The 57,671-nt window shown below is 64.2% G+C and carries 45 protein-coding genes and 1 tRNA gene (1 of these 46 running past the window's edge); 22 read left to right on the top strand and 24 right to left on the bottom strand.

Annotated elements, in window-relative coordinates; all coding sequences use genetic code 11:
• The 3 genes from ABIB38_RS20530 to map all read left to right on the top strand — a co-directional run.
• On the top strand, positions 1-2,203 hold the 3' portion of the coding sequence (locus ABIB38_RS20530) for a TonB-dependent receptor plug domain-containing protein (RefSeq protein ID WP_429206552.1). 689 nt of this gene lie to the left of the window's left edge; only the last 2,203 of its 2,892 coding nucleotides appear in the window; its start codon lies beyond the left edge, outside the window; it ends in the stop codon at positions 2,201-2,203.
• A 332-nt stretch (positions 2,204-2,535) separates the two neighbouring features.
• Entirely contained in the window at positions 2,536-5,418 is a 2,883-nt protein-coding gene (locus tag ABIB38_RS20525; RefSeq protein WP_429206551.1) for a TonB-dependent receptor domain-containing protein, read from the top strand.
• A 152-nt stretch (positions 5,419-5,570) separates the two neighbouring features.
• Positions 5,571-6,338 (top strand): type I methionyl aminopeptidase, encoded by a 768-nt coding sequence (gene map, locus ABIB38_RS20520; RefSeq protein WP_429206550.1) that lies wholly within the window; start codon positions 5,571-5,573, stop codon positions 6,336-6,338.
• A 66-nt stretch (positions 6,339-6,404) separates the two neighbouring features.
• On the opposite strand, the gene ABIB38_RS20515 is transcribed toward map, so the two are convergent.
• The 5 genes from ABIB38_RS20515 to tkt all read right to left on the bottom strand — a co-directional run bounded on the left by ABIB38_RS20515 (position 6,405) and on the right by tkt (position 13,627).
• Positions 6,405-6,599, bottom strand: a complete 195-nt coding sequence (locus ABIB38_RS20515) for a hypothetical protein (protein ID WP_429206549.1) — start codon at positions 6,597-6,599, stop codon at positions 6,405-6,407.
• Between the two features lie 104 nt (positions 6,600-6,703).
• Positions 6,704-7,102 (bottom strand): glutaredoxin family protein, encoded by a 399-nt coding sequence (locus ABIB38_RS20510; RefSeq protein ID WP_429206548.1) that lies wholly within the window; start codon positions 7,100-7,102, stop codon positions 6,704-6,706.
• Positions 7,103-7,291: 189 nt separating this feature from the next.
• Positions 7,292-9,985 carry a TonB-dependent receptor gene (locus ABIB38_RS20505; RefSeq protein WP_429206547.1) on the bottom strand — a complete coding sequence of 898 codons (2,694 nt, stop codon included), beginning with the start codon at positions 9,983-9,985 and terminating at the stop codon, positions 7,292-7,294.
• A 543-nt stretch (positions 9,986-10,528) separates the two neighbouring features.
• A complete protein-coding gene (gene gap, locus ABIB38_RS20500) occupies positions 10,529-11,542 on the bottom strand; it encodes a type I glyceraldehyde-3-phosphate dehydrogenase (protein ID WP_109344797.1) in 1,014 nt (337 codons plus the stop codon).
• A gap of 90 nt (positions 11,543-11,632) precedes the next feature.
• Entirely contained in the window at positions 11,633-13,627 is a 1,995-nt protein-coding gene (gene tkt / locus ABIB38_RS20495; RefSeq protein ID WP_429206546.1) for a transketolase, read from the bottom strand.
• 133 nt (positions 13,628-13,760) lie between these two features.
• Between tkt and ABIB38_RS20490 the strand changes: the two genes are divergently transcribed.
• Positions 13,761-14,486, top strand: coding sequence for a 16S rRNA (uracil(1498)-N(3))-methyltransferase (locus ABIB38_RS20490; protein ID WP_429206545.1), 726 nt, complete (start codon positions 13,761-13,763; stop codon positions 14,484-14,486).
• Positions 14,487-14,561: 75 nt separating this feature from the next.
• Here the strand turns inward: ABIB38_RS20490 and ABIB38_RS20485 are convergent, their stop codons facing one another.
• Positions 14,562-17,600 carry a TonB-dependent receptor gene (locus tag ABIB38_RS20485; RefSeq protein WP_429206544.1) on the bottom strand — a complete coding sequence of 1,013 codons (3,039 nt, stop codon included), beginning with the start codon at positions 17,598-17,600 and terminating at the stop codon, positions 14,562-14,564.
• 796 nt (positions 17,601-18,396) lie between these two features.
• Positions 18,397-21,459 carry a TonB-dependent receptor gene (locus tag ABIB38_RS20480; protein WP_429206543.1) on the bottom strand — a complete coding sequence of 1,021 codons (3,063 nt, stop codon included), beginning with the start codon at positions 21,457-21,459 and terminating at the stop codon, positions 18,397-18,399.
• Positions 21,460-22,128: 669 nt separating this feature from the next.
• On the opposite strand from ABIB38_RS20480, the gene ABIB38_RS20475 reads away from it, so the two are divergent.
• Complete coding sequence (locus tag ABIB38_RS20475) at positions 22,129-23,748, top strand: NAD(P)/FAD-dependent oxidoreductase (protein WP_429206542.1); 1,620 nt, start codon at positions 22,129-22,131, stop codon at positions 23,746-23,748.
• A complete protein-coding gene (locus ABIB38_RS20470) occupies positions 23,745-24,629 on the top strand; it encodes an EamA family transporter (RefSeq protein ID WP_429206541.1) in 885 nt (294 codons plus the stop codon). Before ABIB38_RS20475 ends, ABIB38_RS20470 begins: the two co-directional genes overlap by 4 nt.
• A gap of 24 nt (positions 24,630-24,653) precedes the next feature.
• On the opposite strand, the gene corA is transcribed toward ABIB38_RS20470, so the two are convergent.
• The 5 genes from corA to glnA all read right to left on the bottom strand — a co-directional run bounded on the left by corA (position 24,654) and on the right by glnA (position 30,482).
• Positions 24,654-25,622 carry a magnesium/cobalt transporter CorA gene (gene corA / locus ABIB38_RS20465; RefSeq protein WP_429206540.1) on the bottom strand — a complete coding sequence of 323 codons (969 nt, stop codon included), beginning with the start codon at positions 25,620-25,622 and terminating at the stop codon, positions 24,654-24,656.
• A gap of 90 nt (positions 25,623-25,712) precedes the next feature.
• Positions 25,713-27,227: a nitrogen regulation protein NR(I) gene (ntrC, locus tag ABIB38_RS20460; RefSeq protein WP_429206539.1), complete on the bottom strand. Its 1,515-nt coding sequence runs from the start codon at positions 27,225-27,227 to the stop codon at positions 25,713-25,715.
• Between the two features lie 63 nt (positions 27,228-27,290).
• Entirely contained in the window at positions 27,291-28,394 is a 1,104-nt protein-coding gene (glnL, locus tag ABIB38_RS20455) for a nitrogen regulation protein NR(II) (RefSeq protein ID WP_429206538.1), read from the bottom strand.
• The gene (locus tag ABIB38_RS20450; RefSeq protein WP_429206537.1) at positions 28,391-28,903 is read right to left on the bottom strand and encodes a DUF4124 domain-containing protein; all 513 of its coding nucleotides are present in this window, start codon (positions 28,901-28,903) and stop codon (positions 28,391-28,393) included. The genes glnL and ABIB38_RS20450 overlap by 4 nt, the downstream gene beginning before the upstream one ends.
• A gap of 163 nt (positions 28,904-29,066) precedes the next feature.
• Entirely contained in the window at positions 29,067-30,482 is a 1,416-nt protein-coding gene (gene glnA, locus ABIB38_RS20445; protein ID WP_429206536.1) for a type I glutamate--ammonia ligase, read from the bottom strand.
• 316 nt (positions 30,483-30,798) lie between these two features.
• Here glnA and ABIB38_RS20440 point away from each other — a divergent pair, with 316 nt between their 5' ends.
• Together ABIB38_RS20440 and ABIB38_RS20435 are read left to right on the top strand one after the other, a co-directional pair.
• Positions 30,799-31,254 carry a rhodanese-like domain-containing protein gene (locus ABIB38_RS20440; RefSeq protein ID WP_429206535.1) on the top strand — a complete coding sequence of 152 codons (456 nt, stop codon included), beginning with the start codon at positions 30,799-30,801 and terminating at the stop codon, positions 31,252-31,254.
• Positions 31,255-31,274: 20 nt separating this feature from the next.
• The gene (locus tag ABIB38_RS20435; protein WP_429206534.1) at positions 31,275-32,015 is read left to right on the top strand and encodes a hypothetical protein; all 741 of its coding nucleotides are present in this window, start codon (positions 31,275-31,277) and stop codon (positions 32,013-32,015) included.
• Between the two features lie 42 nt (positions 32,016-32,057).
• Here ABIB38_RS20435 and ABIB38_RS20430 read toward each other — a convergent pair whose 3' ends face one another.
• From ABIB38_RS20430 to ABIB38_RS20420, 3 genes are all read right to left on the bottom strand, one after another.
• Positions 32,058-33,560 (bottom strand): TAXI family TRAP transporter solute-binding subunit, encoded by a 1,503-nt coding sequence (locus tag ABIB38_RS20430; protein WP_429206559.1) that lies wholly within the window; start codon positions 33,558-33,560, stop codon positions 32,058-32,060.
• Complete coding sequence (locus tag ABIB38_RS20425; RefSeq protein WP_429206533.1) at positions 33,557-36,877, bottom strand: transglycosylase domain-containing protein; 3,321 nt, start codon at positions 36,875-36,877, stop codon at positions 33,557-33,559. The genes ABIB38_RS20430 and ABIB38_RS20425 overlap by 4 nt, the downstream gene beginning before the upstream one ends.
• Before the next feature lie 360 nt (positions 36,878-37,237).
• The gene (locus ABIB38_RS20420) at positions 37,238-38,053 is read right to left on the bottom strand and encodes an EI24 domain-containing protein (protein ID WP_429206532.1); all 816 of its coding nucleotides are present in this window, start codon (positions 38,051-38,053) and stop codon (positions 37,238-37,240) included.
• Between the two features lie 131 nt (positions 38,054-38,184).
• Between ABIB38_RS20420 and ABIB38_RS20415 the strand changes: the two genes are divergently transcribed.
• Complete coding sequence (locus ABIB38_RS20415) at positions 38,185-38,541, top strand: FKBP-type peptidyl-prolyl cis-trans isomerase (RefSeq protein ID WP_429206531.1); 357 nt, start codon at positions 38,185-38,187, stop codon at positions 38,539-38,541.
• A 210-nt stretch (positions 38,542-38,751) separates the two neighbouring features.
• Positions 38,752-39,006 (top strand): acyl-CoA-binding protein, encoded by a 255-nt coding sequence (locus ABIB38_RS20410; protein ID WP_429206530.1) that lies wholly within the window; start codon positions 38,752-38,754, stop codon positions 39,004-39,006.
• Positions 39,007-39,161: 155 nt separating this feature from the next.
• Here the strand turns inward: ABIB38_RS20410 and ABIB38_RS20405 are convergent, their stop codons facing one another.
• On the bottom strand, positions 39,162-39,446 hold the full coding sequence (locus ABIB38_RS20405) for a polyhydroxyalkanoic acid system family protein (protein WP_429206529.1): 285 nt from the start codon (positions 39,444-39,446) through the stop codon (positions 39,162-39,164).
• 178 nt (positions 39,447-39,624) lie between these two features.
• Here ABIB38_RS20405 and ABIB38_RS20400 point away from each other — a divergent pair, with 178 nt between their 5' ends.
• The 5 genes from ABIB38_RS20400 (at position 39,625) to ABIB38_RS20380 (ending at position 44,739) form a co-directional block, all read left to right on the top strand.
• Positions 39,625-41,127 (top strand): hypothetical protein, encoded by a 1,503-nt coding sequence (locus ABIB38_RS20400; RefSeq protein WP_429206528.1) that lies wholly within the window; start codon positions 39,625-39,627, stop codon positions 41,125-41,127.
• Positions 41,124-41,429, top strand: coding sequence for a protealysin inhibitor emfourin (locus tag ABIB38_RS20395; protein ID WP_429206527.1), 306 nt, complete (start codon positions 41,124-41,126; stop codon positions 41,427-41,429). The genes ABIB38_RS20400 and ABIB38_RS20395 overlap by 4 nt, the downstream gene beginning before the upstream one ends.
• 249 nt (positions 41,430-41,678) lie before the next feature.
• Entirely contained in the window at positions 41,679-42,002 is a 324-nt protein-coding gene (gene fdxA, locus ABIB38_RS20390) for a ferredoxin FdxA (RefSeq protein ID WP_429206526.1), read from the top strand.
• A 102-nt stretch (positions 42,003-42,104) separates the two neighbouring features.
• Positions 42,105-43,202, top strand: coding sequence for an NAD(P)/FAD-dependent oxidoreductase (locus tag ABIB38_RS20385; RefSeq protein ID WP_429206525.1), 1,098 nt, complete (start codon positions 42,105-42,107; stop codon positions 43,200-43,202).
• Positions 43,203-43,503: 301 nt separating this feature from the next.
• Positions 43,504-44,739, top strand: a complete 1,236-nt coding sequence (locus ABIB38_RS20380; protein ID WP_429206524.1) for a polyhydroxyalkanoate depolymerase — start codon at positions 43,504-43,506, stop codon at positions 44,737-44,739.
• Positions 44,740-44,985: 246 nt separating this feature from the next.
• On the opposite strand, the gene ABIB38_RS20375 is transcribed toward ABIB38_RS20380, so the two are convergent.
• The gene (locus tag ABIB38_RS20375) at positions 44,986-45,333 is read right to left on the bottom strand and encodes an RcnB family protein (RefSeq protein ID WP_429206523.1); all 348 of its coding nucleotides are present in this window, start codon (positions 45,331-45,333) and stop codon (positions 44,986-44,988) included.
• Positions 45,334-45,523: 190 nt separating this feature from the next.
• On the opposite strand from ABIB38_RS20375, the gene rsxB reads away from it, so the two are divergent.
• Positions 45,524-46,201 (top strand): electron transport complex subunit RsxB, encoded by a 678-nt coding sequence (rsxB, locus tag ABIB38_RS20370; RefSeq protein WP_429206522.1) that lies wholly within the window; start codon positions 45,524-45,526, stop codon positions 46,199-46,201.
• Between the two features lie 18 nt (positions 46,202-46,219).
• The gene (gene nth / locus ABIB38_RS20365) at positions 46,220-46,921 is read left to right on the top strand and encodes an endonuclease III (protein ID WP_429206521.1); all 702 of its coding nucleotides are present in this window, start codon (positions 46,220-46,222) and stop codon (positions 46,919-46,921) included.
• A 182-nt stretch (positions 46,922-47,103) separates the two neighbouring features.
• On the opposite strand, the gene ABIB38_RS20360 is transcribed toward nth, so the two are convergent.
• The 7 genes from ABIB38_RS20360 to rplU all read right to left on the bottom strand — a co-directional run bounded on the left by ABIB38_RS20360 (position 47,104) and on the right by rplU (position 52,776).
• Positions 47,104-47,463, bottom strand: a complete 360-nt coding sequence (locus ABIB38_RS20360) for a nuclear transport factor 2 family protein (RefSeq protein WP_429206520.1) — start codon at positions 47,461-47,463, stop codon at positions 47,104-47,106.
• Positions 47,464-47,613: 150 nt separating this feature from the next.
• A complete protein-coding gene (locus ABIB38_RS20355; RefSeq protein WP_429206519.1) occupies positions 47,614-49,191 on the bottom strand; it encodes a methyl-accepting chemotaxis protein in 1,578 nt (525 codons plus the stop codon).
• A 198-nt stretch (positions 49,192-49,389) separates the two neighbouring features.
• Positions 49,390-50,508 carry a glutamate 5-kinase gene (gene proB / locus ABIB38_RS20350; protein WP_429206518.1) on the bottom strand — a complete coding sequence of 373 codons (1,119 nt, stop codon included), beginning with the start codon at positions 50,506-50,508 and terminating at the stop codon, positions 49,390-49,392.
• Positions 50,505-50,930, bottom strand: coding sequence for a hypothetical protein (locus ABIB38_RS20345; RefSeq protein ID WP_429206517.1), 426 nt, complete (start codon positions 50,928-50,930; stop codon positions 50,505-50,507). The genes proB and ABIB38_RS20345 overlap by 4 nt, the downstream gene beginning before the upstream one ends.
• A gap of 2 nt (positions 50,931-50,932) precedes the next feature.
• Positions 50,933-52,045, bottom strand: coding sequence for an Obg family GTPase CgtA (cgtA, locus tag ABIB38_RS20340; protein WP_429206516.1), 1,113 nt, complete (start codon positions 52,043-52,045; stop codon positions 50,933-50,935).
• Positions 52,046-52,150: 105 nt separating this feature from the next.
• Positions 52,151-52,423, bottom strand: coding sequence for a 50S ribosomal protein L27 (gene rpmA / locus ABIB38_RS20335; RefSeq protein ID WP_091871482.1), 273 nt, complete (start codon positions 52,421-52,423; stop codon positions 52,151-52,153).
• A 41-nt stretch (positions 52,424-52,464) separates the two neighbouring features.
• Positions 52,465-52,776, bottom strand: a complete 312-nt coding sequence (rplU, locus tag ABIB38_RS20330) for a 50S ribosomal protein L21 (protein ID WP_005668436.1) — start codon at positions 52,774-52,776, stop codon at positions 52,465-52,467.
• A gap of 287 nt (positions 52,777-53,063) precedes the next feature.
• On the opposite strand from rplU, the gene ispB reads away from it, so the two are divergent.
• The 5 genes from ispB to ABIB38_RS20305 all read left to right on the top strand — a co-directional run.
• Positions 53,064-54,053, top strand: a complete 990-nt coding sequence (gene ispB / locus ABIB38_RS20325) for an octaprenyl diphosphate synthase (protein WP_429206515.1) — start codon at positions 53,064-53,066, stop codon at positions 54,051-54,053.
• Positions 54,054-54,106: 53 nt separating this feature from the next.
• Positions 54,107-54,183: transfer RNA gene (locus ABIB38_RS20320), tRNA-Pro, on the top strand.
• Positions 54,184-54,508: 325 nt separating this feature from the next.
• Positions 54,509-55,753, top strand: a complete 1,245-nt coding sequence (locus ABIB38_RS20315) for a hypothetical protein (protein ID WP_429206514.1) — start codon at positions 54,509-54,511, stop codon at positions 55,751-55,753.
• A gap of 382 nt (positions 55,754-56,135) precedes the next feature.
• On the top strand, positions 56,136-56,720 hold the full coding sequence (locus ABIB38_RS20310) for a hypothetical protein (RefSeq protein WP_429206513.1): 585 nt from the start codon (positions 56,136-56,138) through the stop codon (positions 56,718-56,720).
• Between the two features lie 4 nt (positions 56,721-56,724).
• Positions 56,725-57,671: Kiwa anti-phage protein KwaB-like domain-containing protein (locus ABIB38_RS20305; RefSeq protein ID WP_429206512.1), on the top strand; the 947-nt coding region annotated here is incomplete at its 3' end.

The raw sequence follows: 57,671 nt of genomic DNA, 5'->3' as shown, positions 1-57,671 counted from the left end.
CCTCGGCGCCTCGCCATGGGGCCGCATCACGCCGGTCAACGCGTCGGGTGGCTCGAACACCTCGGCAGCCGCCGGTGGCTTCAACCGTATCCTGAACCATACCGGCAGCTACCTTGGTGACGGCGTCGGCGCGAATTCGCGCGATCCGAACAACTACCATGCCTACACCGGCGCAGACGCCGACGTGTACAACTCGACCGACCAGATGCACCTGGCGTCGCCGAACAAGCTGACCTCGATCTTCACCAAGGGCGAGATCGCATTGCCGGGCAACACGCGCCTGACCACCACCGCGATGTTCGCCCAGCGCGATTCGACCCGCCAGATCGCCGGCTATCCGCTGAGCTCGACCAGCCAGTCGCAGTATCCAGTCTATATCGACAAGGACAACTACTACAATCCATACGGCAACCAGGTGGCCGGCCCGGGCCGCGGCCAGGACCTGTTCTTCGCGCGCCGCACGATCGAAGTGCCGCGTTCGACCGATAACCGCAGCAACACCCTGCATATCGATGCCGCCCTCGAAGGCGAATTCGAAATGCGCACCCTGCCGTGGAACTGGTCGATCAGCTACAACTACAACAAGGTCGACGGCACCACCACCAGCACCGGCGACCTCAACCTGCTGAACCTGAAGCGCGCGCTCGGCCCGTCGTTCATGAACGCCTCCGGCACGGTCCAGTGCGGTACGCCGGGCGCGCCGATCGCCTTGACCCAGTGCACCCCATGGGACATCCTGGGCGGCCCATCGGCGTCGACCCCGGAAGCGCTGGCCTACGTGATGTCGACCGGCCAGGGTTCGTATGGCTCGACCATCAGCAACGCCAACGCCGACCTCAGCGGTGAGCTCCTCACCCTGCCGGCCGGCGCGGTCGGCGTCGCCGGCGGCCTGGAATACCGCGAAGTGCGCGGCTACGATGCCCCGGGCCAGTTCGAACAGTCGGGCTACTCGTCGGGCCTGGCTGCCAACACCACCCGCGGCCGCTACACCGTGCGCGAGGCCTACCTCGAAACCAACATCCCGCTGCTCAAGGGCGTGTTCATGGCAGATCTGCTGAGCCTGAACCTGGCGTCGCGCTATTCGGACTACTCGAACTTCGGTTCGACCACGAACAGCAAGGCCAGCCTGATGTGGAAACCGATCAAGGACGTCCTGGTGCGCGCCACCTGGGCCGAAGGCTTCCGCGCCCCGACCCTGAGCGACACCTTCGGCGGCGGCTCGCAATCGTTCGACAGCTATCTCGACGCCTGCGACAGCCGCTTCGGCGATGCCGCGACCAATGCCGCCACCAAGGCACGCTGCAACGCAGCTGGCGTTCCGGTCAACTTCCGCCAGGTCAATCAGGCCGGCTCGCAGGTCACCGCCGCCGCCCAGTCGCCGACGCCGTTCAACGCCGGCGCCGGCAATGCGAACCTGACTCCGGAAACCGCGGTGACCCGCACCGCCGGCATCGTGTTCAGCCCGGCATCCGTGCCAGGCTTCTCGCTGGCCCTGGATTGGTTCAACATCCAGGTCGAGAATCGCATCACCGCGATCTCCGCGACCTACGTGATCAACCAGTGCTACGTGTCGGGCGTGCCGCAATTCTGCAGCCAGCTGCGTCGCGATCCGATCAGCGGCCAGATCACCAATCTGCAGCGCGGCAATACCAACCTGGGCCAGATGGAAACCGAAGGCGTCGACGTCAGCCTGTCGTATCGCTTCCCACGCTCGCAGTACGGCCAGTTCGCGTTCCGTTCCGAAACCACCTACGTCGATTCCTGGCGTAGCCGCAGCACCACCACTGCCGCCTGGACCGAATACGCCGGCGAGTACGACATCTACCGTGTGAAGTCGAACATGGCGCTCGATTGGAGCCTCGGCAACTGGAACGCCACGCTGGCCAGCCGCTTCTACAGCAGCCAGAAGAACCGCTGCTGGACGGTCAACCCGGCCGTCGACTGCTCGAACCCGACCGACCGCGTGACCTGGGGCACCGGCTACAACCGCCACAAGGAAATGTGGTTCGCCGACCTGTCGCTGGGCTATGCCCTGCCATGGAACGCGAAGATCCTGATGGGCGCGAACAACCTGTTCGACAAGAAGCCAATCATCAACTACAGCGCGAACAGCAGCTACGGTGGTGGATCGTCGTCGGGTTCGGTGAATCCGGAACTGCCGCTGGACCGTTTCGTGTACGTCCGCTACAACCAGAACTTCTAAGCAATTTAATTGCTTAAAAAACCCGTCCGGCGCAAGCCGGGCGGGTTTTTTTCGTCCTGCCGACTTTAGATCAGTTGCTGACCAATAGGTCAATTACGTGTCAAATCCGCAACCTATAAATACACATTTCTGCAACACATTCACCGTGCTAGCGCATACGCATTGACAGTCATGCATGCCGAGTGTTTTTATTGCTGCCTTGAAAAGTCAATTGATCATTTCGTTGGCCTTTTTTCAGCGAGTCGCATCGCGACATTTTCGGTGGCAGTGCCCTTCCCACGGTGCCGCCGCGCTTTCACCCCTAGGAGTTTTGCAACATGATGGAAACACTCTTGTCCCGCTCAGTTCGTGCCATCTGCCTCGGCGGCATGACCCTCGGCATGACCGCTGCGATCGCACAGGAAGCTTCGGCGCCACTGCAACGCGTCGAAGTGACCGGTTCGCGTATTCGCCAAGTCGACCTGGAAACCGCACAGCCGATCCAGATCATGAACGCGGAACAGATCGCGAAAACCGGTCTGGTTACCGTTGGCGACATCCTGAACAACCTGTCGTCGGCTGGCGCCCCTGACTTCTCGCGCTCCGGCTCGCTGACGTCGAACAGCGAAATCGGCGGCCAGTACGTCAGCCTGCGCAACCTGGGCTCCAACCGCCTGCTGGTCCTGGTCGATGGCAAGCGCTGGACCCAGTCGGTCGATGGCTTCACCGACCTGTCGACCATCCCGTCGGCCATGATCGAGCGCATGGAAATCCTGAAGGATGGCGCTTCGTCGATCTACGGCTCGGACGCGATCGCAGGCGTGATCAACATCATCCTGAAGAAGAACATGCAGGGTGGCCAGCTGTCGCTGTACACCGGCCAGAACGAAAAGAACGACGGCAAGAACAAGGACTTCTCGCTGACCTACGGCGCCGGCGATGACAAGGCTTCGCTGATGTTCGGCCTGTCGCACACCGAGCAGGGCCGTGTGGGCACCCAGACCCGCGCGATCACCGCGTTCGGCAATGGCCCTGACCACGCGTTCGACGGCCTGGGCGCCGGTCCATGGGGCCGCATCACCGCGGTCAACCCGGCCAACGGCGGCTCGCTGACCACCGGCCCGAACGGCTTCAACCGCGTCCTGAACCACACTGGCACCTACGACGGCGTCGGCGTCGGCGCAGATCCGCGCAACCCGAACAATTATCACGCCTTCTCGAACGCGATTCAGGCAGACAAGTACAACTCGACCCAGGACATGGACCTGCTCATCCCGAGCAAGCTGGACACCATGTTCGTCAAGGGCGAGATCGCGCTGCCGAAAGACATGCGCCTCAAGACCACCGCGATGTACTCGCAGCGCCAGTCGAACCAGCAGATCGCAGGCTATCCGCTGACCTCGACTTCGCAGGCCAGCTATCCGGTCTACGTCGACAAGGACAGCTACTGGAACCCGTACGGCAACCAGGTTGCCGGCGCCGGCAATGGCCAGGACCTGTTCTTCGCCCGCCGCACCATCGAGCTGACCCGCAACACCGAAACCGAGAACCGCACCCTTCACATCGACGCCACCCTCGAAGGTGAATTCATGGTGAAGGATCTCGCATGGAACTGGAGCGCTGGCTACAACCACAACAAAGTCTCCGGCTCGCAATTTGGCACCGGCAATATCAACCTGCTGAATCTGAAGCGCGCCCTGGGTCCGTCGTTCATGAATGCCAGCGGCGTCGTGCAGTGCGGCACCCCTAACGCGCCGATCGGCCTGACGTCGTGCGTACCGTTCAACATCCTGGGCGGCCCATCGGCCTCGACCCCTGAGGCGCTGGCTTATGTTAACTCGACCGGCCAGTCGACCTACGGTTCGACCGTCAACAGCGCCACCGCCGACCTGGCTGGTGAGCTGTTCCAGCTGCCAGCGGGCGCGCTGGGTCTGGCAGTCGGTCTCGAACACCGCGAAGTGAAGGGCCAGGAAGTCCCAGGCCAGTTCGAGCAATCGGGCTACTCGACCGACCTGGCAGGCAATGCCACCTACGGTCGCTACACCGTGCGTGAAGCGTACGCAGAGCTGAACATTCCTGTCCTGAAAGACATGCCGTTCGCAGACCTGCTGAGCTTCAACCTGGCGCACCGCTATTCGGACTACAGCAACTTCGGCGTGGCCAACAACAGCAAGGCCAGCTTCATGTACAAGCCGCACAAGGACGTTCTGGTCCGCGGTACCTGGGCTGAAGGCTTCCGTGCCCCGACCCTGGGTGACAGTTTCGGTGGCGGCTCGCAGTCGTTCGACACCTTCCTGGATCCATGCGACACCGTGTTCGGCGAAGCTGCACGTAACCCGGCCGTCCAGGCACGTTGCGCTGCTTCGGGCACCTTCGCCAACTACCGCCAGGTGAACCAGGCTGGCGCCGCGATCGGTGGCGCCAACGGCACCCAGTCGACCGTCGCCTTCAACTCCGGCGCCGGCAATGCGTTCCTGCAGCCAGAGACCGCCAAGACCAGGACCGTGGGCTTCGTGTACAGCCCGTCGTTCGTGCCTGGCCTGAGCGTTGGCCTGGACTGGTACAACATCCAGATCGAGAACCGTATCACCGCGATCAGCGCGACCTACGTTGCCAACGAGTGCTTCATCAACAACAGCCCGAACTTCTGCTCGGCGATTCGTCGTGACCCGGTCTCCGGCCAGATCACCACCCTGTCGCGCGGCAACGCCAACCTGGGCAATATGGAAACCGAAGGCCTGGATCTGTCGGTCTCGTATCGCCTGCCACGCACTTCGTACGGCCAGTTCAGCATGCGTAACGAAACCTCGTATGTCGACAAGTTCCGTACCCGCAGCGGCACCGATTCGGAGTGGAACAACTACGCCGGCGAGTACTTCTACAACCGCGTGAAGTCGAACACCAGCTTCGACTGGGCACTGGGCAACTGGAACGCAACCTGGGGCTTCCGTTACTACAGCCCGGTCAAGGACATCTGCTACGACGAGTTCGAATGCAATATGCCTGACTACGAAGCAACGTTCGGTACCGGCGCCAACAAGCTGGGTTCGGTTGTCATCCATGACCTGAGCGTTGGCTACAAGACCAACTGGGATGCCCGCATCCTGTTCGGTATCAACAACCTCTTCGACAAGTCGCCGCGCATCGTGTACAGCACCCAGGCATCGGCGTCGTCGGTTGATGCCGACATGTCGCTGGACCGCTTCTTCTACGTCCGCTACACCCAGAACTTCTGATGGAACGGGGCCTGCGCGCCCCCTCCCGACGAGTTCCCTGATGCCCGCCCGGCTTTGCCGGGCGGGCATTTTTACTTGCACAGACCACCTCCCGCGTCCGACCCGGTATCATGGCGGTTTGCCTGCAGCACGCAGCACCCGATCCCCTTTATATGACCATCAAACTCAAGAACGACAAGGACATCGCCAAGATGCGCGTCGCCGGCCGCCTCGCCGCCGAAGTGCTGGAAATGATCAAGGAATACGTCGTGCCCGGCATCTCCACCGAAGAACTCGACCGCCGCTGCCACGACTACATCCGCAAGGTGCAGAAGGCCACGCCGGCCAATGTCGGCTACCACGGCTTTCCCAAGACGCTGTGCACCTCGATCAACGGCGTGGTCTGCCACGGCATCCCGAGCGACAAGGACATCCTGAACGATGGCGACATCGTGAACATCGACGTCACCGTGATCAAGGACGGCTGGCACGGCGACACCAGCCGCATGTATTTCGCCGGCACCCCGAGTCCTGAGGCGAAGAAGCTGGTCGACACGACCTTTGACGCGATGATGGCCGGCATCCGCGCCGTGCGTCCGGGCGCGCGCCTGGGCGACGTCGGCCATGCGATCCAGAAGCTGGCCGAAGGCGCCGGCTACTCGGTGGTGCGCGACTATTGCGGCCACGGCATCGGCCGCGTCTACCACGAAGAGCCGCAAGTGCTGCACTACGGCCGCCCGGACACCGGCCTGCTGCTCAAGGAAGGCATGACCTTCACGATCGAGCCGATGATCAATATTGGCGAGGAAGACGTGATCCAGCTCGATGACGGCTGGACCGTGCTGACGCGCGACGGTTCGCTGTCGGCGCAGTGGGAACACATGATCGTGGTGACGAAGAACGGCTACGAGATCCTGACGCCCTGGCCAGAGGCGAAGTAAGCGCCTGAAAACGTCGAGTCAGAACATGCCGCATCGACAGCGATGCGGCATGTCCCCGAATTCAGTTCAGATGCCGCAACGGGCGTAGCAATCCGTACGGTCCATATCACACTGGGTTTCATCATACCCATTCGCCACGCACGCCTGGTACCCCCTGAGACATGTCCATGCGCACTGGCCCATGTCTTGCTGGAAAGCCGATACCGAGGCTGCGCTACCGAGCCCGATTGCGAACAACAGCACTGCGATCTTCTTGCTCATGAATCTCTCCTGGATGTAAGAATGACGGGCATGACACTCCGGGAGTCGCGCCGCCTTCAGCGACCATCCCGGCACGACAATACGAAAGACTTCAGGCCAGACCTTCAACGTCGTGCGATGTGGCCTGCCTCGACAAGGGCGGCTTCGAGATGATCCCGGTTGAATCCCGTGAGCATGCGTCCGCCGACGAGGATCACCGGGACGGCCTCTTTGCCGAGCCGGGCGAATTCACGACGGCCCTGGTCGGAACTGGCGACGTCATGATCGATAAAGGCGATATTTCGTTCTCTCAGAAACGATCGCGCCTGGATGCAATAGGGACATGAGGTCGTACCGTAAAGGACGACATTGGTTTTTTTATCCGGATAATAAGCGCTGTAGTCGCCCGTGGCGTAAGCGGGTTTCCATGCCTTGACCAGGTAAGGGACGCTGAATCCTATGCCTGAACCAAGGGCAAGCATGAGCAGATAGGACCCCATCGTCCTGGCGAGTTTCGCAGGCATTGACCACTCCGGTTCGAGATGACGAGCAGCAAAATTCGCATATGCATAAAGCACTGTCAACCGAACATGCGTGTCGCATGCATTTACCCGCGATTTGATGCACCAGGGGTGGCCTTGCCTCCGGCAGGTCACGCGTTAACGAAAAAAGGGCCGGATTCCCCGAGGAATCCGGCCCTTCTCATATCCGGCTTAGAACTTGTAGTTGCCGGTCACGTACAGCTGACGGCCGAGCGGATCGGCGTAGCGCGGGTCGAAGCCGACCTGGTGGCCCGACGATGCACGCAGCGACAGTGGCGGCTGGCGGTTGAAGATGTTCTTCATGCCGGCGCGCAGCGTGAAGGCATCGGTGAACGCGTAGCGGCCTTGCCAGTCGAAGGTGGTGAACGACGGCACGTCCAGGCGGAAGCCAGGAATGTTGACGCCGGTGTCGAGGTTACGCACGGTCGCTGCCGCGTCGGTGTAGCCGTTGCGGTAGTTGACGATCAGCGAGTTCGACAGCTTGCCGGTGTCGAGGGTGGTCGACAGGCGGACGATGTGGCGGAACGTGACGGCGTTGTTGGTGCCGAAGTAGTTCAGGCTGTTGGTCCAGTCGTTGGCGGTGCCGGCGCGGGTGTAGTCCGCCTTCAGCATGTAGGTGCCGTTCAGGGTCGCGGTCAGGTTGCCGAAGCCGAAACGGTGGCGGCCGGTCAGGTCCCAGTCGATGCCGCGATTGTGGGTCTGGCCGATGTTCACCGACGAGCGCATGAAGGCCCAGTAGGTGTTGCCGGTCGCCGGTTCGGTATAAGTGCTGAACAGCTGGCGGAACTGCTCCGGGTTACCCCAGGCCTGCTGCTCGCTCACCGAGCTCACCGCATCCTTGATCTTCACGTCCCACAGGTCCAGGCCGGCCGAGAAGCGCGACGACGGCTCGAAGCGCATGCCGACGGTGAACTGCTTCGAGGTTTCCGGACGCAGGTTCTCGTTACCCGTCGACAGCACGTTGTACTGGGTGGTGCCTGGACGGCACAGGGTCGGATCCTGGATCGGGCAGCGCCACGACGACGCGGTGAAACCGGCGTTGACGATCGGCGAAGCGATGTCCAGCATGTCAGGCGCCTTGAAGCCGGTGCCGTACGAACCGCGGAACAGCAGCTGTTGCGAAGGCTGGTAGCGCGCCGAGACCTTGTAGGTGGTCTTCGACTGGTCGCTGCCGACCTTGCGTTTGCTAACGCCATTGTCGATCGCCGAGATGGTGTCGTAGCGCAGCGCGGCCGTCACTTCGATCTCTTTGGTGATCGGCGCCAGCACTTCGGCGAAGGCGCCGGCATTGTCGCGCGTCAGGTCGTAGCGTGCCGGGGCGTTGAAGTTGTAGATCATGCCGTTGACCGCATCGGCCGACGGGTCCTGCTGGTAGTGGTACTCGCGGTAGTCGGCGCCGATGGCCAGTTGCGCGACGCCGCCCTTCATGCCGAACAGCTCGTGCGAACCGCGTACGTCGGCCGCCTTCAGCGTGGTCGAGGCTTCGCGGATCGAACCGTGGAAGATCGAGTTTTCGATCAGCTGCTGGGTCGCTTCGCTCTGCTGGCCGATCGGGGTGAACGGGTTGAAGGCATTGGTGGCCAGCATCGAGCGGAATTCGGCGTTCTTCATGTAGCCGCCGACGTAGCGTTCGTCGATCGAGTTTTCCGACCAGGTCAGCGCGCCGCTCACGGTCCAGCCGGCGATCTCGCCGTCCAGGCCGGCCACCGCGTGCTTCGATTCGGTGATGGTCTGGCTGTCGCGGGTGCCCCAGTCATAGGCGCGGTAGTTGCCCGACACGGTGTTGACGCGGCCCCGCTGCTCGGCGCTCAGGTAAGGCGCCACGTACTGGTTGAACTGCGCCGAACCTGCGGCGATCGAGAACGGCGCGGTGTTCGGCGCGATGCGGGCGGTCAGGTCGAAGCGCGAGTAGGCGATGTCGGTGAACGCTTCCCAGTTGTCGCCGAGCTTCTTGGTGCCCTTGACGAAGAAACTGTCGCGCTTGTTTTCCGGGACCATCTCGACGGTCTGGATGTAGTCGAAGGTGCAGTTGCGGGCGGTGGTGCCGTTGTTGTTGATGCTGACCACGTTCAGGTCGGGGCAGCCGCCATTGGCCAGGAGATAGGGCGAGAAGCCGATCGACGGCAGCGCAGGCACGCCGGCCGGGTTGCGGAACGCCACGGTGACGTTGGCCGGCGCCGAGGCGGTGCTGGTGTTGTCGTAGACGTAGTTGACGCCATCGCGCGAGAAGCGGCGGAAGGCGGTGTTGGCGAAGTCGCGCTTGGTCGACAGGATCTTGTCCTGTTCGTCGCGGCGGTAGCTGACCAGCACGTTCCAGCCGTCGGTGTCCAGGTCGCCGAAGCCGTAGGTGGCCGCGACGTAGCGCGAACCGCCGTCCTTGCCGGCGGTCGGCTGGCTGTAGTTGGCTTCGATGTCGCCGCCCTGCTGGTTCTTCTTCAGCACGAAGTTGATGACGCCGGCGATGGCGTCCGAACCGTACAGCGCCGAGGCGCCGTCGGTCAGGATCTCGACGCGCTCGACGGCGCTCATCGGGATCGCCTGCAGGTTGACCGTGCTGCCCGAGCCTTGCGGCGCCAGGCGGCGGCCGTTCAGCAGCACCAGGGTATAGGATTCGCCGATGTCGTGGATCGATGCCGAAACGCGGCCGCCCGAGTTGGTGCCGGCGGCAATGGCGCCGATGGTGAAGCCTTGCATGGCTGGCAGGGTCTGGATCAGTTCGGCGACGCTGGTGGCGCCGGTCTTGGCGATCGCTTCCTGGCTCAGGGTCTGGATCGGCAGCGCGCCCTCGACGTTGATCCGCTTGATGGCGGAACCGGTGACTTCGACGCGCTGGATCGGCGCATCCTGGGCAACTGCTTGGGTCACTGCGAGTCCGGCGACGAGGCCGAAGGCGAGCCGCACTGCGCGCGCACCCATTTTTTCTTTCAACATCATTGGCATCTTTCTACTGTTTGCGGTGATAAGACGCGCTCGCGACGCTCGGGACGCGTCTCCCCTGCCCCAGCGCCACGACGCACCCTGATTATGCAATTCAGGTAAGTTTATGTAACGCAATTTATCCTGAATGTAACGTTGCATTGCCACGCATTTCGGGGGATCTTTAAATCTATTTCGCCCAACTCCCCCGCAACCTCGCCCAAACTGGTTTAAAACGAATAATCGCGGCGCAGCATTTTTTTGCGATATCTAAACGAATCACGAAACATTTCGTTGTGCAATCGCAACCAAAATAATGTTTGTTCGGAGAGAAGGCATCCGGATGAGGTGAAGGGCCGCTCCCGCCGACACAAAAAAACCCGGCATCAGCCGGGTTGTCGCAGGATCTGCACGCCATCCGCCCCTGACTGCAGGCGCAAAAAAACCCTGGAAGCCAGTGCGGCGTCCAGGGCTCCAGGGGTCGGGAACGGATTACTTGGCGTTCATCAGCGCGACGGTGGTGTCGAGCATGCGGTTCGAGAAGCCCCACTCGTTGTCGTACCACGAGGTCACCTTCACCAGGCGGCCCGAGACCTTGGTGAGCGTGGCGTCGAAGTTCGACGATGCCGGGTTGTGGTTGAAGTCGACCGAGACCAGCGGATCGGTGTTGTAGGTCAGGATATCCTTCAGCGGGCCTTCGGCTGCGGCCTTCTTCATGATCTCGTTGATTTCCTCGACCGTGGTGTCGCGCTTGGCGATGAACGACAGGTCGACGATCGACACGTTGATGGTCGGCACGCGGATCGCGAAGCCGTCCAGCTTGCCGTTCAGTTCCGGCAGCACCAGGCCGACCGCGGCGGCGGCGCCGGTCTTGGTCGGGATCATCGACTGGGTGGCCGAACGGGCGCGGCGCAGGTCTTCGTGCATCACATCGGTCAGCACCTGGTCGTTGGTGTAGGCGTGCACGGTGGTCATCAGGCCGGTTTCCAGGCCGATGGCGTCATGCAGCGGCTTGACCAGCGGGGCCAGGCAGTTGGTAGTGCACGAGGCGTTCGAGATCACGGTATCGGTCGACTTGAGCACGTCCTGGTTCACGCCGAACACGACGGTCGCGTCGACGTCCTTGCCGCCCGGGGCCGAGATGATGACCTTCTTGGCGCCGCCCTTCAGGTGGGCCGATGCTTTCTCTTTGGTGGTGAAGAAGCCGGTGCACTCGAGAACGACGTCCACGCCCAGTTCACCCCATGGGATCTCGGCTGGATTACGCTGCGCGAACACGCGGATCTTGTCGCCGTTGACGATCATGTTGTCGCCCTCGACCGTGACGGTGCCCGGGAACTTGCCGTGGGCGGTGTCGTAGCGGGTCAGGTGGGCGTTCGACTCGGCGTTGCCGAGGTCGTTGATCGCCACGATCTGGATGTCCTGCTTCTTGCCGCCTTCATAGAAGGCGCGCAGGACATTGCGGCCGATGCGGCCATAACCATTGATTGCAACTTTGATCGTCATGCTGTGCTCCTGATTAGAAAAAAACTTTTTTCGTAACGAACATAGTAAAACGGGCCGCCCTTGAAGGAGCAGCCCGCATACAGCGAATGCTTATGCGATAACTTCTTTTGCTTTCGCGACGACGTTGTCGACGGTGAAGCCGAAGTGCTTGAACAGCACCGGCGCCGGCGCCGATTCGCCGAAGGTGTCGATGCCGACCACCGCGCCTTCCAGGCCCACGTACTTGTACCAGAAGGCGGTCACGCCGGCTTCGATGGCGACACGAGGAATGCCTTTGGTGAGGACACTTGCTTTGTAGCTCGCCTCCTGGCGGTCGAACACGTCGGTCGACGGCATCGAGACCACGCGCGCGGCGATGCCCTCGAGCGCCAGCGCCTCGGCTGCCTTGACCGCCAGTTCGACTTCGGAACCGGTGGCGATCAGGATGACCTTGGCGTCCTGCGCGTCGCGCAGCACATAGCCGCCCTTGGCGATGTCGGCCACTTGCGCCGCCTCACGCGCCATGAACGGCAGGTTCTGGCGCGAGAAGATCAGCGTGGTCGGGCCATCCTTGCGCTGCACCGCCGCGCCCCATGCCACCACCGATTCGACGGTGTCGCAGGGACGCCAGTTGTCCAGGCCCGGGATCAGGCGCAGCGACGAGACGTGCTCGATCGACTGGTGGGTCGGGCCGTCTTCGCCCAGGCCGATCGAATCGTGGGTGAACACCGAGATCGAACGGATCTTCATCAGGGAAGCCATGCGCAGGGCGTTGCGGCTGTAGTCCGAGAAGGTGAGGAACGTCGCGCCGAACGGGATAAAGCCGCCGTGCAGGGCCACGCCGTTCTGGATCGCCGACATGCCGAATTCGCGCACGCCATAGTTGATGTGGTTGCCGGCGATGCCCGAGCGCACAGGCACCGATTCCTTCCAGTTGGTCAGGTTCGAGCCGGTCAGGTCGGCCGAGCCGCCCAGGAATTCAGGCAGCACCGGGGCCAGCGCCTGGATCGCGTTCTGCGAGGCCTTGCGGGTGGCGATGGTCTCGGCCTTGTCGATGCAGGCGGCGATCGCTGCGTCCAGAGTCTTGCTGAAATCGGCAGGCAGGTCGCCCTTCATGCGGCGCTCGAATTCGGCGGCCAGCTCGGGGTAGGCGCCGCGGTAGGCGTCGAACAGCGTGTTCCACTCGGTCTCGAACTGCGCGCCGCGCGCTTTCGCGTCCCAGGCCTGGTACAGCTCGGCCGGGATGTCGAACGGGATCGGATCCCAGATCAGGTGCTTGCGCACGGCGGCGATCTCGGCGTCGCCCAGCGGCGCGCCGTGGACCTTGTCGCCGCCTTCCAGGTTCGGGGCGCCCTTGCCGATGATGGTCTTGCAGCAGATCAGGGTCGGACGATCCGATTGCTTGGCTTTCTCAATGGCTGCCGAGACGTCCGCCACGTTGTGGCCGTCGACCTTCGGGATCACGTTCCAGCCATACGCTTCGAAACGCTTCTGGGTGTCGTCGGTGAACCAGCCTTCCACGCGCCCGTCGATCGAGATGCCGTTGTCGTCGTACAGCCAGATCAGCTTGTTCAGGCGCAGGGTGCCGGCCAGCGACGCCACTTCGTGCGAGATGCCTTCCATCAGGCAGCCATCGCCCAGGAAGGCGTAGGTGTAGTGATCCACCACATCGTAGCCCGGACGATTGAATTCGTTACCCAGCAGCCATTCGGCCAGCGCCATGCCGACGGAGTTGGCGATGCCCTGGCCCAGCGGACCGGTCGTGGTCTCCACGCCCGGGGTGATGCCGACTTCCGGGTGGCCCGGGGTCTTGGAGTGCATCTGGCGGAAGTCGCGCAGGTCATCCATCGTCAGGTCGTAGCCGGCCAGGTGCAGCAGCGCATAGTGCAGCATCGACCCGTGGCCGTTCGAGAGCAGGAAGCGGTCGCGGTTCGACCAGCCTGGATTGGCCGGATTGTGGCGGTAGTGCTTGTCCCACAGCGCAACGGCGATCTCGGCCATGCCCATCGGCATGCCCGGGTGGCCAGAGTTGGCTTTCTGGACGGCGTCCATCGCCAGCGCGCGGATCGCGTTGGCCATCAGGGTGGTGGTTTGCGTAGATTTCATGGAGATCGTGGATCAGGGATTGGAAAGCGATGGCCCGCGAGGCCGTAGCCCGTTATTCTACCAGACCGGGGTGCTGCCGATTTAAAATGCAGGTTTATTCCCTTAGCGCAAGCCCATGCTGCGCCCCCACAGAATGCCCCGTTTTTATTGCCCCCAGCCGCTCGCCGTCGGCGCGAGCGTCGGCCTGCCGGAAGCCGTCGCCCACCACCTGCACGTGGTGCGCCTGCAGCCGGGCGCCGACCTGACCCTGTTCAACGGCGAGGGAGGCCAGTACCGCGCCACCCTGAGCGAGACCGGCAAGCGCCGCGCCACGGCGACGGTCGACGCCTTCGAGGATGTCGAGACCGAGGCGCCCTACCCCGTCACCCTGGCCCAGGGCTTGCCTGAAGGCGCGAAGATGGACTGGATCGTGGAGAAGGCGGTCGAACTGGGCGTGACGGCGATCCAGCCGCTGGCGGCCCAGCGCAGCGTGGTGCGCCTGGCCGGCGAGCGGCTTGACAAGCGCCATGCCCACTGGCAGGGCGTGATCGTGGCCGCTTCCGAACAGAGCGGACGCAATCGGCTGGCGCAATTGCATCCGCTGCTGGAGGTGCAGCCGTGGCTGGCGGCCCCGGCCGCGGGCGTGCGCATCCTGCTCAGCCCACGCGCGACCGAATCGCTGGCCGGCTGGGCGCGCGCCAATACGCCGCAAGCCGTCACCTTGCTGATCGGCCCGGAAGGCGGCCTCACCCCGCAAGAAGAAGCCGCGGCCGTCGCCGCCGGCGCCCTGTCCCTGTCGATGGGACCGCGCGTGCTGCGCACCGAGACGGCCGGCCTGGCCGCGCTGGCGGTGCTGGCCGGGGCCTGGGGCGGCATGTAGGCGCGATGCGCTGTCTATAAGAAGCAAGCCCGCCGGCAGCGCTGCCGGCGGGCTTTTTTGCTGGCGGCTTACTGATCAGAACTTATGATCATAGGACACCGAAACTCGCGCATAGCGCGGCGCAGTCAGCGACAGCGGGGTCTCGTACAGGCTCGAGACCGCGTCGCCGCTGTTGTAGGCTTCGGTCACGTTTTGCACGACCTGCTCGTTGGTCACGTTGAACACGTCGAGGCGCAGCTGCAGGCCCTTGAGCGCGGCCGGACGATAGGCAAGGTTCAGGTCCAGGCGCTTGTCCCATGGCAGGTTGCCGACGGTGCCGCGCTGCACGATGCGGTTTTGCGGGACCTCTGCGCCGCCGCACCAGAAGCTCTGGTTATCGTAGTTCGGCGAATCGCCCGGATTGGCCGAGGTGCCGATGCAGCTGCGCGGGCGGCCGGCGGCCAGCAGCACGTTGCCGCCGACCGAGATCTCCGGCGTGACGTCATAGAAGCCGAACGCCTTGACCTGGTGCTTGCGGTCGTTCGGCAGCAGGCCGTAGGCGCCTTCCATCAACTCGGGATAATCCCAGGTCGAGGTCACGGCGACGTCGGCCTGGCCGTTGTCGGAGCGCACCTGGCCTTCGGTATTGCCCTTGTTGCGCGACCAGGTGTAGTTCACCTTGCCATAGAAGCCGTTGCGGTATGGGTGCTCCAGGAACAGGTCGACCGCGGCGTAGGTCCGCTTCGGCTTCGTGAAGCCCTGGTCGGCGGCGGTCAGGGGCACCCTGGTCAGGTTCGCCGGGTCGCCCGAGAAATCGACCATGAAGGTATTGTTACGGCCCGGGTTGAAGGTCTGGCAGGTGTTGCCCCAATACGGATTCGTGATCTCGATGCCGTTGGCTTCGGCGTAGCGCTCGAACGGACGCACGTCGCAGAAGTCGTCGATGGTTTCCTTCAGCTCGCGATAGGTCGCCTTGGCGCCGAAGGTCAGGCGCGGCGTGATGGCGCGCTCGAGACCGATGGTGACCTCGTCCTGGTAGGCCGGTTTCATGTCGAGGGCGGCGAGGGTCGCGACCACTTTCTCCTGGCCGAACTCGTTGTTGCCCGACAGCGGCTCGGTCAGCGGCACCAGCCCGGTCGGCGCGCCGTTGGCGTCGACGCCGGTATAGGTGTAATACTGGTTGGTAAAGGTCGAGCGGCCGGCCCCGCGCACCGAGATGTGGGTCGGGATGGGCACCGAATAGCGGCCCAGTGTGGCGAACAATTTGGTCTGGCCGTCGCCGTTGACGTCCCAGGCCGCCGCCAGGCGCGGCTGGATCTGGTTGTCCATGTCGAGGAAGGTCACCTTCGATTCGTTCTGGTTCTTGAACGATTCGTTGCGCACGCCGATGGTCAGCAGCAGGTTCCTGGTGGCCTGCCAGCGGTCTTCGATATAGAAGGCGCTCTGTTCGGCATAGGAATCGGTCACCGTCGAGAACAGGCGCTTCGATACATAGTAACCCTGGGTACCCAGGCCGCCGCCGCTCGCGGGCGCCGGCACCGTGCCGCCGGCCACGCCGATCGGGCGGCTCGGATTGGCGGTCTTGAAATACGCCCAGGTGCCGCCGCCCGCCTTGAACACGCCCGCATTGAGCGATTCGACGTCGGTCCGGTCGTAGCCCGCGCGCAGGTTGTGGTCGCCGATGCGGTACTCGAGGTCCAGGCGGCCGGAATCGACCTTGTCCTTCGCGTCCGGCGCCAGGATATTGCCGGTGATCGCCTGCGGGTTGGCATAGGTGAAGCCCGGGGCGCGGTTTTCCGGCGACGAGGTGGTCGAGAAGATGTCGGGCTGGTAGTTGCTGAATGCATTCTCGTGCTTGAGCTCGCTACGGCCGTAGAGCGCGGTGAAGGTCAGGTCATCGGTCAGGTTGCCGATGTAGCGCAGCATCGCGGAGCGGCCGCCGTTGTCGTCCACATTGCGGCGGGTGGCGGTCGAGGTGACGACGCCGTTGCGGGTGCGGGTGGCGTAGTCGTAGCCGCTGTCCGTGTAGGTACGCTTTGGATTGTCGCCGAGCGCCGTCAGTTCGAAGCGGTGGTGATCGGTGATGTTCCAGTCGATCTTGCCCATGTAGCGGGCGATTTCGCGCTCGTCGTCGCGCCAGCCGTTCTGGGCGTTCGAGGTGCCGGTGCGGAAGCCCTCGACGTAGCCGCGCTCGTTCTCGATCATCTCGCCGGCCAGGTAGATGAACAGCTTGTCCTTGACGATCGGGCCGCCGACATAGGCGCCATAGGTCTTCTGCTCGCGCGTGTTCTCGCGCTGGGCGCGGCGCAAGGTGCCGTCGGTGAGCGGGTTGTAGCCGGTGTTGGCGTAATAGATATCGTTCTCGCTGGCGCGCCAGCGCTTCGGCTCGTACGTGACCTGGGCGCCCGCCTCCCAGGTATTGGTGCCGCTCTTGGTGATCACGTTGACCACGCCGCCGATCGAGCGGCCGAACTCGGCGCCGAAGCCGCCGACCAGCACCTGTGCTTCGGCGATCGCGCCGAACGGCAGCTGCGACGCGCCCAGGCCGGTGAGTGGATTGGTGACCGGGAAACCGTTGATGTAATACGAGTTTTCGGAGGCCGCGCCGCCGCCGAACGAGGCGCCGCCGGCGAAGCGCGAGTCCACGCGGGTGGTGTTGGGCGCCAGCTGGATGATGCCCTGGATGTCGCGCGTCACCGGCAGCGCGGCCAGCTGGCGGGCATTGAAGGTCGCGCCGGACGACGTCGAGGTGACGTCGATGTTGCGGCGCTGGCCGGTCACTTCGACCGTCTGCACGCCCGCCCCGGTAAAGACCGCCTCGGCGTTCTGGCCGATGCTGGTTTCGACCCTGGTCGTGCCCACCACGGCATCGCCCCGGTACTGGGTGACGGTATACGAACCGGTGGGCAGCGCGGTGGCCTGGAAGCGGCCCTGCGCATCGGGCGTCACGCTGCGGCGCAGGCCGGTGGCCGGGTTTTCCAGCACGATGCGCACGTCGGCGCCCGGGGCGACGGTGCCGTACACCACCGACGTGGCATTCGACTGCGCCATGGCCGGCGCCATGGCGCCGATGGCCAGCACGGCGCCGCCGAATGCCAGCGTCAGGGCGTGGACTAGAACGGTTTTCTTGAACATGTGTGATTTCCTGTTTTATTCCCGGCTGTTCTGGTCGAACGGCCCCGGATGGTTGGATACGAATCACGATCTCGGCAGCCTTGGCTGCCTTTCCTCTCTTGGGCCCACTGACGAAATATTCATTTAGCGCATGTTTCGACCAAAAGGCACTTTCGGATGGAACCACGCAGAAACTTATTGTGTCAATGACACAGCTTCCTTTGGTATGCATACAAACAACACTAGCTCTGGCAAACCGCGAAGAATTACGCCAACCGAATAAACGTCGCCAAAATTGCGCATCAACGCACACAATTGGCCATCAGTCGCCCCAAATCGCAGATGAAAAGACAGATTGTTTCGTCACCGCAAGACCGGCTTGGCAAGCAGTACAGACAAGGGGAAATCGATACTTCGGCCGCATAAGGTTTGGAGCAATGTCGCATAAAGATAATTTTGTTATTTTAATTTACCATTAGGCAATAAAGGACATTCTCCCTACTCATCGTGCATTGCGAAGGAAAGCGCGACTCGGCTGCCGGCGCCCGATTCCGGTACGGCCGGCCACTGGAATTGCAAGAATGAAAACGTGATTTGTTGATCCAACGCAAAAACGAAGTGCGTCGATTTGGCATGCCAATAGCGATGCATGGCAATGGGGCGAGCAGTGGGATGCAGCAGGAAGGGGCGGTGACGCCGATCGGCCATGATCGACGCGGCGGCTGGTCGCCGATGGCGAACGCGACGACGCCATGAAAAAGGCCGCCCCGGAGAGCGGCCCGCTGGCTGGCGGCGGCCTCGCGGCCGCCGCTCAGGATCAGAACTTGCGGTCGTACATCAGCGAGAAGCGTGCATAACGTGGCGAGGTCAGCGACAGCGGGGTCTGGTACAGGCCGCTGACGTTGGCGCCGTTGTTGTAGGCCTCGGTCACGTTGCGCACCACCTGGCTATTGAACACGTTGAACACGTCGACGCGGAACTGCAGGCCCTTGACGAAGTTGGGCTTGTAGGCCACGTTCAGGTCGTAGCGGTGTTCCCACGGCAGGTTGCCCACCGTGCCGCGCGGGGTCAGCACGTTCTGCGAACGGGTCAGGCCGCCGCAGTAGAAGGTCTGGTTCGCATAGTTCGGCGAGTCGCCCGGATTGGCGGCGCTGCCGATGCAGCTGCGCGGACGGCCCGAGGCGATCAGCACGTTGGCGCCGACGACGATCTCTGGCGTGACTTCGTAGAAGCCGAAGGCCTTGAGCTGGTGCTTGCGGTGGTTCGGCAGGTAGCCGTACGCGCCTTCCATCAGCTCCGGATAGTCCCACGACGAGGTGACGGCGACGTCGGCCTGGCCGTTGTCCGAACGCACCTGGCCTTCGGTATTGCCCTTGTTGCTCGACCAGGTATAGCTGGCCTTGGCGTACCAGCCATTGCGGAACGGATGCTCCAGGAAGGTCTCGATCGACTTGTAGGTACGCTTCGGCTTGTCGAAGCCCTGGTCGGCCGCGGTCAGGTTCACCTGGGTCAGGCGCGACGGGTCGCCCGCGAAGTCGACCAGGAACTCATTGTCTTCACCCGGGTTGAAGGTCTGGCAGGTGTTGCCCCACAGCGGGTTCGTGATCGCGATGCCGTTGGCTTCGGCGAAGCGCTCGAACGGACGCACGTCGCAGAAGTCGTCGATGGTCGAACGCATCTTGCGGTAGATACCCTTGGCGCCGAAGTTCAGCGATGGCGAGAAGGCCTTCTCGAAGCCGAAGGTCAGCTCGTCCTGGTATTGCGGATCCATGTCGCGCGCCGCCAGGGTCTCGACCACCTTGTCCTGGCCGTACTCGTTGTTGCTCGACAGCGGCTGGCTCAGCTGCACCAGGCCGGTCGGCGCGCCGTTGGCGTCGGTGCCGGTATAGGTGAAGTACTGGGCGGTGTAGGTCGAGCGGCCGGCGCCGCGCACCGAGATATGGGTCGGGATCGGGACCGAGTAGCGGCCCAGGGTGCCGTACACCTTCAGGCTGGCGTCGCCGTTGACGTCCCACACCGCGGCCAGGCGCGGCTGGATCTGGTTCTTCATCTCCAGGAACGTGGTCTTGGTGTCGTTCTGGTTCTTGAACGATTCGTTGCGCACGCCCAGGGTCAGCAGCAGGTTCGGGGTCGCCTGGAAGCGGTCTTCCAGGTACCAGGCGCTCTGCTCGCCGAACGAATTGGTGACGGTCGAGAACAGGTCGCGGGTCACGTAGTAGCCCTGGCTGCCCAGCGGGCTGCCGGTGCTGGCCGGCGACGGGATCAGCACGCCGCTCGGTCCCGCGATCTGCGCGTTCGGGTTGGAGGCGCGGAAGTAGGTCCACATGCCGCCGCCGGCGCGCAGATCGCCCGCCGCGACCGACTCGACCTTGGTCTGGTCGAAGCCGCCGCGCAGGGTGTGGCGGCCGAGGCGCCATTCGACGTCGAAGCGGCCCGAGTCGACGATGTCTTCCGAACCCGGGGCCAGGATGTTGCCGCTGATGTTTTGCGGATTCGCATAGCTCAGGCCCGGCGCGCGCGCGTCGACGGTCGACGAGATCTGGAACAGGTCCGGACTGTAGCCGGTGAAGTAGTTCTCGTGCGGCGACTTGGCGCGGCCATACAGCGCGGTGACGGTCAGGTCGTCGGTCAGGTTGCCGACGTAGCGCAGGGTGTTGAGCTTGGCGCCGTTGTTGTCGACGTTGACCAGGCGCTGGGTCGAAGAGACGACACCGGTGCGGGTGCGGGTGGCGTAGTCGAAGCCGCTGTCCGCGCGGATCACCTCGGGCGTGTCGCCCATCGTGGTGAATTCGAGGCGGTGGTTGTCGCTGATGTTCCAGTCGAGCTTGGCCATGTAGCGCTCGACCTTGGTGTCGCGGTCGCGCCAGCCGACGGCGCCGTTGTTGGTGGCGACGCGGAAGCCGTTGACCAGGCCTTCTTCGGTGTCGTGCTTTTCGGCCGCGGCGAAGAAGAACAGCTTGTCCTTGATGATCGGGCCGCCGACGTAGGCGCCATACACCTTGCGGTCGACGGTGTTCTCGGCGCGCGCCAGGCGCAGGGTGCCGTCGGTGGCGGCGTTGTTCGGGGTGCCGGTGCGGCCGTAGTAGATGTCATACGGCGTCGCGCGCAGCGATTTCGGCTCCCAGGTCACCAGGCCGCCGGCTTCCCAGGTATTGGTGCCGCTCTTGGTGACGATGTTGACCACGCCGCCGATCGAGCGACCGAACTCGGCGCCGAAGCCGCCGGTCAGCACCTGCGCTTCGGCGATCGCGCCGAACGGAAGCTGGGCCGCGCCCAGGCCGGTCAGTGGATTGGTGACGGGGAAACCGTTGATGTAGTACGAGTTCTCGGAGGCCGCGCCGCCGCCGAACGAGGCGCCGCCGGCGAAGCGGGTGTCGGCCGTGGTGGTATTCGGGGCCAGCTGGATGATCGATTCAACGTTGCGGCCGATCGGCAGCGAGGCGAGCTCGCGGGCGTTGAAGGTGGCGCTGCTGCCGGCGCTGCTGGTGTCGATGGTGGCGCGGCGGCCGCTCACCTGCACGACCTGGGTGCCGCCGGCGGCCGGGGCGCTGGCGAAAATCGCCTCGCCGTTGCGGCCGATGCCGGTTTCGACGTCGACCGTCGCCACGTTGGCGCCGTCGCGCACCTGCGTCACGCGGTAGACGCCGCTCGGCAGCGAGCTGGCCACGAAGCGGCCCTGGGCGTCCGGGGTCAGCGTGCGGCGGATGCCGATGTCCGGGTTCTCGATCAGGATCTGGACATTGCTGCCCGGAGCGACGGTGCCGAACACGCTGCCGGAAGCGTTCGACTGCGCCATCGCGGGCGACATCACGGCCAGGCCCAGTGCGGCGCCGCCGAAGGCGATGCTCAGCGCGTGGACCAATACGGTTTTTTTCAACATGCGATTTTCCTGTCCTCTTGTCGGCCGCCCTCGTGAAGCGGCTGGTGTTGGTTTTTAGTTGTAATCCTACAGTTACTGCATTCGTAACTTTTCTCTCTCTAGGCAACTGACGACATATTCATTTATTTGATAACGCCGTGGAATTGCCTAAATTCATAAGACCATGGCATAACTTATTGTGTCAATGACACACATTGACAGTATGCATATATACAACACTCCCCCTGTGACAACAAAATGCCTGCAAATTAAATTCAGCCAAACTGGTGCAAAGACGCACAATGTTGGCCGCCTGACGCACCAAACCTGGGCCTTCTCGCAATATTCTGTCAAAAGTAAGTCTCGGCATATAAACGCCGTATTTACATTGCAGACGCGTATTCAGATGCAAATATTGTTCGGACAAATATCGAATTTGACTAATTTTTGTTGCATTTCGATCATCGTTTCCAGCATAAGTATATTTGTTCTACGACCAAATCAAGGGAAAGAAGGTCCGTCCTTACGCTCACGCGCTACCCAGTCTCATGTCGGGGGTCACGCCGGATCCCCGGCCCCGCGCCAGGGCCATCCATGGCCGCCGCTTTCCCCACACGGCTTTGATGACGGCAAGTAAAATGACGCTTTTGTTCGCCCCCTATCTTGTTGCCTCACCAGCAACCACTCCCCATGCTCCGTATCAACGAACTCAAACTCCCCCTGAACCACCCCGAAGCGGCCCTGCGCGACGCCATCCTGGCCCGCCTCGGCGTGCCCGACGCCGACCTCGTCGACTTCAGCGTCTACAAGCGCAGCTACGATGCGCGCAAGAAGGCCGCCATCGTGCTGACCTATTCGATCGACGCCGACGTGCGTGATGAAGCGGCCGTGCTGGCGCGCCTTGCGACCGACCAGCACGTGATGCCCTCGCCCGACGTCGGCTACAAGTTCGTGCAGGTGAACAAGCCGGCCCCCGGCACCCCGCGTCCGATCGTGGTCGGCACCGGCCCCTGCGGCCTGTTCGTGGCGCTGGTCCTGGCGCAGATGGGCCTGAACCCGATCATCCTGGAGCGCGGCAAGGTCGTGCGCGAGCGCACCGTCGATACCTTCGGCTTCTGGCGCAAGCGCAAGCTCAACACCGAGTCGAACGTGCAGTTCGGCGAGGGCGGCGCAGGCACCTTCTCGGACGGCAAGCTGTACAGCCAGATCAAGGACCCGCTGCACCACGGCCGCAAGGTGCTGACCGAGTTCGTGCGCTTCGGCGCGCCGGAAGAAATCATGTACGTCAGCAAGCCGCACATCGGCACCTTCCGCCTGGTCAAGATGGTCGAGCAGATGCGCGCCGAGATCGTCCGCCTGGGCGGCGAGATCCGTTTCGAGACGCGCGTGGACGACGTGCTGATCGAAGAGACCGGCGGCGTGCGCCAGGTGGTCGGCGTGCGCCTGGCCAGCGGCGAAGAGATCGCGACCCGCCACCTGACGATGGCGATCGGCCACAGCGCGCGCGACACCTTCCAGATGCTGTACGAGCGCGGCGTGTACGTCGAAGCCAAGCCGTTCTCGATCGGCTTCCGGGTCGAGCACCCGCAGTCGCTGATCGACGTCTGCCGCTTCGGCCCCAACGCCGGCAACAAGCTGCTCGGCGCGGCCGACTACAAGATCGTGCACCACGCCTCGAACGGCCGCTCGGTCTACAGCTTCTGCATGTGCCCGGGCGGCACCGTGGTCGCCGCCTCGAGCGAGGAAGGCCGCGTCGTCACCAACGGCATGAGCCAGTATTCGCGCGCCGAGCGCAACGCCAACAGCGCGATCGTGGTCGGCATCACGCCCGACGACTATCCGGGCCACCCGCTGGCCGGGATCGACTTCCAGCGCGAGCTCGAATCGCGCGCCTTCGTGCTGGGCGGCGGCACCTATGACGCGCCGGGCCAGCTGATGGGCGACTTCGTCAAAGGCAGGCCCTCGACCGAGTTCGGTTCGGTGACGCCGTCGTTCCGGCCGGCCGTGCACCTGACTGACCTGGCGACCTCGCTGCCGGATTACGCGATCCTGGCGCTGCGCGAAGCCTTCGTCGCCTTCGACAAGCAGATCAAGGGCTACTACAAGGAAGACGCGGTGCTTACCGGCGTCGAGACCCGCACCTCGTCGCCGATCCGCATCAAGCGCAATAACGACGACCTGCAAAGCCTGAACACGCGCGGCCTGTTCCCGGCCGGCGAAGGCGCCGGCTATGCCGGCGGCATCATGTCGGCCGCGGTGGACGGCATCCGCGTGGCCGAGGCGGTGGCCAGGGCGATGGCGGCCAGGTGAACGAGCAGGTGAGCGACCGCGCCGCCAGCGCCCAGGGCGTCGCTGCGCCGGCGCTGGCGATCCTGGGTTCGCTGGTGTCGGTCAATGCCGGCGCCGCCTGGGCCAAGGGCCTGTTCCCGGCGGTCGGCAGCGCCGGCGTGGTGGCGCTGCGGGTCGGATTGTCGGCCCTGATCCTGCTGGCCATCGTGCGGCCGTGGCGCTTTTCGCTGCGCCGCGCCGATGTGCCCGATCTCGTCATCTACGGCGTGATGCTGGGGGCGATGAACCTGTTCATCTACCGCTCGTTCGAACGCATTCCGCTCGGGATCGCGGTCGCGATCGAAGTCACCGGGCCGCTGGCGGTGGTCATCCTGTCCTCGCGCCATGCGCGCGACTTCCTGTGGGTGATCCTCGCCGGCGCGGGCTTGTGGCTGCTGCTGCCGGTGCGCGACGCGGCGAACGCGGCGACCGCGCTCGACCCGGCCGGCGTGGTCTATGCGCTGGCGGCGGCGTTCTGCTGGGCGATGTACATCGTGTTCGGCAAGCGGGTATCCATGCTGGACGGCGGCCAGGCGGTCTCCTGGGGGCTGCTGGCGGCCTGCGTGTTCGTGGTGCCGTTCGGCGTGATCCACGCCGGCGGCGACCTGCTGACGCCCGCGGTGCTGGGCGGCGGCCTGGCGGTGGCGCTGCTGTCGTCCGCCCTGCCCTATACGCTCGAGATGAAGGCGCTCAGGCGCCTGCCGCGGCGCGTGTTCGGCATCCTGGTCAGCGCCGGCCCCGCGGTGGCGGCGCTGGCGGGTTTCCTGCTGCTGGGCGAACGGCTCACCACCGTGCAATGGCTGGCGATCGCGCTGGTGACGCTGGCCTGCGCCGGCGCGGCGGCGACGGCCGATCGACGCTGACCGGCAGAGCCGTCCACGCGTTCATCACAGCCAGCCGGCCTTCTTGAAGCGGCGGTACAGGTAGGCGCACACGCCCACCATGGTCAGGAGCGCCAGCGGATAGCCCCACTTCCACTTCAGCTCCGGCATGAGCTCGAAGTTCATGCCCCACACGCCGGCGAAGGCCGTGAACACGGCGAAGATGGCGGCGTACGATGCCAGCTTTTTACTGACTTCGTTCTCCTCGATCGCCACCATCGACAGCGTCACCTGGATCGCGGTGTTGATCGTGTCGCGCACCGCGTCCAGGCGGCCGGCGATGCGGTACAGGTGGTCGTGCACGTCGCGGAAGTAATCCTGGGTCTCGGCCACCACGCCCGGCACCCGGCCGCCATACAGGCGGCCGACGGCGTCCATCAGCGGCACCGCGGCGTGGCGCAGTATCTGCGCCTTGCGCTTCAGTTCGTACAGGCGCTCGACGTTGGCGCGCTGCTTGCCCTGCATGCCGAAGATGTGGTCCTCGATCGATTCGAGCTCGGATTCGAGCATGTCGACCACCGGGAAATAGCGGTCGACCACGGCGTCGACCAGCGCGTACAGCACGAAGCCGGCGCCCTTCCTGAGTTGATGCGGCTCGCGCTCGGCGCGCGCGCGCACGCCCAGGAAACCCTGGCTGGCGTCGCGCCGCACCGACAGCACGTAGTTCTCGCCCGCGAACACGGCCAGCTGGCCGACGTTCAGTTCGTCCCCGGCCAGCTCCACGATCTGGGCCACGACGAACAGCGAGTCGCCGTATTCCTCGAGCTTGGGCCGCTGGTGGCCGCGCATCGCGTCTTCCACCGCCAGTTCGTGCAGGCCGAATTCTTCCTGCATCAGGGCGATGTCGGCGCTCGCCGGATCACGCAGGGCGACCCAGACGAAGGTGTCGTCCTGTTTCAGGTATTCGCTGATATCCTCGACCGGGATATCGGATAGTTTCTTGCCTTCCTGGTAGGCGACGCAGTTGATCAGCATGGGGTGAAAAATGAGGTGAAAAGGTAGAGCAGGCGATGCTGGAGCTTACACCACCGGCCGCCCTTTTCACCACCAGGCTTGACGACGAGGCTATTCTTCGCGCGCGCCGTCGATCCCCAGTTCCACGATCTTGCGCGTGATGGTGTTGCGCCCGATCCCGAGCCGCATCGCGGCGTCGTTCTTGCGGCCGTGCGTATGCTTGAGGGCTGTCCTGATCAGGGCCGATTCGAACTGGCGCCCAAGGATGTCCATCACGTCCATCTGCCCCGCGCTGAGCATGCCGGCGGCCTGCAGCTCCAGGAGGTCGATCCAGCCATCGGGCGAAGCCGGCGCCTGCGCCGCGGCCTGCATCACATACCCGCCCGCACCCACGCCGGCGCCGGCCACGGGCAACGCGCCCGTCCCCACCACGCCGTCGGCCAGCGGCACCGGATTCGCGCCGGCGCCCGCCTGGCCCTGGGTCAGGTCGCGCGGCAGGTCCTTGATCTCGACCGTCTGGCCGGGCGCCATCACGGTGATCCAGTTGCACAGGTTCTCCAGCTGGCGCACGTTGCCCGGCAATTCGAGGCCGGCCAGGAAACGCATCGCCTGCTCGCTCATGCGCTTCGGCTCGACGCCCAATTGGTGTGCGCTCTGCACCAGAAAGTGGCGCGTGAGGACCGGAATGTCGTCGCTGCGCTCGCGCAAGCTCGGCAGGCGCAGGCGGATCACGTTCAGGCGGTGATACAAATCTTCGCGGAACAATCCGTCGCGCACGCGCTGCTCGAGGTTCTGGTGGGTGGCGGCGATCACGCGCACATTGGCTTTCACCGGCTGGTGGCCGCCCACGCGGTAGAAGTGGCCGTCGGACAGCACGCGCAACAGCCGGGTCTGCAGATCGAACGGCATGTCGCCGATTTCATCCAGGAACAGCGTGCCGTCCTCGGCCTGCTCGAAGCGGCCGCGCCGCATCGCCTGGGCGCCGGTGAAGGCGCCGCGCTCGTGGCCGAACAGTTCCGATTCCAGCAAGTCCTTCGGGATCGCCGCGGTGTTCAGGGCAATGAAGGGCTGTTGCGCGCGCGGGCTGTGCTTGTGCAGGGCGCGCGCCACGAGTTCCTTGCCGGTCCCCGATTCGCCCGTGATCAACACGGTCACGTTCGACTGCGACAGGCGGCCGATGGCGCGGAACACCTCCTGCATCGCCGGCGCATGGCCCAGGATCTCGGGCGTCTCGGCCGGCAGCGCCTCGACGCTGGCCTCGCGCAGGCTTTCCTCCAGGGCGCGCCGGATCAGCGCCACCGCCTTGTCGATGTCAAAGGGTTTGGCGAGGTAATCGAAGGCGCCGCCCTGGAACGAGGACACCGCCGAATCGAGGTCCGAGAAGGCGGTGATGATGATGACCGGCAGGCCGGGATGGCGGGCCTTGACGGCCTGCAGCAGGTCGATGCCGGATTCGCCCGGCATGCGGATGTCCGACACCAGCACCTGCGGGGTGTCGGTTTCGAAGGCGGTCAGGGCCTCGCGCGCGTTGGCGAAGCTGCGGGTCTCCAGGCTTTCGCGCGCCAGGGCTTTTTCGAGCACCCAGCGAATCGATGCGTCGTCGTCGACAATCCAGATTGGTTTCATGTATTCGTGCTTCCCGCAACATGGATTCAATAAAGGACTGGTCGGCGCCCCGCTCGCCCGCGCTTATGGCAGGGGCAGCAGGATACGGAAATCCGTCAGTCCAGGCCGGCTTTCGCACTCGATCACCCCCAGGTGCTGCTGCACGAAGGTTTGCGCCAGCGTCAGCCCGAGGCCGCTCCCGCCGTCGCGCCCGGATACGAGCGGATAGAAAATGCGGTCGCGGATATCGGGCGCGATGCCCGGTCCATTGTCGATGATATGCAAGTCTAATGCCAGCCCGTAACGAACCTTCGCCAGGGTGACCTGGCGCGCCACGCGGGTGCGTAACGTGATCTCGGCGTCGCCCTGCGCCATGCGGCTCGCCAGGGCCTGGGCGGCGTTGTGGGCGATGTTCAGCACCACCTGGATCAGCTGCTCGAAATCGCCGCGAAATTCCGGGATCGAGGCGTCGTAGTCGCGCTTGATCGTCAAGCCCTGCGAGAATTCGGCCAGGATCAGGCTGCGCACCCGCTCGCACACCTCGTGGATATTGACGTCGCCGACGATGTGGGGCTTGCGGTGCGGCGCCAGCAACCGGTCGACCAGGGTTTGCAGGCGGTCGGCTTCCTTGATGATCACCTGCGTGTATTCCTGCAGCTCGAGCAGGTGGTGCGGCGGCAGTTCGAGTTCCAGCAACTGCGCCGCGCCGCGGATGCCGCCCAGCGGGTTCTTGATCTCGTGCGCCAGGTTGCGGATGAGTTCCTTGTTGGCCTGGCTCTGGTCGAGGATGCGCTCCTCGCGGTCGAGCTTCAACTGCTGCACGTTCTCGCGCAGCTCGATCAGGAGGGTGCCGTCGCCCAGCGCGCTGACGATGCTGTTCACGTGCAGCGGCTCGCGGTTGTTGCGCTGCAGGGTCAGGTCCTGGCGCAGGTCGGCGTAATGGTGGGCCAGCGCCTGGCAGATCAGGGCGGCCAGCTCGGCGCCGTTCTGGAACAGCTCGGGCAGCCGATGGCGCTGCAGCGACTTGAGCGACAGCTCCATCAGGTTCTCGGCGGCGGCGTTCGCATACAGCACTTCGCCGTCGGCGCCGGTCAGCAGCACGGCCGAGGCCAGCAGGTCGAGGCCGGCGTAGCGCGCCGGATCGCCCGCGTCAAAGGCGGAGGCGTCGTTCAAAGGTGGCAGGGTCATCTGATATTGCCGATCTCGCGCCGCAGCGCCTCGATATTGCGTTCGGTCCGGTTGATCTCGTCGCGCAGGGACGCCACCCGCGCCTGGTACTTGGCGTAGTTACGCTCGTTGCCCTGGCGCTCGGGCTCGCCGTTGTTGAATTCCTTCCTGAGGTCGGCCAGCTTGCGTTCCTCGATGCGCAGCTCGTCGCCCAGGATGTCGCGCCGCTCCTGGTCGCGCGCGCGCTGCACCACGTTGTCCACCCGCGGGAAACCCGACGGGGCGCTGGCGGCGGCCGGGCTCGGCGAGCTGGCCGAACCCGACCCGCCGGACGAACGCGGGGCCGGGATCGGCGCCGAAGCCGGCGGCGAGCTGTAGCCGGTGTCGATCAGCTGGCATTTGCCGACCTTGGTGTCGGTGTACAGGGGGCGGCCGTTGGCATCGAGACAGCGGTAGATCTGGGCCTGGGCCGAGGCGCCAAACAGCAGGGCGAACATGGCCACGGCGCCGTGAAAAACGATGTTTGTCATTCCAATCACTCGGTAGCTTGCATCAGCGGGAAGATGCATTGTAGTCGCGCCCGACTATACCCGAAGCAACAAAAAACGCGGGGAAAGCCATGGCTTTCCCCGCGTTTCGTGGCATCGCCGTCAAGCTTGGCGATGCGCAGGCACAACAGTATTGATCAACCGATCACGACGAGTAGTACATGTCGAATTCGGCCGGGTGCGGGGTCATGCGCAGACGCTGCACTTCGTTCATCTTCAGCTCGATGTAGGCATCGATCATGCTGTCGCTGAACACGCCGCCGCGGGTCAGGAACTCGCGGTCCTTGTCCAGCGCTTCCAGCGCTTCCTCGAGCGAGGCGCAGACGGTCGGGATCAGCTTGTCTTCTTCCGGCGGCAGGTGGTACAGGTCCTTGGTCGCGGCTTCGCCCGGGTGGATCTTGTTCTGGATGCCGTCCAGGCCGGCCATCATCAGCGCGGCGAAGCACAGGTAGACGTTGGCCAGCGGATCCGGGAAGCGGGTCTCGATGCGGCGGCCTTTCGGGTTTGCCACGTGCGGGATGCGGATCGAGGCCGAACGGTTGCGGGCCGAGTAGGCCAGCTTGACCGGGGCTTCGTAGCCGGGCACCAGGCGCTTGTACGAGTTGGTGCCCGGGTTGGTGATCGCGTTCAGCGCGCGTGCGTGCTTGATGATGCCGCCGATGTAGAACAGCGCGGTTTCCGACAGGCCGGCATAGCCGTCGCCGGCGAACAGGTTCTTGCCGTCTTTCCAGATCGACTGGTGCACGTGCATGCCCGAGCCGTTGTCGCCGTTGATCGGCTTCGGCATGAAGGTCGCGGTCTTGCCGTAGCTGTGGGCCACGTTCCAGATCACGTACTTCATGTTCTGGGTCCAGTCGGCGCGCTCGACCAGGGTCGAGAACTTGGTGCCGATTTCATTCTGGCCGGCGCCGGCCACTTCGTGGTGGTGCACTTCGACCGGGATGCCCATCGATTCGAGGATCAGCGACATTTCCGAGCGCATGTCCTGGAACGAATCGACCGGTGGCACCGGGAAGTAGCCGCCCTTGACGGTCGGACGGTGGCCGCTGTTGCCGCCTTCGATTTCCTTGTCGGTCGCCCACGACGATTCGTCCGAATCGATCTTGACGAAGCAGCCCGACATGTCGATCTTCCAGCGGATCGAGTCGAAGATGAAGAATTCTGGTTCCGGGCCGAAGTAGGCGGTGTCGCCGATGCCCGACGACTTCAGGTAGGCTTCGGCGCGCTTGGCGATCGAGCGCGGATCGCGGTCGTAGCCCTTGCCGTCCGACGGTTCGATGACGTCGCACTGCATGAACAGCGTGGTCTCTTCCATGAACGGATCGAGGTTGGCGGTGTTCGGGTCCGGCAGCAGGAGCATGTCCGAGGCTTCAATACCCTTCCAGCCGGCGATCGACGAACCGTCGAAGGCGTGGCCGGATTCGAATTTGTCCAGGTCGAAGTGCGACACCGGGACCGTGACGTGTTGTTCCTTGCCGCGGGTATCGGCGAAGCGTAAATCAACGAATTTGACTTCGTTATCCTTGACCAGTTGCATTACATCTGCGGCGGACTTTGCCATTCGGAATCTCCTAATTGAAAAAAGGATGTCGCGTCCTGAGACCGACAACTTGCATCATGTTGAAGCAGGAAGCATGCCAACTTGGTGACACACCCCGTGCCATCTCGTTTGCATGAGGCCATGCATAAATCGCTCTTGGGGGACCGGCCAGTTTACCCATAAAATCGCGTCGATCGGCAGACTTGCCGAAAGATTGTCAGTGCAGACTGGATGCACCAATCAAGTGCAAAAACATGCCGATGCACCATTCCAGAGCAGGATACACTGATCCATCGTGGTGCAGCGCAACCGAATGCCCAAAAACGGAACCAACATTATGACGATAGAAAATATTCTCGAGGAAGCGCGCCAACGTGGCGCAGGCCAGCCCTATGCCGGTGCAGTGACCCCGCAAGAGGCGTTCGAATTGCTCAAAAGCAGCCCGAAGGTCAAGCTGGTCGACGTGCGCACCAATGCCGAACGCGACTGGGTGGGCCGGGTCGCCATCCCCGACGCCCAGCACGCGGCGGTGCAGTGGGCCACCTATCCGGGCGGCGTGCCGAACCCGGACTTCGGCGCCCAGCTCGAACGCGTGGCGAACAAGGACGACACCCTGCTGTTCCTGTGCCGCTCGGGCGTGCGCTCGCGCCACAGCGCCCGCGTGGCGACCGAACTCGGTTATGCGAACGCCTTCGACATTCTCGAGGGCTTCGAGGGCGACAAGGATGGCGAAGGCCATCGCAAGACGATCGGCGGCTGGTGCAAGGCGGGATTGCCGTGGGTCGGGGCATGAGCGGGCAGCCCGGTGTCGGGATGAGCACCCCCATCGAACGCCTGGCGACGGCGCGAGAACTGGCCGACCAGGGCCGCTACGACGCCGCGCTGCAAGCGCTGGCCTGGTTCCACGAGCACGCGCTCGAACACGACCCGTCCCTGCAAGGCGTGCGCCGTTCCTACGCCCTGGCCGACTGGGCCATGCTGGCCGAGGCCCATCCGCCGGCGGCGGTGGCGCTCGAAGCGGTACGCGAGCGCAATACCGCCCTGCTGCTGGCCGGCCAGGGCAACCGCGACCACCTGCTCGACGTGGTCTCGATCGACCATGCGTGCGACCAGCCGGTGCGCACGCGCGACTTGTTCGTGAAGCTGGAAGCGCTGGCGCCGGCGCTGGCCGCTTCCTGCATCCGGGTCGTGCTGCCGCAGGTGATCGCCGCCGGCGACGCCGCGCTGGCCGAACGCCTGATGCCGAACCCGGAAGAAAACATCCGCCAGCATGCCGACTACCTGATGGACGCCTTCCGCGCGCGCCGCCAGCGGTTCACCGGCGCGCCCAGCATTCCGGCCGAAATCCACAATTATGTGCAGGACGTGAACGCCATCCTGGACGTGCTGGCGGCGCGCGGCCGGCACGCCGACGTGCGGCGCCTGCGCCGGCTGGCGGCCGACGCGATTCCCGCCACCACCCTGCGCCGCGAGGTGCGCGCAGCGCTCGTTCCCGGGGCGCCGGCATGGTACGAGCGCGGCGTCCCGCGCCGTCGCAACGAACGGGTCAGCTAGGGTTGGGCCTAATCGGGCCGGGGATCGCAGGCAGCGGACGAATCAGCCGTTTCCGCGCGCCGGATGGCCCGGCGCTGCGTGTTGGTCTGCTTCGCGGCCTGCTTCTCGGTTCGCTTCTCCGTCTGCTTCTCGGTCCGCGTCGCCGGCCGCGCCATCCTGCTGCCAGCCGCGTACGCGTTCGCGCACCAGGTGGATATGGCTGCGCAGCCGGTACAGTTCGTCCGCGTAGGCCAGCGGCACCGAGATGTGGTTGACGCGGTCTTCGAGGCTGTCCAGGCGTCGCTGCAAGTCGGTGCGCACCTTGTCGTCCGGCGCCGCGCCGCTGTCCTCGAACGCCTGCTCGATCGCGCGCAATTCGCCATACCAGCGGTAGACGCGCGAGCGCACCCGCCACACGTAGATCGGCGGCACGATCTTCGACAGCGGAATCAGGAGCGCGGTGAGCGCCACCACCACCACCCACAGGCGTTCGGCCAGGTTGGCCAGCCAGAAGCTCAGGTAGCGCTGCATGAAGGGCGGCCCGTCGCGGTAGTAGCGCGCGGCTTCCGGCGCCACCGGGATCTCGGTGTACTTGGGCGACGGAAACTGGCCCTGCTGCTGGAACCAGCCTGCCCCGCCGTGGATCTCGGTGGCGGCCTTCACCAGCAGGCCCACCAGGGCCGGATGGATTTCCTCGCGCGCCACCAGGGTCGCGGTCGGCGCGATCAGGTGGTAATCCTGGTCCGGGATATTGCGTCCCAGGTCGACGATCCCGCGCGGCAGCACCACGTGGGTAAGGAACGGCAGGCGCCGCGTGTACGCCTCGGCCTGGGCGAAGTCGAACAGCTTGACGCCGGGCGTCTGCAGCAGCATCTGGATCAGCGGCGCTTCCGGCGCCGACGCAAACACCAGGCCGTCGATACGGCCCGCCAATAGCTCCACCGTGGCCGGCGTATCGGCCAGGTCGCCGATGCGCACCTCCAGCGGCGCGATGCCGTTGGCGTCGAGCACCTGGCGCAGCAGGCGCGGCACGCCGGTGCCTTCCGGGCCCAGGTTGATGCGCTTGCCGCGCAGGTCGGTCAGCTTCGTGATGTCGGCGTCCGCGCGCAGGAACAGCCACACCGGTTCGGTGAACAGGCTGCCCAGCGACACCAGGTCCTGGCGCCCGGCGCTGTCCCCGGCATCGGCGTTCATCGTCTCGCCGTCGGTCGAGCCGCTCTGCACGAAGGCGACGTCGGCCTCGCCCGCCAGCAGGCGCCGCAGGTTGTCGCGCGAGCCGAGCGTCGGCGCCAGCGTCACTTTGATCTCGTCGCGCGCGAGCACGGCGGCGTACTGCTTGCCGAAGGTTTCGTAGGCGGAGTTTTCCTGGCCGGTGGCCAGGCGCAGGCTGCGCGGCGGCGCCGGATCGACCCACCAGTAGGCCAGCAGCAGCGCCGCGCCGACCAGCAGGATGGTCGGGCCGGAGGCCACGACCAGGTCGCGCAGCGAGACGATGCTGAAATTCTGCAGGCGCGCGCGCAGGCCTTTCACCTGCGCGCCGCCGCGCGCGCCCCGGCCTGGCTTCAGCGCACGCACTGGCGCTGGGCCGGCGCCGCCGGCGTCGCGCCCGGCGGCGCCGGCTCGATCATCGGCATCAGGCTCGGCGCCAGCGTCGCCAACAGCTGCACCGGCAGCGCGCTGGTGAAGTCGTAGTGTTCCGACTGCGGGCCATGCACATACGCCGTCATGCTGCCGTAGAAGCGTTCGCCGATATTGAACACGAACGTCGCCGACCGGTTCACGTAGCGCGATTCGACCAGGCGGCCGCCGCGCGCATACACGTCGAAGCGCTGGTCGCCGGTGCCGGTCTTGCCGCCCAGCGCGATGACGCTGCCGTCGGCCTGCACGAAGGCGGTCTTGACGCGCTTGGCGGTGCCGTCCGAGACCACGCCCTGGATGGCGTCGGCCACGGTGCGCGCGACTTCGGGCGCCAGCACCTGTTGCTTGCCGCCGCCCTTGTTGCGCTTGACCAGGGTTTCGTACGGCGTGTCCTTGGCGAAGTGCAGCGAATCGATGCGCTCGATGGGTTTACGCACGCCGCCGTTGACGATGATGCCCATCAGCTCGGCCAGCGAGGCCGGACGGTCGGCCGAGGCGCCCAGCGTGGTCGCGTACGACGGCACCAGCGAATCGAAGGGGTAGCCCATCTTTTTCCACTGGGCGTGGATCTTGAGGAAGGCCTCGACCTCGAGCAGGCCGGCGATGCGCTTGTCCTGGGCGTTCTTGCGGCTGGTCTTGAACAGCCATTGGTAGACTTCCTGGCGCTCCTTGACGCTGGCCGCCGTCACCTCGGACCAGGTGGCCTTGGGGTGGGTGCGCAGGTAGCTCACCAGCCACAGTTCGAGCGGATGCACCGAGGCCACGTAGCCGCGGTCGGCCAGCGACATATTGCGCGGATCGTACATCTCGTACATCTTCGGGATGCGTTCCGGATCGACCTCGTTGGCCGACGGCAGGGTCGCGTGGATGAAGGCGCCGAACTGGTCCAGCGTGGCGTTGGGCGCCACCGTGCGGTGGGCCGCGGCCAGCTTCGAGGCCAGCGGACGCACGCCGGAGAACAGCAGCGCTTCGATCTGCGCCGGGGTCTTGCCCTTGTACTTGTTCCAGAACTTGGCCAGGAAATCCTTGCCTTCGTTGTCGGCAAAGCGCGCCAGGTAGGCGGCGCGGCGCGGATCGTTGGCGTCGGCCAGCAGCTGGGCCGAGGAACCCGGCAGCTGGAACATGTAGTAGCGCACCACGTCGCGCATCATGCGCACGAACACCAGGTTCGTGGACTGGCGCAGGGCCTGGTGCACGTCCATGATCTTGCTGTCGTCGAGCTTGCTGAAGTTGCCGAACGTGTGCAGGCCGCCGCCGGTCATGAAGCGCTCGCCGGGGCTGGCCGAGTAGCGGCGCGCCATGGCGGCGTCGAGCATGGGCTTCAGGCCGCGGTCGGCGCCGTCCGGCAGGGTCTGGAAGTATTCCAGCGCCCATAGCGACAGGCGGTCCTTCGGATCGACCTCGACGCCGTGCAGGCCGATCTTGTCCAGCGGCGCGAAGCGCTTGTGCAGCTGGTCGACGATGTCGAGATAGGTCACCAGCGTGCGCAGCTTGGCGGTCGAGCCGAGGTCGAGCTTGGCGCCTTCGTTGATGTCGAGCGGCTGGTCGTAGTTGTCGGTCTGGACCCGCAGGTAGTTGACGTGCTCGCCCCGCTCCATCAGCGTGAAGCTGTACACCACCTGGGCCGGGTCGCCATTGCCGAGCATGCCCTTGCCGGTCAGGCCGGCCGCTTTGGCGTGCTCGGCGTCGGACAGCTGGCGCAGGGCCGCCGTCACCGCCTGCTGGGCAGTGCCGTCCAGGGTCGAGACCACCGACAGGTCGAGGCGGTCGACGTTGTACAGGCGCGTGTCGCCGATCAGGAAGCCGAGGTGGTTGCGCACCGCGTTGGCCGCCTTGCGCGACACGAAGGCGTCGGCCGGCGGCGGCGCCACGCCGCTGTGCAGGGCCGGCTGCAGTTTGGCGCTCAGGGCGGCGTCGCGCAGCTGGGGCGAGATCACGCCGGCCTGGGCCAGCACGCGCAGGTGGCTGTCGGTCAGGATTTCGAGGTCGGGCTCGCCGGCGCCCAGGTAATAGGCCGGGCGGCGCTGGGCAATCATCAGGGACAGCGCTTCCTTGTAGGCCAGCACGGCGTCCGGGCTCGTCATCGGGCCCTTCAGCATCTCGTTCACCTTGGCGAAGTCGCGGCCATACCAGACCCACAGGCCGTCGCCGATGCCGTTCACCTCGCCATAGCCGGACTTGGCCGACAGCGGCACCGTGTTCAGGTAGTCGAGCACGATCTGGCGGCGCGCACCGGTGGTGTCTTCGCCGTCCTGGTAGGCGCGCAGGGTGGCCGAGGCCATCTGGATGATCTTGTCGGTGGTCGAGCTGGTGCGACCTTCAGGCGAATGCCGGTACTTCTCGATCTGGGTCGCCAGCGTGCTGCCGCCGGCCACGCGGCCGGCGCCGCCCAGGCCGACGCTGGACAGGCTCTTGTCGAACACCGCCTTCGAGAAGCGGTCCCATTCGACCGCGGGGTTGCGGCGCGGATTGCTGGCGTCGAGCAGTTCGCGGTTCTCAATGAACAGCAGGCTCTGCACCAACAGCGGCGGCGCGGCGTCGAACTTGTCGTAGAAGCGCTCGGGGAAGCGCGAGGTATAGATCGGCTGCGCGCGGCAATCGAGGATCTCGAGGCCGACCTTGGTTTTCTCGTGGTAGGTCGCATACAGGCCGAGGTCGGCCATCTTGAGCATCTGCGGCGAGATGCGCGCCTGGCTTGCTATCGCATAGTCGCGCGTCTGCAGCCGCTCGAGGTAGCGCGGCAGGCCGGCATAGCCGAGCCGGGTGTCATACGGGCTGGCGGCCGGGAAGCGGATCGCCTCGCTGGGACCGTTTTCCATGCGGAAGGTCAGCTCGCTGGCCATGTCGGCAAACATTTTCGCCTGCAGGCGCGAGGTGCGCGTCTCCAGCACCACCCAGGCCGCCAGCAGCGCGGTCAGCGCCAGCAGGCCGAGCACCAGCCACAGCTTCCAGCGCCGCTTGCGCGGGGCTGGCTCGTCGTCGCCGGGTTCGCCCGCCGGGCCGGCGGGAATGCCGCCGTTGCCCGCCAGGTGCGGAAAGGCTTCGTACAGGGGGACGTCATTGCCGCCGGCCGCGAGCGCAGGCGCGCCCTCCACGGCCGCGCTCGCGGCACTGGCGCCCTCCGGCGCCGCGGAAGTCGCGACCGCCTCGCCGAAGCTCGGCTCGAAGGTCGGCTCACTGCGCTCGTTGGCGGCACGTTTGTCGGACACATTGCTTGGCCGTCGTTGACGGCGAATACTTTCCATGATGGCTTAACCGGTCTGAATCAAAACGCTAGCAATCCCCGCCAACCTGCTCGCCATCCGTGGTGCTGCTGGTCCGTTCGAGTGATCGTGATCTTTGTTAGTTCGCGTACGGTGCGATCCCACTCCAGACCGCACCATCCGTAGGCAATATTCCACCACATCAATACGTCCTACGCGAGGCGCCGTTTAACAAATTTGCTGCGCTTGGAATATTTTCGCAAAAAAACAACGAGGTCTTGGCTGAGTGATATTGAAGCGTGCAATTCAAGCAAGCACCCCCGGTAGTTATAGCTACCAATATTTAACGCGCTGGAAATGCCTTCGGTGCACAGCCAAGTTTGATCCATGTCGAAAAGGGGATCACGCGGGCTGCGTCGCCGCTTCCGCGCGCAGTTCTTCCAGTGCTTGCAGGCAGTAATACTGGAACCAGAGTCCGGCGAACAGGAAGATCATGACGTACAGCCACAGCGACACCAGGGCCAGGATCGGGAACAGCACGATCGACAGCACCGCGCCGCCCATCCAGACGATGCCCGGCAGCGCGCCGGCCAGGCCGGTGACGAAGCCGATGGCGAGCAGGGCCGGGCGGCGGCGGCGCATCAGCGCCAGGCGTTCGGCCTGGGTGGCGTGGGCCGCCAGCGCGTCGTAGGTCATCACGCGCGACGTCACCCAGGCCCACAGGCTGGCCTGCACCAGCCAGGCCAGCGGCGGCACCGCGTACAGCGGCAGGGTGAACAACCACAGCAGGGCGAACACGGCGACGCTGCCCAGGTTGATCGCCACGCTGCCGAAGAAGGAGCCGCCCTCCTTCCTGGCAAGCTGGGGAAAGTGGCGCTTGCCGACATAGGCTTCGATGGCCGGCATCGCCACCACGCCCACGAACAGCAGGGCCGAGCCGATCTTGAGCGGCAGCAGCAGCACGATCGCCAGCAGCGGCACCACCATCACCTTGAGCATGCCCAGGCCGACCATCTCCAGCATGCTGCCGCTGGTCTCGAAACCGCCGTACTCGACGAACATGCCGTGCAGCCAGTCGAGCAGCGGCTGCAGGCCCAGCCACATGCCCACGCTCCACAGGCTCAGCGCCAGCAGCAGCGGCGCCAGCGACAGCAGCAGCATGCGGCCGCTGAACTGCGCGCGCAAGGCGCGCCGGCAGGCAGTCAATACACCGTTCATCGGGCTTTCCTTTGCAGCATGGTTTCTCCTGATGGCATGGCGGGATGGGATCAATGCCGCCATTTTACGTGATGGCACTTTCCGGACCCATGGACTACAATCGTCGTTCTATCTGAACAACAAGGAAGACCATGTCCACCATCACCACCGATTCCGGCCTGCAATACGAAGACCTCGTCACCGGCGACGGCGCCGAGGCCAAGGCCGGCCAGCACGTCACCGTGCATTACACCGGCTGGCTGCGCAACGACGACGGCAGCCTGGGCGCCAAGTTCGATTCGAGCAAGGACCGCAACGACCCGTTCGAGTTCGCGCTCGGCGCCGGCCACGTGATCCGCGGCTGGGACGAAGGCGTGCAGGGCATGAAGGTCGGCGGTTCGCGCCGCCTGACCATCCCGGCCAGCCTGGGCTACGGCGCACGCGGCGCCGGCGGCGTGATCCCGCCGAACGCCACCCTGATCTTCGACGTCGACCTGCTGGCCGTCTGAGCGCGGGTGATTGAAAAGTAAAACGCGCCCCATGCGCCGTCCGTGACGGCGCATGGGGCGACGGTTTCTCCGTGCGCCGTCCTGGCGCCGGCTTTTGAACATCTCCTCTAAAGTGCGGCCCGATGTCCCGCGCCCGCCCGTCTCCTGGGCTAAGATGCCTGCCGCGTTGTCCTAGCGACAATATCGCAATCAACCATCACAGGAGTTTCCATGAGCTTGCAGGAACAGTTCAACCAGGCCCAGATCGATTCGAAGAACCTGTCGGAGCGTCCCGACAACATGACCTTGCTGAAGATTTACGCGCTGTTCAAGCAGGGCTCGAGCGGCGACGTGAGCGGCGAGCGTCCTGGCATGACCGATTTCGTGGCGCGCGCCAAGTACGACGCCTGGGCCGGCCTCAAGGGCACCTCGCAAGAGGAAGCCCAGCAGCAGTACGTCGACCTGATCGACGAGCTGAAGGGCTGAAGGGCTGATCGTTCGCCACGGATTGATCGCTATCCAGGTTCGCACCGGTAGGGTCGGCGGGTTTCCCGCCGACGCGGCGATTGCCAGCCGCTCCGGCGCCGCGCCGGATGATCTCGCCGCCAACCATCACCGCGTCGGCGGCGCAGCCGCCGACCCTACGCGGCGGCGGCGAAGGTCTTGCGCATCTTTTCCGCCACCTTGGCCTCGATGGCCGGCGCGAACGCGCCCATGAAGAAGCCCAGGCGGATGCGCATCGCGGCGCGCCGGTCTTCCAGGGTCAACATGCCCTCCACGCCGCTGCGCTCGAAGCGCAGCACATCGCCGTCCCACTTGCATTCCAGCCCGTATTCGGCCGCGATACGCTGCGCCACCTTCTCGGCCGCCGAACGCGCCGCGTCCGGGCTCAGGCTGTGCTGCTGGACGATGCTGATTTCCGCCATCTGACTGATCCTTCCTGAATCGATTGCAAACAATCCGCCATGATGCCAGTTGCGGCCGGGCTATGCCAGAGCTCGCTACAACAGCCCGAGCGCACACAGGCTTGACGGGTATCAAAGCGTGCCCAGCAGGGAGCGCGAGGATGAAGGCGCCAGCCCGTCATTTACGCGAGGAATCAATATGGAAAGCCCCGTCGTGCAGCCGAACCGCCTGTTGCCGAGCGACCCCGATGCGCCGCCGGTCGCGCAGCCTCCGGTGCGCTTTGTCCCCACCCCGAGCGCCCCCTACCGCCAGCAGCAGCGCGCCGCGCGCCTGCTCGAAGAACCCGAGCTCCCCGATCCGGCCGCGCCATCGGCCACTGAACCACCGCCGCACGCCTTCGGCGCCCGCGTCCTCATCTGGAAGCAAGATCCCTCGGTCAGCGAAATCGGCACCCGCAAGGCCTTCCTGCCCGGCGTGGTGCTGGCCGGCCCGCGCGACGCCCGCATCGCCCCCGGCGAGCCGGGCATTCCTGCGGTCGAGCCCAATGCCTTCGGCGACTTCGTCACCCAGCCCGACACGCCGCAGTTCGACGCCGTCCATACCTTCGTCGTGGTGCGCCAGACGCTCACCATGTACCAGCGCGCCCTGGCCGCCGCCGGCAGCGCCATGCCGCTGCCCTGGCAATGGAACAGCAGTACCGACACGCAGCCGCTGCTGGTCTTCCCGCACGGCCTGCCGAACGTCATGAACGCCTTCTACAGCCGCAACCAGGCCTGCCTCAAGTTCGGCGACTTCATTCCCAACGGCGCGAGCGAACGGGTGTTCACCTGCCGCTCGCTCGACATCGTGTCGCACGAGACCGCCCACGCGGTGCTCGACGGCATCAAGCCGCGCTGGCTGCAGGCCGACGCCCCGCCCCAGACCGGCGGCCTGCACGAAGCCTTCGGCGACCTCACCGCGATCTTCCTGGCCCTGTCCCAGCTCGACCAGTGCGAAGCGGTGATCGCCCAGACCAAGGCCGACCTGCACGACAAATCCTTCCTGACCGACATCGCCGAGCAGTTCGGGCTGGCGCTCGGCAACAGCACCGGCCTGCGCAATGCCGACAACGACCTCAAGCTGAGCGAGGCCGGCACCCAGGTGCACGCCATCTCGCAGGTGTTCACCGGCGCCGTCTACGATGTGCTGGCCGACCTGTTCGCACATGAGCGCGATCCCGGACGCGAAGACTGCGCCGCCGTCCTGCACCGGGTGGCCGGCTACCTGAGCGGCGTGCTGCTGCGCGCCCTGATCGCGGCGCCCGACGAAGCCGCCACCTATGCCGACGTGGTCAACGCCATGCTCCAGGCCGTCACCAGCGACGGCAGGCCGGCCGCCTATGCCGACGCCATCCGCCACCAGTTCAGCCGGCGCGAAGTCGTCGAGGCCGGCCATGGCGGCGCCCCCGACGCGGCGGCGTCCTTCGTTCCCGGGCTGCCCCTGGCGGCGCGGGTCTGCGACGCCCCCGGCGCGCGCCAAGACCGGCGCGCCTGCTGCGGCACCATGCAGCTGGCCGAATACGATTGCGCCGAGCGCGTGCTGGATGGCGAGGCGCGCCTGCTGGCGCGCTGGTGCTTCGAGCATGGCCGCCACGGGCCGGCGCTGCCCGGCCCGTCCGCCTCCCCGTCCGATTCGTCCGCCGAACCGTCGATGCTGGCATGAAGATCAGCGCCCGCGCCTGCGGCGGCTTTGCCGGGCTGGCCGAATCCTACGAGCTCGATACGGCCCGCCTGGCCGACGGGCCGGCGCTCGAGACGCTGCTGCGGCGCCTCGACTTCTTCGGCGCCGCCCCCGCCTGCCAGGTCGGCGCCGACCTGCCGCGCTGGGAAATCACGGTCGAGGACGGCGAGCGCTGCCACACGGTGTCCCTGCACGAGGACGGCAGCGGCGGCCAGTGGCAACACCTGCTCGACTACCTGCGCCGGGCCGGCGGGGCCGGATCTGGCGGTCACGCACGGTCGTGACGTTACCTGCCGGGGTGGTTTGTTTATCCCGGTCAACGACCAACGCAGGGCAGCTTGACAGCCAAAAAAACCGCACGCTCGTGCGGATTTTTCATTCATTTGCTTATGTAGATTGTGTATATAGGCGAGTTTGTGAGAAAAGCCGAATTGCCCTAAAATACAGTGCTTTGCTCTGTCCGGCCGGCCAATTTCGGGTAATTCCCGTCACGCGCCCGGCGACGCGACATCCCACCAATTGATAGGACTGTTATGACCCACGTTGTCACCGAATCGTGCATCCGTTGTCGTTACACTGACTGCGTCGATGTATGCCCGGTAGATTGTTTCCGGGAAGGCCCGAATTTCCTCGCCATCGACCCTGACGAGTGCATCGACTGCGCCGTCTGTGTCGCCGAGTGCCCGGTGAATGCGATCTATGCCGAAGAAGACGTGCCTAGCGACCAACAGCAGTTCATCAAGCTGAACGCCGATCTCGCGCGCTTCTGGCCGTCGATCACCAAGACCAAGCCGGCCCTGCCAGACGCGGACGATTGGAAAGACGTCAAGGAAAAGCTCGACCAACTGGCCCGCTGATACCGCCGCTGCGCCGCCCGTTCGGCGCCGGCCCGGGGTCGTTCTGCATGGCAGTGCTGGCTGCCATCGCCTCACCAATCAAAAATCACAGGAAGTAAGCGCATGACTATCAGTGCCACCCACGAAGCGGGCAGCATCGCTCCCAACAGTTCGTTCGCCGGCGCCATCGAAGCGGATGCCGTGATCATCGGCGCGGGCCCGGTTGGCCTGTTCCAGGTGTTCGAACTCGGCCTGCTCGAAATCAAGGCCCACGTCATCGATTCGCTGCCCGCCGTCGGCGGCCAGTGCGTGGAACTGTATCCGGACAAGCCAATCTATGACATCCCTGCCGTCCCGGTGTGCACCGGCCAGGAACTGACCGACAACCTGCTCAAGCAGATCGAACCGTTCGAGCCGACCTTCCACCTGGGCCAGGAAGTCACGACCGTCCAGCGCCGCGAAGACCAGCGCTTCAACGTCGAGACCTCGACCGGCACCCGGTTCATCACCAAGACCATCTTCATCGCGGCCGGCGTCGGTTCGTTCCAGGCGCGCACGATCAAGGTCGACGGCATCGACAAGTACGACGGCGAGCAGCTGTTCTATCGCGTCAAGGATCCGGCACGCTTCGAAGGCAAGAACATCGTCATCTGCGGCGGCGGCGACTCCGCGCTGGACTGGGCCCTGAACTTCGTCGGCAAGGCCGAGTCGGTCGTGCTGGTGCACCGGCGCGAGGATTTCCGCGCCGCCCCGGCCTCGGTCGCCAAGATGAAGGCCTTGTGCGACGAGTACGAGATGCAGCTGATCACCGGCCAGGTGACCGGTTTCGACGAAAAGGACGGCCAGCTGACCGAAGTGAAGGTCACCGGCGCCGACGGCGTCACCCGCCGCGTGCCGCTGGACATGCTGCTGGTGTTCTTCGGCCTGTCGCCGAAGCTGGGTCCGATCGCCGACTGGGGCCTGGACATCGAGCGCAAGCAGCTCAAGGTGATGGATACCGAGAAGTTCGAGACCAACGTCCCGGGCATCTTCGCCGTCGGCGACATCAACACCTATCCGGGCAAGAAGAAGCTGATCCTGTCGGGCTTCCACGAAGCCGCGCTGGCCGCCTTCGGCGCCGCGCCGTACATCTTCCCGGACAAGAAGATCCACATGCAGTACACGACGACCTCGCCGAAGCTGCACAAGATCCTGGGCGTCGAAACCCCGGTGTTCGACTAAGGACTTGTCCCGGCAGAGAACCTGTCCCGGCTGGCAGGAATCGCCCTGCCGGGTTTGACGCTGCCGCGCCACGTTCAGTAACTTGGCGGCGACAAAGTCCCCTGAAACGCCCCGCCCTGCGGGGCGTTTTTCTTTATGTGGGCCGCCCAACGGAGCGGGTCCGGGTAAATATGCTACAAGAGCACTATGCACAAGGGATCGCGCAACCCCTTGTTTCCACCCGCCAATGCAAATCCCCTATAATCGGATGAAGCTTATGCGCGGGCGATATCAGCGCAGTGTCAATACGAAGGATTACTTTATGCTTTATCAACTGCACGAGATGCAACGCTCCTTCCTGACCCCGCTGATGCAGTGGGCCGATGCGTCTTCGAAACTGTTTTCCAATCCCGTGTCGCCGTTTGCGCACACCCCGTTTTCCCAACGTATCGCCGCCGGCTACGAGCTGATGTACCGTCTCGGCAAGGAATACGAAAAACCGGCCTTCGGCCTGAAGACCACCACCATCAATGGTGAAGAGATCGGGATCAATGAGCGCATCGTCGTCGACAAGCCGTTCTGCGAGCTGCTTCACTTCAAGAAAGACATGAGCGACGCCGCCTTCGCCGCCCTCGACCAGCCGACGGTGCTGGTGGTGGCGCCCTTGTCGGGCCACCACGCGACGCTGCTGCGCGACACCGTGAAAGCCCTGCTGGTCGACCACGACGTCTACATCACCGACTGGACCGACGCCCGCATGGTGCCGCTGGCCGACGGCCCCTTCCACCTGGACGACTACGTCTTCTATGTGCAGGACTTCATCCGCCACCTGGGCCCGGACGTGCACGTGATCTCGGTGTGCCAGCCGACGGTGCCGGTGCTGGCCGCGATCGCCCTGATGGCGAGCAACAAGGATCCGAAGCTGCCCAGGACGATGACCATGATGGGCGGCCCGATCGACCCGCGCAAATCGCCGACCGCGGTCAACGACCTGGCCATCGAAAAGCCGTACGCATGGTTCGAGAACACCGTGATCTACGCGGTGCCGGGCAATTACCCGGGCTTTGGACGCAAGGTCTATCCGGGCTTCCTGCAGCACGCCGGCTTCATCGCGATGAACCCGGGCCGCCACGCCCAGAGCCACCGCGAGTTCTACCAGCACCTGGTGCGCGGCGACGACGATTCGGCCGAGGCGCACCGCAAGTTCTACGACGAATACAACGCCGTGCTCGACATGCCGGCCGAATACTATCTCGATACCATCAAGACCGTGTTCCAGGAATACAGCCTGCCGAAGGGCACCTGGAAAGTCGGCGGCCAGCTGGTGCGCCCGCAAGACATCGAGTCGGTCGCCCTGCTCACCGTCGAAGGCGAGCTGGACGACATCTCGGGCCTGGGCCAGACCAGCGCCGCGCTGACCCTGTGCAGCAGTATCCCGAAAGACAAGAAGCACGACTTCGTGGTCGAGAAAGCCGGCCACTACGGCATCTTCTCGGGCCGCCGCTGGCGCGAGATCGTGTGTCCGAAGATTACCGAGTTCATCCGCGCGAACGGATAAACCAGGCACCACAAACCGCAAAAGCCGTGGCACGCCACGAATTACGCTAAGTTAAGGCGAAAGTCTTCTTGAGTTAGCGTAAAAACGTCGTCCCCACGAAGGTGGGGACCCAATCTTGCAAGCGATTCGACGACGTTTGCAGAACTTGGGTCCCCGCCTGCGCGGGGACGACGTATTTGATGGCTGGCTCAGCTTAACTTAACGGTATTAGTGGCATGCCACGGCTTTTTTCTTGTCGCTGCGCCTTCAGTGCGCCGTGACCACCTGCGCCACGCGCCCGGTCGCGATGGCGACCAGCGCATAGCTGTCGCCGGCATCGACCCACTGGTGCCCGGGCGGCGGCTTCGTCAGCCGCAACGCGCGCCAGTCCTCGACCACGTGCTGGTGCGCCTGGTAGCGCGCCGGCAGGCGCTCGCCGCGCCGCACTTCCCCGGTCGCCTCCACGCTGCGGTAGCGTGTCGGACTCAGTTGCGCGGCCTGCGCGCGTCCGGGACGCGCGTCCTCGTCCTGATCCGCCCTGGCGTCGCGCTGCAGCAAGCCATCTCCTGCCGAAAAGATGGCGGCGAACAGCAGCGGTCCAATCAACTCGTTCATGTTCCATCCCCGGTGATCCAGCGTGAGCCGACAGTAGAGCAGGATCGTGACAAGTCGTCTGTTCGCTCTCCCACGTAGCGAACGGATGAGCACGACCGGGCTGGCCACACGGCCGTCCGGTCGCCTGCGGCCTCGTTTTGGCGGATAATGTCGGCTTGACCAGATTGAATCGCCAGCAGATCCTTCCCCCGTGACCAAGACCCTCGCCGACCAGCTCGAAGACCTGCTGCCGCAGACCCAGTGCACCAAGTGCGGCTATCCCGCCTGCCGCCCGTATGCCGAGGCCATGGCGCGCGGCGAAGCCGGGATCAACCAGTGTCCGCCGGGCGGCATGGAAGGCGTGCGCCGCCTGGCCGCTGCGACCGGACGCACCGTCATCCCGATCAATCCGGCCAACGGGGTCGAGCGTCCGCGTCCGGTCGCCTTCATCGACGAGTCGCTGTGCATCGGCTGTACCCTGTGCATCCAGGCCTGCCCGGTAGATGCGATCCTGGGCGCGGCCAAGCAGATGCACACCATCCTGCCGAGCCTGTGCACCGGCTGCGACCTGTGCGTCGCGCCCTGCCCGGTCGACTGCATCGCGATGGTGCCCGTCACCGGCGAACGCACCGGCTGGGACGCCTGGAGCCAGCTGGAGGCCAACGCGGCGCGCGATCGTCACGACTTCCGCATGGCGCGCCTGCGCCGCGAGCGCGAGGAAAACGATGCGCGCCTGGCTGCCAAGGCGGTCGAAAAGATGCGCGCGGTCACCGCCGAAGCGACGAATACCCCGGAAGAACTGGCCGAGAAGGAGCGCAAGCGCGCCATCATCGCCGCGGCCATGGAACGCGCCCGCCTGAAGGCGGCGGGCAACCCGGACAGCCACTGATTCGAGAAAGACCGAGCGATGAATCCCGCCAAACGCCTGGAAATCTTTACCCGCTTTCGCGCCGCCAATCCCAAGCCGACCACCGAACTCGAGTTCACGACCCCGTTCGAACTCCTGATCGCGGTGCTGCTGTCGGCCCAGTCGACCGATGTCGGCGTCAACAAGGCCATGCGCCGCCTGTTCCCGGTGGCGAATACGCCGCAGGCGATCCTCGACCTCGGCATCGACGAGCTCAAGACCTATATCTCGACCATCGGCCTGTACAACACCAAGGCGAAGAACGTAATGGCGACCTGCCGGATCCTGGTCGAGCAGTACGGCGGTCAAGTGCCCGCGAGCCGCGAAGCGCTGGAGTCGCTCCCGGGCGTCGGCCGCAAGACCGCCAACGTGGTGCTCAACACCGCCTTCGGCGAGCTGGCCATGGCGGTCGACACCCATATCTTCCGGGTTGCGAACCGGACCGGGATCGCGCCCGGCAAGAACGTCGACATCGTCGAGCAGAAGCTGCTGAAATTCGTGCCCAGGGACTTTCTGCTTGACGCCCACCACTGGCTGATCCTGCACGGCCGCTACACCTGCGTGGCGCGCAAGCCCAAGTGCTGGAACTGCCTGATCGCCGACCTGTGCGAATTCAGGGACAAGACGCCGGCGCCCGCCGGCGTGCTCGATCCGGCCGTGGCCCTGGCCGCAGCAGCAGCGGCCACGCCGGCGGCGGCCTAAGTACTCAACCGGAAATAAATGTGAATTTTGGCAAACAGAACCGGAGGTGCGGCTTGCCGATGCGGTGCAAGGCGGCGACTGCGCCGCAGTGCGAGCACTGCAAGCCCCGCTAGCGGACAGGGACCAACGCAGCAACGCGCCGGTTCTGGCAGCCAAAAACACATTTATTTATGGGTGAGTACTTAGACGCGGGTTTCGCCGCTGGCGAACGAGGCGCGCACGATGCGCCCGTCCACCACCTCGTACACGCACAGCATCTCGACCGTGCCCTTCCCTTCGGGGAAGTTGCGGGTGACGATTTCCAGGTCGGTGACGAAGTTGCCGAGCACCGTACGCGACAGCAGGCGCGCGTGCAGGTCGGGTTCGGCAAAGCGCATCTCGTAGCGCGGGCGGATCTGGTCGTGGCCTGCGGCCAGCAGCGCGCCATGCAGCGCGAATTGCTGCGCGTCCGGCGCATAGGTGGCCATCAGGGCGTCGAGGTCCTTGGCGTTGTAGGCGTCCAGTTGGGCCTGGACCACGGCAAGAGGAGAAATTGGCGTCATGGGCAATCGATCGATGAGCAAGCGCGCCGCCGCTTGCCCGGCCGATCCGGGCAATATTGGCAATACGGGCGCGTGCGCATCTTACGCTGTCCGGCGCCCGCCGTTAAGGGGCCCTCGAACAACCTGCCGCGCGTTGCTGTCGAGGCGCCGTCAGGCGAGCGCCTTGCGCAGCGGCGCGGCCCGTCCCCCCAGCGCCGGCGCCGGCTCTTCGACCTTGAACACGCTGACCACGTGGTTCAGGGCCAGCGTCTGGTCGTGCAGCGACTGCGCCGCGGCGGCAGCTTCTTCGACCAGGGCCGCGTTCTGCTGGGTCGCGCCGTCCATTTCCGTCACCGCCTCGTTGACCTGGGCGATGCCCTGGCTCTGTTCGCTGCTGGCGGCGCTGATCTGGCCGATGATGTCCATCACCTGGCGCACGCTGGCGGCGATCTCGCCCATCGTCGCCCCGGCCTCGCCGGCCAGGCGGTTGCCGTCGTCGACACAGGCGGCCGCTTCGCCGATCAGTGCCTTGATCTCCTTGGCCGCGACCGCCGAACGCTGGGCCAGGGTTCGCACCTCGGCGGCGACGACCGCAAAGCCACGGCCCTGCTCCCCCGCGCGCGCCGCTTCCACCGCGGCGTTGAGCGCCAGGATATTGGTCTGGAACGCGATGCCGTCGATGACGCCGATGATGTCGGTGATCCGGCGCGACGAGGCGCTGATCGAGGCCATGGTGCCCACCACCTGCTCGACCACCTTGCCGCCCTTGGCCGCCACGGCGCAAGCCGATATCGCCAGCTGGCTGGCCTGATGCGCATTGTCGGCGTTCTGGCGCACGCTCGAGGTCAGCTCTTCCATGGACGAGGCGGTTTCCTCGAGCGCGCCGGCCTGGCGTTCGGTGCGCGCGGACAGGTCCAGGTTGCCCTGGGCGATCTCGTGCGAGGCGGTGGCGATGTTCTGTGCGCCGCCGCGCACCTGCAGCACGATGCGCTGCAGGCTGGCCGACATCTCCTTCAGGGCCAGCAACAGCTGCCCGGTCTCGTCGTCGCTCCTGACCGAGATCGCGGTGCGCAGGTCGCCGGCGGCCACGCTGCGCGCCGCCTCCACCGCCGCGTCGAGCGGCCGGGTGATCGAACGCGACACCAGCACGCCGGCCGCCACCGCCACCAGCGCGCCGAGCAGCATCAGGCCGTAGCTGAGCATGGTCGCGCGTGCCCCGACGGCGTCGGCCTGGCGCACGCCGGCGGCGCTGAGCGCCGACATCTGCTCCACCGCCCGCACCAGCAGTTCGGCCGGCGCCCGGTCCTTGCCCTTGACCGCCACGTCGCCGGCGGCCGGATCGAAGCCGGCCGCCACGAAGTCCTGGTAACCGCGCCGGTAATCGGCGCCCATCTGCGCGTGCGCGGCGCCGAACTGCGCCACCAGCGCGCGCACTTCTCCCTCGGGCAGGCGGGCGAGCAGGGCCGCGACCTGGGCGGCGACCTCGGCCTCGTTTTTCTGGAACGCGGCCCAGTACTTGTCGCGCTCGCCGTCGTCCTTGCCGCGCAGGAGTGTGTTCTTCCATTCCTGGAGCTGCTTGCGGAAGTGGGCCAGCACGGCCCCGACCTGCGTCGATTGCCCCTCCATCGCGACGGCGTGGCGGTAAGTGTCGACCGAGCGGTGCATCTGGCTCATGCCGAAGAATCCGGCGCAGGCGACGAGCAGGGTAACGGCGGCAAAGCCCAGCGGGAGTTTGCGGCTTAATTTCATCGGTGATCCTCGGATGGAGCGGCGCGGTGGCAACGCCTGGTGCTCGGGGAATGCGGCCCGAATGGGTGATATGCGCAGTGTATAGGCAAGCGCTCGGTTTATCACCGCCAACTTAAATTTCCATACGGAAAGCCATGCGAAAGTGCGCCGACGTCCTGCCGGCGCAACACCCGCCCGCCATAAGCGAGCGCTTACTGACTACAGAAGCACCATATTGTCGCGATGAACCAGTTCCGGCCCTTCGACGAAGCCGAGGATGCGTTCGATCTCGGTCGAAGAATGCCGCATGATGCGGCGCACCTCGCTGCTGGCGTAGTTGGTCAGCCCGCGCGCCAGCGGCTTGCCGGCCTCGTCGACGCAGGTGATCACCTGGCCGCGGCCGAATTCGCCGTTCACGGCCAGCACGCCGATCGGCAGCAGCGACTTGCCCTCGTTCGTCAGCTTGGCTGCGGCGCCGGCGTCGATCACGACTTCGCCCGTGGTATGCAGGTGGTCGACCATCCACTGGCGGCGCGCCGTCAGGCGGCCGGTGGCGGCCAGCAACTGGGTGCCGATCGCTTCGCCGCCGGCCAGGCGGGTGAGCACGTCCGGCTCGCGGCCCCAGGCGATCACGGTATGGGCGCCGGAGCGCGCCGCGCGCTTGGCGGCCAGCACCTTGGTCAGCATGCCGCCGCGGCCGATGCTGCTGCCGGCGCCGCCGGCCATCGCCTCCAGCGCCACGTCGCCGGCCTGCGCCTGCTCGATCAGGCGGGCGGTCGGATCCTTGCGCGGGTCGCTCGAGTACAGCCCCGGCTGGTCGGTCAGGATCACCAGCGCGTCGGCCTCGATCAGGTTGGCGACCAGGGCGCCGAGCGTGTCGTTGTCGCCGAACTTGATCTCGTCGGTGACCACGGTGTCGTTCTCGTTGATGATCGGCACCACGTTCAGGCGCAGCAAGGTGGTGAGCGTCGAACGCGCATTCAGGTAGCGTTCGCGGTCGGCCAGGTCGGCGTGGGTCAGCAGCACTTGCGCGGTCTTGACGCCGTGGGCGCTGAAGCTGGATTCGTAGATCTGGGCCAGGCCCATCTGGCCGCAGGCGGCGCAGGCCTGCAGCTCGTGGATGTCGGTCGGGCGCTTGCCGAAACCGAGGCGCAGCATGCCCTCGGCGATGGCGCCCGAGCTGACCAGGACGACGTCCTTGCCGAGCGCGCGCAGCGCGGCGATTTGAAAGGCCCAGCGGGCGATGGCGGTGTGGTCCAGGCCCCTGCCCTCGTCGGTGACGAGGGAGGAACCGACCTTGACGATGATGCGGGAGGCTTGCTGGAGTGCGGAATTCATGGCGACAGGATTTTCCCCCGCGGTCGCAACGCGAGCAGGGAAAGTCCTGCCAGCAGTTCAACCGCGCAGACGACGAATAATACCCCCGTGGGCAAGCCGATCGCGAAGGCCGCGACGAGGCGGCCGGCCGGCTGGGCCAGGAGGAACAGGGCAGTAAGGTCGCCGAGGATGGGCTGGTCGCCCCGCCTGGCCGCCAACAGCGCCAACCCCGCGGTAGCGAGGCGGATGCCGACGTAGATGGCGTAGAACTGGCTGTAGCCGTTCACGCCGACGAGAAACAGGCCCATCGCGGCCGCGATGCGGTCGGGATCGAGCATGGCCGCGAGCGCGGCCAGCGAACTGGCGGTGGCGACCAGCTGCAACAGCTGGCCGCGCAGCCAGGCGCGGGTCCATTTGGTGGCAGGTAGTACGCTTGCGCTCAAGTTCAGTCTTCGATGATCTTGAAGCGTGGATCGTCAGGATCGATCGACGAGATGCCGCGCGCCTCCTCGGTCATCGAGGTTTCTTCGGCGCGCTGCTCGGAATGGCGCTTTTCTTCGAGGTGCAGATAGATCGCGTTGATCAGGTCCTGGCAGCCTTCGCGGTTCAGAGCCGAGATCTCGAACACCGGGCCCTTCCAGGCGAGGCGCTTGACGACGTCCTTGACGCGCTTCTTGCGCTCGGCCTCGTCGAGCACGTCGAGCTTGTTCAGCACCAGCCAGCGCGGCTTGTTGAGCAGTTCTTCGTCGTACTTTTCGAGTTCCCTGATCAGGGCCTTGGCTTCCTTGACCGGATCGACCTTCTCGTCGAACGACGACAGGTCGACGATGTGCAGCAGCAGGCCGGTGCGCGCCAGGTGGCGCAGGAACTGGTGGCCGAGGCCGGCGCCTTCGGAGGCGCCTTCGATCAGGCCCGGAATGTCGGCGATCACGAAGCTCTTTTCGTGCGACACGCGCACCACGCCCAGGTTCGGGTGCAGGGTGGTGAACGGATAGTCGGCGATCTTCGGCTTGGCGTTCGACACGGCCGTGATGAAGGTGGACTTGCCGGCATTCGGCATGCCCAGCAGGCCCACGTCGGCCAGCACCTTCAGTTCGAGGCGCAGGGTGCGACGCTCGCCTTCCTTGCCTTCGGTCTTCTGGCGCGGCGCGCGGTTGGTCGAGGTCTTGAAATGGATATTGCCCCAGCCGCCCTCGCCGCCCTTGGCCAGCAGTTCGGTCTGGCCGTGCTCGGTCAGGTCGGCGATGATCTCGCCATTGTTGTCGTCGATGATCAGCGTGCCGACCGGCATGCGGATGGTGATATCCTCGGCGCCCTTGCCATAGCAATCGGAGCCGCGGCCCGGTTCGCCATTCTTGCCGGTATGGACTTTCGAGTAACGGAAGTCGACCAGGGTATTCACATTGCGGTCGGCAACCACGTAGATCGAGCTGCCCTTGCCGCCGTCGCCGCCGTCCGGACCGCCGAATGGGCGGAACTTCTCACGACGGAACGAGGCGCACCCGTTGCCGCCGTCGCCAGCGATGACTTCAATTCTTGCTTCGTCAATAAACTTCATGATTGTGACCGCTAAAAAACTAAAAGGCCCTACCGTGGGCAGAGCCTTTCGATGGAAGGCTTGCGCCTTGCAAAGAAGCGCCGCTGATGCGGCGCAGATGCGTGATTACGCTGCGACTGCTTCGCTGGCAACGACGGTCACGAACTGCTTCGAGCCCACGCCTTGCTTGACGAACTTGACGGTACCGTCGACCAGCGCGAACAGGGTGTGATCCTTGCCGGTGCCGACGTTGGTGCCAGCGCGCACCGGGGTGCCGCGTTGACGGATGATGATGCCGCCGGCGTTGATTGCCTGGCCGCCGTAGACTTTCACGCCGAGGCGTTTGCTTTCTGAGTCACGGCCGTTGCGGGTAGTACCGCCGCCTTTTTTGTGTGCCATTGTATTGCTCCTTGATGACTATGCTGGGAACCGGACGGCGATTAGCCGTTGATCGAAACGATCTGGATTTCGGTGAAGTTCTGGCGATGGCCTTGACGCTTCTGGTAGTGCTTACGACGGCGCATCTTGAAGATACGGACCTTGTCGTGACGACCATGCGAAACCACTTTCACCAGCACCGTTGCACCTTCGACCAGCGGAGCACCAAACTTGATGCTGTCGCCCGCGCCAACGGCGAGGACCTGATCGATCGTGAGTTCGGAACCAATGTCTGCCGGTATCTGTTCTACTTTAAGTTTTTCACCAGCGACAACTTTGTATTGCTTGCCACCGGTTTTTATGACCGCGTACATGATTTGAAACCTCATCAAATGTTAAAAGAATCCACCGGACACGACTGCCCTGCGCAGGAGCGCCGAACTGTTCGTAAGCCGGGGAACAGGGGATTATACATAACTTGCCGCAACGCGTCAAAATCGTTCAGCGATCTGATCAACGCGTGGCAGCGCGCCAACGTCCTCCGGCGCCCCAGGCGCGCGCTCCCGCGCCAGCTCTGCCCTGGCGACCGGACGGATAGGCCTTGCATACCGTATAATTCGCGGCATTCTCATATAGTTAACCCACGTTTCGCAGGTCAGCCTTGTCAGCCGCTACCCAACACGCCCAACAGAACACCATCGTCCAATCGATCGCGCCCGACATGGAGGCCGTCAATACCGTGATCCGCCAGCGGCTGCACTCCGACGTCACCCTGGTGAACCAGATCGCCGAGTACATCATCAGTGCTGGCGGCAAGCGCATTCGTCCAGTGCTGGTATTACTGCTGGCCAATGCCTACGGTTACCGCGGCACGGCCCACCACGAACTGGCCGCCGTGGTCGAATTCATCCACACCGCGACCCTGCTGCACGACGACGTGGTCGACGAATCCTCGATGCGCCGCGGCCGCCAGACCGCCAACGCCCTGTTCGGCAATGCCGCTTCGGTGCTGGTCGGCGACTTCCTGTATTCGCGCTCGTTCCAGATGATGGTCGGCCTGGACAATATGCGCGTGATGCAGATCCTGTCCGACGCCACCAACGTGATCGCCGAAGGCGAAGTGCTGCAACTGCTGAACATGCACGACCCGGACGTGACCGAGGCCGCCTACCTGCTGGTGATCCGCTCCAAGACCGCCAAGCTGTTCGAAGCGGCGGCCGAGCTCGGCGCACTGGTGGCCGGCGCCAACGACGACCAGGTCGCCGCGGCGGGCGAATACGGCCGCTCGCTGGGCACGGCCTTCCAGCTGATCGACGACGTGCTCGACTATGCGGGCGACGCCGCCGAGATCGGCAAGAACCTGGGTGACGACCTGCGCGAAGGCAAGCCGACCCTGCCGCTGATCTGGCTCATGGAGCATGGCACGCCCGAGCAACGCACGCTCGTGCGCGACTGCATCGAGCAGGGCGACGAGCAGCAATTCGATGCGGTGCTGGCAGCGGTGACGTCCAGCGGCGCGCTGGATTACACCCGCAAGCAGGCCGAGGAAGCGGCCCGCCGCGCCTCGCAGGCGATCGCCGGTTTGCCCGACAGCGTCTTCAAGAACAGCCTGCTCCAGCTCAGCAGCTTCGCTGTTGACAGGAACCATTGAGTAAAATTATAGTAATGTCTTCCCGGGGTGACCTGCATGACACCCCAAACCGTCGGGGTGTAGCTTAGCCCGGTAGAGCGCTACGTTCGGGACGTAGAGGCCGGAGGTTCGAATCCTCTCACCCCGACCAAGAATCTGTTTAAAATCAATAGCTTACAACTTTGTTGCTTTCCTGAAAGTACTACAGTATCCTGTGTAGTACTTTAGTTAGGTTTCGCACGTCCGTTTTCCTTTGATATCGGCGCAGCTAGCCTAGTATTTTTGGAATCGCGACAGTGACGCAAACAGAGCAAGCCCCAAGCAATCCCCCCTCCCCCAGCAAATCAACGCGTACTGTGCCGATCCCGGACAGCCTTGCGTCTGTGCGTGGGTATCCAGACAAGCTCAAAATCTACCGAATCGAAGCAAGCCCGTTCTGGCAAGTCAGGTGCTTCGAGAGTGGCAAGACAGTCAAGTTGAGCACAAAGACCACCGACAAGCAGGAAGCAATCGAGTTTGCGAAGGCGACCTACAACCGGATACTGCACGCGCAAGCGACCGGGAAGGCACTCACGCAGGGCACACGCTTTGACATCTGCTCGAACAAGATGCTTGAAGCGCAAAAGTCGCGAGTAGAACGCGGCGAGCTTTCCAAGATGGCACACGACAATGATATCTACATTCTTAACAAGCGAATCCTGCCCGAGTTCGGGGCGATGGAGCTTGCGAGTATTTCGTACGCTACCTTGCAAGACTTCGTGGGGAAGATCGGGGCCGACCTGGCACCGTCCTCCATCCAGCGACACTTAGGCATCGTGTACAAAGTGATGGAGTATGCGCTTCACCGCCAACTGCTCCTTGCACTTCCGAACTTCCCGACCATCAAGAAAAAAGACGAGCCGCGGGGATGGTTCCCCGATGCCCAGTACCGTGCGCTCATCGCAAGAGCAACCGAGCTTGTCGGCACTTCTGCAAAGGTGCAGACGACAGAGGCCGGCCCTCCGCGCACGCTGAAATTTACGGCCGACTTGCCGAAGATGATTCAGTTCATGGTCAACAGCTTTATTCGACCAACCGACCTGAAAAATATGCAGCACATACACGTGGAGATTGTGCGCTCCGAACAGGTCTACCTGCGTCTGACGCTGCCAAAGAGCAAGAGCAAAGACGCACCAATCGTCACGATGGCAGAAGCGGTCACCGTGTACGAACAACTGAAATCGACCTACGCTGAAGAGAGTCTTGCTGAGCCAGACGACTACGTTTTCATGCCCCAATATCGGAACCGGGATACCGCGTTGCGTGAACTGCAACACCAGTTCAACTATCTGCTGGACGACTTGGGCTTCAAGACCGGGCCGCAGGGCGAAGCGCGCACGATCTACAGCTTGCGGCACACCAGCATCATGTACCGGCTGCTCGACGGCGACAAAATCGACCTTCTTACGCTCGCGCGCAATGCCCGCACATCCGTGGAAATGATCGAGCGCTTCTACGCCAGCAAATTGACCGGCGAGCAGAACATTGACATGATCCAATCCGACCGACGCAACCCGAAGGTGAAAGCGCACCTTCCGACACTTAATCTGGAGGCGCCCGACACCGCAGCGCCTGCGCTTAGTATTGTTGACGGCACCTTGCAACTTGCGAAAGCGCCCGCGAAGAAGGGCGCAGCGTCGGCCACCATTTCGAAGTCGCGCAGCGCACGCGCAAGCAAGTAACAGCACAGACAAACGGACATACCAACGAACGCCAGCAGCCAGGCGGGCCTGCGCCGACTTGCTCTAATCCGGCAAGTCGGTCCAACCGACACTGTCGTTTCCGCAACTTCATTTCCGGCGATTTGGCAACGTCAACGCAAAAGCAAGCCCCAAGCTCAAATTTGGGTCAAACGTCGCGTGATGGCTCATCTATGCCCCGCAAACGACCTCTGCATACGTTGCTCAAGCGCTTTTCCAAAAGCAATTCAAACGCCGAACTGACCGTTTTCGGCGACTCGATCCATGTGCCGCAGCTGCTCACGATCCAGATCGAGTACCTACGTCTTCAGAAAAAAATGCACCGCCACATGCTAATTTTGCTCGAATAAAGCTATGATGCTCTATGCAAATCAAGTTGATTCCAGCGGTGCTGTTGTTCATTGCGTCGTACTTCCCCCTTGCGCTAATCCTTGCCGTGCAAGATGTCAAGGCAGAATTCTGGGAGCGACCACTATGCCGAGAGGCGCAGTTTTGGTCGAAGTGCGAGATGCCTTCGCTTGCCAATCCACTTCTCGCCTATACGTCGATAGCCGCCTGCTTATTGAGTCTTGTATTCTTTCTATGGGTGCTGCGGCACTTCCAGGGCACTACGGAAATGACCATTGAAGAGAGTAAAGCGGTTCCGAATGACCTTATCAACTATGTCTTCCCATACATCGTCTCATTCATGGGCGTCGAACTGGGAAGCATGGGAAAAGTCTTGGGCTTCGGGCTTTTTTTGGTATGGCTGTTCCTTATCAGCTATCGATCAGGACAAATATTAATGAATCCGTTGCTTCTAGCCGTGGGGTGGCAGTTATATGAGATTCAGGCGGACATAGAAGGTAACAAACGCAGCCTTAGAGCACTGTCGCGTGACATCGTAGTGCCCGGCCAAAAACTTCGGTCCTGCTTAGTGCAGGGTTTATACGTTCTATCAAGGAATTAGAAGCATGACAAAGGAACAGGCGCTCGCTCACTGCAAGGCATTGGACCTCGCTACCGGAGTGCTGTCGCTATGGGTGTTCAAAAAACGGCAGGCAGGCGGCTACACAGCAAAGTCGATCGATGTGACGGATGAGCTGACGGCCGAGCTGAAAAATATCATCACGCGAACGCTACAGGTGCGCACTGAAGTAGAGGATTACACTTTAATTGCTCAGCGCAACGAGGTCAGCTGTTTGCATGTCGGAACGGATGAGACATCGTTTGCGGACTTAAAAGCGTTGGTGGACGCCCCAGCCGAGGAACATCGCATCGAGGGCGAGCGAGCCTTCCTGAATATTGCCGGATACGTGATACGTGTACGCACAGGGGCCCGCGTTTTATATTGTGTGAGGCAAGTCACTGATGCTTGGAAAACTAAGAAAGCGCGGTCCGTCATCAACGTCGTGCTGCGCGCGAATCGGCTGGAATTAGTCGAAGATCGCAGCTTTACAATCGCAAAGAGTCTCGATTTTTTTGTGCTCGACAACGACATTTTGATTATCGATAAGCCCGCCTTTGAGAAGCTTCTGAACTATAGGATCGAATACGCAAACTCATTTACCGCTCTGCAGGCTGACCCAACTTTCTTAGGCTGTTTCACCGGAATGGAACCGCTGATTACACATGTGGGCACAAACGTTATGCACCTTCGACGGATGGCGGTTATCCAACAAAAGGCCAACTACGCCAACCCCGATTATATGGAACGACTCCGTGTAGCGAATGGACAAGAGGGTTGGAACATTGCATTCCACCCCGATGGTCGCATCATGGCAACTGCAGATACGATGCGAGTTATCATGCAGGTGTTGCTTAACTGTTCAGTGCCGTGCGATCATTTTCCTCGCCGTAGCTGGCCTTTGTTCCGAGCAAAGGCTATGCTCGACGACTTGATTGCTGGGTTCAGCAGTCC

It is taken from the genome of Massilia sp. UYP11 (assembly GCF_050434805.1).
GTDB lineage: Bacteria > Pseudomonadota > Gammaproteobacteria > Burkholderiales > Burkholderiaceae_D > Telluria.
Note: the sequence above shows the minus strand (reverse complement) of the source record. Positions and strands in the feature narration are given on the sequence as shown.

Coding starts and splice junctions, on each gene's coding strand:
- map (WP_429206550.1), top strand. CDS start 5,571: ATGACCATCAAACTCAAGAACGACAAGGACATCGCCAAGATGCGCGTC.
- ABIB38_RS20515 (WP_429206549.1), bottom strand. CDS start 6,599: ATGAGCAAGAAGATCGCAGTGCTGTTGTTCGCAATCGGGCTCGGTAGC.
- ABIB38_RS20510 (WP_429206548.1), bottom strand. CDS start 7,102: ATGCCTGCGAAACTCGCCAGGACGATGGGGTCCTATCTGCTCATGCTT.
- gap (WP_109344797.1), bottom strand. CDS start 11,542: ATGACGATCAAAGTTGCAATCAATGGTTATGGCCGCATCGGCCGCAAT.
- tkt (WP_429206546.1), bottom strand. CDS start 13,627: ATGAAATCTACGCAAACCACCACCCTGATGGCCAACGCGATCCGCGCG.
- ABIB38_RS20490 (WP_429206545.1), top strand. CDS start 13,761: ATGCCCCGTTTTTATTGCCCCCAGCCGCTCGCCGTCGGCGCGAGCGTC.
- ABIB38_RS20485 (WP_429206544.1), bottom strand. CDS start 17,600: ATGTTCAAGAAAACCGTTCTAGTCCACGCCCTGACGCTGGCATTCGGC.
- ABIB38_RS20480 (WP_429206543.1), bottom strand. CDS start 21,459: ATGTTGAAAAAAACCGTATTGGTCCACGCGCTGAGCATCGCCTTCGGC.
- ABIB38_RS20475 (WP_429206542.1), top strand. CDS start 22,129: ATGCTCCGTATCAACGAACTCAAACTCCCCCTGAACCACCCCGAAGCG.
- corA (WP_429206540.1), bottom strand. CDS start 25,622: ATGCTGATCAACTGCGTCGCCTACCAGGAAGGCAAGAAACTATCCGAT.
- ntrC (WP_429206539.1), bottom strand. CDS start 27,227: ATGAAACCAATCTGGATTGTCGACGACGACGCATCGATTCGCTGGGTG.
- glnL (WP_429206538.1), bottom strand. CDS start 28,394: ATGACCCTGCCACCTTTGAACGACGCCTCCGCCTTTGACGCGGGCGAT.
- ABIB38_RS20450 (WP_429206537.1), bottom strand. CDS start 28,903: ATGACAAACATCGTTTTTCACGGCGCCGTGGCCATGTTCGCCCTGCTG.
- glnA (WP_429206536.1), bottom strand. CDS start 30,482: ATGGCAAAGTCCGCCGCAGATGTAATGCAACTGGTCAAGGATAACGAA.
- ABIB38_RS20440 (WP_429206535.1), top strand. CDS start 30,799: ATGACGATAGAAAATATTCTCGAGGAAGCGCGCCAACGTGGCGCAGGC.
- ABIB38_RS20435 (WP_429206534.1), top strand. CDS start 31,275: ATGAGCACCCCCATCGAACGCCTGGCGACGGCGCGAGAACTGGCCGAC.
- ABIB38_RS20425 (WP_429206533.1), bottom strand. CDS start 36,877: ATGGAAAGTATTCGCCGTCAACGACGGCCAAGCAATGTGTCCGACAAA.
- ABIB38_RS20420 (WP_429206532.1), bottom strand. CDS start 38,053: ATGAACGGTGTATTGACTGCCTGCCGGCGCGCCTTGCGCGCGCAGTTC.
- ABIB38_RS20415 (WP_429206531.1), top strand. CDS start 38,185: ATGTCCACCATCACCACCGATTCCGGCCTGCAATACGAAGACCTCGTC.
- ABIB38_RS20410 (WP_429206530.1), top strand. CDS start 38,752: ATGAGCTTGCAGGAACAGTTCAACCAGGCCCAGATCGATTCGAAGAAC.
- ABIB38_RS20405 (WP_429206529.1), bottom strand. CDS start 39,446: ATGGCGGAAATCAGCATCGTCCAGCAGCACAGCCTGAGCCCGGACGCG.
- ABIB38_RS20400 (WP_429206528.1), top strand. CDS start 39,625: ATGGAAAGCCCCGTCGTGCAGCCGAACCGCCTGTTGCCGAGCGACCCC.
- ABIB38_RS20395 (WP_429206527.1), top strand. CDS start 41,124: ATGAAGATCAGCGCCCGCGCCTGCGGCGGCTTTGCCGGGCTGGCCGAA.
- fdxA (WP_429206526.1), top strand. CDS start 41,679: ATGACCCACGTTGTCACCGAATCGTGCATCCGTTGTCGTTACACTGAC.
- ABIB38_RS20385 (WP_429206525.1), top strand. CDS start 42,105: ATGACTATCAGTGCCACCCACGAAGCGGGCAGCATCGCTCCCAACAGT.
- ABIB38_RS20380 (WP_429206524.1), top strand. CDS start 43,504: ATGCTTTATCAACTGCACGAGATGCAACGCTCCTTCCTGACCCCGCTG.
- ABIB38_RS20375 (WP_429206523.1), bottom strand. CDS start 45,333: ATGAACGAGTTGATTGGACCGCTGCTGTTCGCCGCCATCTTTTCGGCA.
- nth (WP_429206521.1), top strand. CDS start 46,220: ATGAATCCCGCCAAACGCCTGGAAATCTTTACCCGCTTTCGCGCCGCC.
- ABIB38_RS20360 (WP_429206520.1), bottom strand. CDS start 47,463: ATGACGCCAATTTCTCCTCTTGCCGTGGTCCAGGCCCAACTGGACGCC.
- ABIB38_RS20355 (WP_429206519.1), bottom strand. CDS start 49,191: ATGAAATTAAGCCGCAAACTCCCGCTGGGCTTTGCCGCCGTTACCCTG.
- proB (WP_429206518.1), bottom strand. CDS start 50,508: ATGAATTCCGCACTCCAGCAAGCCTCCCGCATCATCGTCAAGGTCGGT.
- cgtA (WP_429206516.1), bottom strand. CDS start 52,045: ATGAAGTTTATTGACGAAGCAAGAATTGAAGTCATCGCTGGCGACGGC.
- rpmA (WP_091871482.1), bottom strand. CDS start 52,423: ATGGCACACAAAAAAGGCGGCGGTACTACCCGCAACGGCCGTGACTCA.
- rplU (WP_005668436.1), bottom strand. CDS start 52,776: ATGTACGCGGTCATAAAAACCGGTGGCAAGCAATACAAAGTTGTCGCT.
- ABIB38_RS20310 (WP_429206513.1), top strand. CDS start 56,136: ATGCAAATCAAGTTGATTCCAGCGGTGCTGTTGTTCATTGCGTCGTAC.